Annotated in this window: 56 protein-coding genes, 5 tRNA genes, 1 other RNA gene and 3 pseudogenes; 38 read left to right on the top strand and 27 right to left on the bottom strand. The window is 69.7% G+C overall.

Annotation, left to right across the window (positions count from 1 at the left end; genetic code table 11):
- Positions 1 to 417: 417 nt before the first annotated feature.
- The 7 genes and pseudogenes from KUTG_RS63900 to KUTG_RS25610 form a co-directional block, all read right to left on the bottom strand.
- A pseudogene (locus KUTG_RS63900) lies at positions 418 to 1797 on the bottom strand (BTAD domain-containing putative transcriptional regulator); the annotation flags it as partial.
- Between the two features lie 117 nt (positions 1798 to 1914).
- The gene (locus KUTG_RS25635) at positions 1915 to 2337 is read right to left on the bottom strand and encodes a hypothetical protein (protein WP_043720255.1); all 423 of its coding nucleotides are present in this window, start codon (positions 2335 to 2337) and stop codon (positions 1915 to 1917) included.
- A 194-nt stretch (positions 2338 to 2531) separates the two neighbouring features.
- Positions 2532 to 3074 (bottom strand): hypothetical protein, encoded by a 543-nt coding sequence (locus KUTG_RS25630; RefSeq protein ID WP_052395406.1) that lies wholly within the window; start codon positions 3072 to 3074, stop codon positions 2532 to 2534.
- 259 nt (positions 3075 to 3333) lie between these two features.
- Positions 3334 to 4236, bottom strand: a complete 903-nt coding sequence (locus KUTG_RS25625) for a galactofuranosyltransferase GlfT1 (RefSeq protein ID WP_043720252.1) — start codon at positions 4234 to 4236, stop codon at positions 3334 to 3336.
- Positions 4233 to 5054 carry a galactan export ABC transporter ATP-binding subunit Wzt/RfbE gene (locus KUTG_RS25620; protein ID WP_043720249.1) on the bottom strand — a complete coding sequence of 274 codons (822 nt, stop codon included), beginning with the start codon at positions 5052 to 5054 and terminating at the stop codon, positions 4233 to 4235. Before KUTG_RS25620 ends, KUTG_RS25625 begins: the two co-directional genes overlap by 4 nt.
- A 15-nt stretch (positions 5055 to 5069) precedes the next feature.
- On the bottom strand, positions 5070 to 5981 hold the full coding sequence (locus KUTG_RS25615) for a galactan export ABC transporter permease subunit Wzm/RfbD (protein ID WP_043720248.1): 912 nt from the start codon (positions 5979 to 5981) through the stop codon (positions 5070 to 5072).
- A gap of 172 nt (positions 5982 to 6153) precedes the next feature.
- Entirely contained in the window at positions 6154 to 6708 is a 555-nt protein-coding gene (locus KUTG_RS25610; RefSeq protein ID WP_043720246.1) for a bacterial proteasome activator family protein, read from the bottom strand.
- Between the two features lie 59 nt (positions 6709 to 6767).
- On the opposite strand from KUTG_RS25610, the gene KUTG_RS25605 reads away from it, so the two are divergent.
- Together KUTG_RS25605 and KUTG_RS25600 are read left to right on the top strand one after the other, a co-directional pair.
- Positions 6768 to 7967, top strand: coding sequence for a cysteine desulfurase-like protein (locus KUTG_RS25605; protein WP_043720242.1), 1200 nt, complete (start codon positions 6768 to 6770; stop codon positions 7965 to 7967).
- Positions 7960 to 8589 (top strand): class I SAM-dependent methyltransferase, encoded by a 630-nt coding sequence (locus tag KUTG_RS25600; protein ID WP_052395405.1) that lies wholly within the window; start codon positions 7960 to 7962, stop codon positions 8587 to 8589. Before KUTG_RS25605 ends, KUTG_RS25600 begins: the two co-directional genes overlap by 8 nt.
- On the opposite strand, the gene KUTG_RS25595 is transcribed toward KUTG_RS25600, so the two are convergent.
- The gene (locus tag KUTG_RS25595) at positions 8579 to 9565 is read right to left on the bottom strand and encodes an NAD(P)H-quinone oxidoreductase (protein WP_043720240.1); all 987 of its coding nucleotides are present in this window, start codon (positions 9563 to 9565) and stop codon (positions 8579 to 8581) included. The two genes, KUTG_RS25600 and KUTG_RS25595, sit on opposite strands and share 11 nt — an antisense overlap.
- 54 nt (positions 9566 to 9619) lie before the next feature.
- Between KUTG_RS25595 and KUTG_RS25590 the strand changes: the two genes are divergently transcribed.
- The gene (locus tag KUTG_RS25590) at positions 9620 to 10261 is read left to right on the top strand and encodes a GNAT family N-acetyltransferase (RefSeq protein ID WP_043720236.1); all 642 of its coding nucleotides are present in this window, start codon (positions 9620 to 9622) and stop codon (positions 10259 to 10261) included.
- Between the two features lie 141 nt (positions 10262 to 10402).
- Here the strand turns inward: KUTG_RS25590 and KUTG_RS25585 are convergent, their stop codons facing one another.
- Together KUTG_RS25585 and KUTG_RS25580 are read right to left on the bottom strand one after the other, a co-directional pair.
- Positions 10403 to 11308, bottom strand: coding sequence for a KPN_02809 family neutral zinc metallopeptidase (locus KUTG_RS25585; protein ID WP_043720234.1), 906 nt, complete (start codon positions 11306 to 11308; stop codon positions 10403 to 10405).
- Between the two features lie 481 nt (positions 11309 to 11789).
- Positions 11790 to 13478 carry a bifunctional metallophosphatase/5'-nucleotidase gene (locus tag KUTG_RS25580; RefSeq protein WP_043730618.1) on the bottom strand — a complete coding sequence of 563 codons (1689 nt, stop codon included), beginning with the start codon at positions 13476 to 13478 and terminating at the stop codon, positions 11790 to 11792.
- Positions 13479 to 13635: 157 nt separating this feature from the next.
- Here KUTG_RS25580 and KUTG_RS25575 point away from each other — a divergent pair, with 157 nt between their 5' ends.
- The 8 genes from KUTG_RS25575 (at position 13636) to KUTG_RS25540 (ending at position 19489) form a co-directional block, all read left to right on the top strand.
- Positions 13636 to 14070, top strand: a complete 435-nt coding sequence (locus tag KUTG_RS25575) for a MarR family winged helix-turn-helix transcriptional regulator (RefSeq protein WP_052396675.1) — start codon at positions 13636 to 13638, stop codon at positions 14068 to 14070.
- Between the two features lie 21 nt (positions 14071 to 14091).
- A tRNA-Ser gene (locus KUTG_RS25570) sits at positions 14092 to 14176 on the top strand.
- Positions 14177 to 14480: 304 nt separating this feature from the next.
- Positions 14481 to 14831, top strand: a complete 351-nt coding sequence (locus tag KUTG_RS25565) for a hypothetical protein (protein ID WP_043720229.1) — start codon at positions 14481 to 14483, stop codon at positions 14829 to 14831.
- Positions 14832 to 14900: 69 nt separating this feature from the next.
- Complete coding sequence (locus KUTG_RS53865; protein WP_198047310.1) at positions 14901 to 15866, top strand: hypothetical protein; 966 nt, start codon at positions 14901 to 14903, stop codon at positions 15864 to 15866.
- 78 nt (positions 15867 to 15944) lie between these two features.
- Positions 15945 to 17531, top strand: a complete 1587-nt coding sequence (locus tag KUTG_RS25555) for an LPXTG cell wall anchor domain-containing protein (RefSeq protein WP_043720227.1) — start codon at positions 15945 to 15947, stop codon at positions 17529 to 17531.
- A 64-nt stretch (positions 17532 to 17595) separates the two neighbouring features.
- Positions 17596 to 18156, top strand: a complete 561-nt coding sequence (locus KUTG_RS25550) for a hypothetical protein (RefSeq protein ID WP_052395403.1) — start codon at positions 17596 to 17598, stop codon at positions 18154 to 18156.
- The gene (locus KUTG_RS25545; RefSeq protein WP_043720225.1) at positions 18153 to 18728 is read left to right on the top strand and encodes a class I SAM-dependent methyltransferase; all 576 of its coding nucleotides are present in this window, start codon (positions 18153 to 18155) and stop codon (positions 18726 to 18728) included. The genes KUTG_RS25550 and KUTG_RS25545 overlap by 4 nt, the downstream gene beginning before the upstream one ends.
- Before the next feature lie 89 nt (positions 18729 to 18817).
- Positions 18818 to 19489: a dienelactone hydrolase family protein gene (locus tag KUTG_RS25540; protein WP_043720223.1), complete on the top strand. Its 672-nt coding sequence runs from the start codon at positions 18818 to 18820 to the stop codon at positions 19487 to 19489.
- On the opposite strand, the gene KUTG_RS25535 is transcribed toward KUTG_RS25540, so the two are convergent.
- Together KUTG_RS25535 and KUTG_RS25530 are read right to left on the bottom strand one after the other, a co-directional pair.
- Entirely contained in the window at positions 19490 to 20134 is a 645-nt protein-coding gene (locus KUTG_RS25535; RefSeq protein ID WP_043720220.1) for a CoA transferase subunit B, read from the bottom strand. It abuts the gene before it with no gap.
- On the bottom strand, positions 20134 to 20886 hold the full coding sequence (locus KUTG_RS25530; protein WP_043720217.1) for a CoA transferase subunit A: 753 nt from the start codon (positions 20884 to 20886) through the stop codon (positions 20134 to 20136). Before KUTG_RS25530 ends, KUTG_RS25535 begins: the two co-directional genes overlap by 1 nt.
- A 192-nt stretch (positions 20887 to 21078) precedes the next feature.
- Here KUTG_RS25530 and KUTG_RS25525 point away from each other — a divergent pair.
- Positions 21079 to 21167, top strand: a tRNA-Ser gene (locus tag KUTG_RS25525).
- 35 nt (positions 21168 to 21202) lie between these two features.
- Positions 21203 to 21275: transfer RNA gene (locus KUTG_RS25520), tRNA-Arg, on the top strand.
- A 304-nt stretch (positions 21276 to 21579) separates the two neighbouring features.
- Here KUTG_RS25520 and KUTG_RS25515 read toward each other — a convergent pair.
- On the bottom strand, positions 21580 to 22032 hold the full coding sequence (locus tag KUTG_RS25515; protein ID WP_232241485.1) for an Lrp/AsnC family transcriptional regulator: 453 nt from the start codon (positions 22030 to 22032) through the stop codon (positions 21580 to 21582).
- Between the two features lie 99 nt (positions 22033 to 22131).
- On the opposite strand from KUTG_RS25515, the gene KUTG_RS25510 reads away from it, so the two are divergent.
- The 3 genes and pseudogenes from KUTG_RS25510 (at position 22132) to KUTG_RS25505 (ending at position 24022) form a co-directional block, all read left to right on the top strand.
- Positions 22132 to 22509, top strand: a complete 378-nt coding sequence (locus KUTG_RS25510) for a rhodanese-like domain-containing protein (protein WP_043720209.1) — start codon at positions 22132 to 22134, stop codon at positions 22507 to 22509.
- Between the two features lie 18 nt (positions 22510 to 22527).
- Positions 22528 to 22761: pseudogene (locus tag KUTG_RS65330) on the top strand (aromatic amino acid lyase); the annotation flags it as partial.
- Between the two features lie 61 nt (positions 22762 to 22822).
- Positions 22823 to 24022 (top strand): aromatic amino acid ammonia-lyase, encoded by a 1200-nt coding sequence (locus KUTG_RS25505; RefSeq protein ID WP_063753564.1) that lies wholly within the window; start codon positions 22823 to 22825, stop codon positions 24020 to 24022.
- On the opposite strand, the gene KUTG_RS25500 is transcribed toward KUTG_RS25505, so the two are convergent.
- Positions 24003 to 24689 carry a GntR family transcriptional regulator gene (locus KUTG_RS25500; RefSeq protein ID WP_043720204.1) on the bottom strand — a complete coding sequence of 229 codons (687 nt, stop codon included), beginning with the start codon at positions 24687 to 24689 and terminating at the stop codon, positions 24003 to 24005. The two genes, KUTG_RS25505 and KUTG_RS25500, sit on opposite strands and share 20 nt — an antisense overlap.
- Before the next feature lie 179 nt (positions 24690 to 24868).
- Here KUTG_RS25500 and KUTG_RS25495 point away from each other — a divergent pair, with 179 nt between their 5' ends.
- Genes KUTG_RS25495 through KUTG_RS25485 form a run of 3 tightly spaced genes read left to right on the top strand, consistent with a single transcriptional unit; the run spans position 24869 to position 27238 of the window.
- The gene (locus KUTG_RS25495) at positions 24869 to 25174 is read left to right on the top strand and encodes a hypothetical protein (RefSeq protein WP_043720202.1); all 306 of its coding nucleotides are present in this window, start codon (positions 24869 to 24871) and stop codon (positions 25172 to 25174) included.
- A 10-nt stretch (positions 25175 to 25184) separates the two neighbouring features.
- Positions 25185 to 26327, top strand: coding sequence for an NAD(P)/FAD-dependent oxidoreductase (locus KUTG_RS25490; protein WP_043730611.1), 1143 nt, complete (start codon positions 25185 to 25187; stop codon positions 26325 to 26327).
- The gene (locus tag KUTG_RS25485) at positions 26327 to 27238 is read left to right on the top strand and encodes a LysR family transcriptional regulator (RefSeq protein ID WP_043720201.1); all 912 of its coding nucleotides are present in this window, start codon (positions 26327 to 26329) and stop codon (positions 27236 to 27238) included. Before KUTG_RS25490 ends, KUTG_RS25485 begins: the two co-directional genes overlap by 1 nt.
- Before the next feature lie 12 nt (positions 27239 to 27250).
- On the opposite strand, the gene coaA is transcribed toward KUTG_RS25485, so the two are convergent.
- A complete protein-coding gene (gene coaA, locus KUTG_RS25480; protein ID WP_043730609.1) occupies positions 27251 to 28177 on the bottom strand; it encodes a type I pantothenate kinase in 927 nt (308 codons plus the stop codon).
- Between the two features lie 558 nt (positions 28178 to 28735).
- Here coaA and KUTG_RS25475 point away from each other — a divergent pair.
- Together KUTG_RS25475 and KUTG_RS25470 are read left to right on the top strand one after the other, a co-directional pair.
- The gene (locus KUTG_RS25475) at positions 28736 to 30085 is read left to right on the top strand and encodes a thioester domain-containing protein (protein WP_043720198.1); all 1350 of its coding nucleotides are present in this window, start codon (positions 28736 to 28738) and stop codon (positions 30083 to 30085) included.
- A 109-nt stretch (positions 30086 to 30194) separates the two neighbouring features.
- Entirely contained in the window at positions 30195 to 30827 is a 633-nt protein-coding gene (locus tag KUTG_RS25470) for a putative glycolipid-binding domain-containing protein (protein WP_052395402.1), read from the top strand.
- Here KUTG_RS25470 and KUTG_RS25465 read toward each other — a convergent pair.
- Positions 30828 to 31802 (bottom strand): annotated as a pseudogene (locus tag KUTG_RS25465) (prephenate dehydrogenase).
- A gap of 40 nt (positions 31803 to 31842) precedes the next feature.
- Positions 31843 to 33081, bottom strand: coding sequence for a M20 metallopeptidase family protein (locus KUTG_RS25460; RefSeq protein ID WP_043720195.1), 1239 nt, complete (start codon positions 33079 to 33081; stop codon positions 31843 to 31845).
- A gap of 102 nt (positions 33082 to 33183) precedes the next feature.
- Here KUTG_RS25460 and KUTG_RS25455 point away from each other — a divergent pair, with 102 nt between their 5' ends.
- From KUTG_RS25455 to KUTG_RS25445, 3 genes are all read left to right on the top strand, one after another.
- Positions 33184 to 33672, top strand: coding sequence for a tRNA adenosine deaminase-associated protein (locus KUTG_RS25455; protein ID WP_043720193.1), 489 nt, complete (start codon positions 33184 to 33186; stop codon positions 33670 to 33672).
- On the top strand, positions 33659 to 34114 hold the full coding sequence (locus KUTG_RS25450) for a nucleoside deaminase (protein WP_043720189.1): 456 nt from the start codon (positions 33659 to 33661) through the stop codon (positions 34112 to 34114). Before KUTG_RS25455 ends, KUTG_RS25450 begins: the two co-directional genes overlap by 14 nt.
- Before the next feature lie 48 nt (positions 34115 to 34162).
- Positions 34163 to 34247: transfer RNA gene (locus KUTG_RS25445), tRNA-Ser, on the top strand.
- Between the two features lie 53 nt (positions 34248 to 34300).
- On the opposite strand, the gene KUTG_RS25440 is transcribed toward KUTG_RS25445, so the two are convergent.
- The 3 genes from KUTG_RS25440 to KUTG_RS25430 form a co-directional block, all read right to left on the bottom strand.
- Positions 34301 to 34603 (bottom strand): hypothetical protein, encoded by a 303-nt coding sequence (locus KUTG_RS25440; RefSeq protein WP_157494764.1) that lies wholly within the window; start codon positions 34601 to 34603, stop codon positions 34301 to 34303.
- Between the two features lie 90 nt (positions 34604 to 34693).
- Positions 34694 to 35092 carry a hypothetical protein gene (locus tag KUTG_RS25435; protein WP_043720183.1) on the bottom strand — a complete coding sequence of 133 codons (399 nt, stop codon included), beginning with the start codon at positions 35090 to 35092 and terminating at the stop codon, positions 34694 to 34696.
- A 142-nt stretch (positions 35093 to 35234) separates the two neighbouring features.
- Positions 35235 to 35762, bottom strand: a complete 528-nt coding sequence (locus KUTG_RS25430) for a hypothetical protein (protein WP_157494763.1) — start codon at positions 35760 to 35762, stop codon at positions 35235 to 35237.
- A gap of 153 nt (positions 35763 to 35915) precedes the next feature.
- On the opposite strand from KUTG_RS25430, the gene KUTG_RS25425 reads away from it, so the two are divergent.
- From KUTG_RS25425 to KUTG_RS25390, 8 genes are all read left to right on the top strand, one after another.
- Complete coding sequence (locus tag KUTG_RS25425) at positions 35916 to 38204, top strand: lamin tail domain-containing protein (protein WP_232240937.1); 2289 nt, start codon at positions 35916 to 35918, stop codon at positions 38202 to 38204.
- Between the two features lie 346 nt (positions 38205 to 38550).
- Positions 38551 to 39144 (top strand): helix-turn-helix domain-containing protein, encoded by a 594-nt coding sequence (locus tag KUTG_RS25420; protein ID WP_043720178.1) that lies wholly within the window; start codon positions 38551 to 38553, stop codon positions 39142 to 39144.
- Positions 39145 to 39180: 36 nt separating this feature from the next.
- Positions 39181 to 40302: an NAD(P)/FAD-dependent oxidoreductase gene (locus KUTG_RS25415; protein ID WP_198047805.1), complete on the top strand. Its 1122-nt coding sequence runs from the start codon at positions 39181 to 39183 to the stop codon at positions 40300 to 40302.
- Positions 40299 to 40490, top strand: a complete 192-nt coding sequence (locus KUTG_RS25410) for a 2Fe-2S iron-sulfur cluster-binding protein (protein WP_043720174.1) — start codon at positions 40299 to 40301, stop codon at positions 40488 to 40490. Before KUTG_RS25415 ends, KUTG_RS25410 begins: the two co-directional genes overlap by 4 nt.
- Complete coding sequence (locus KUTG_RS25405; RefSeq protein ID WP_043720171.1) at positions 40487 to 41710, top strand: FAD/NAD(P)-dependent oxidoreductase; 1224 nt, start codon at positions 40487 to 40489, stop codon at positions 41708 to 41710. Before KUTG_RS25410 ends, KUTG_RS25405 begins: the two co-directional genes overlap by 4 nt.
- Complete coding sequence (locus KUTG_RS25400) at positions 41707 to 42573, top strand: dihydrodipicolinate synthase family protein (RefSeq protein ID WP_043720169.1); 867 nt, start codon at positions 41707 to 41709, stop codon at positions 42571 to 42573. The genes KUTG_RS25405 and KUTG_RS25400 overlap by 4 nt, the downstream gene beginning before the upstream one ends.
- 1 nt (position 42574) lies before the next feature.
- Complete coding sequence (locus KUTG_RS25395) at positions 42575 to 43564, top strand: proline racemase family protein (RefSeq protein ID WP_043720166.1); 990 nt, start codon at positions 42575 to 42577, stop codon at positions 43562 to 43564.
- Positions 43565 to 43576: 12 nt separating this feature from the next.
- Complete coding sequence (locus KUTG_RS25390; RefSeq protein ID WP_043730603.1) at positions 43577 to 44995, top strand: aminopeptidase P family protein; 1419 nt, start codon at positions 43577 to 43579, stop codon at positions 44993 to 44995.
- Here the strand turns inward: KUTG_RS25390 and KUTG_RS25385 are convergent.
- The 5 genes from KUTG_RS25385 to KUTG_RS25365 all read right to left on the bottom strand — a co-directional run bounded on the left by KUTG_RS25385 (position 44973) and on the right by KUTG_RS25365 (position 47439).
- Complete coding sequence (locus KUTG_RS25385; RefSeq protein WP_052395400.1) at positions 44973 to 45290, bottom strand: hypothetical protein; 318 nt, start codon at positions 45288 to 45290, stop codon at positions 44973 to 44975. The two genes, KUTG_RS25390 and KUTG_RS25385, sit on opposite strands and share 23 nt — an antisense overlap.
- Before the next feature lie 38 nt (positions 45291 to 45328).
- Positions 45329 to 46177, bottom strand: a complete 849-nt coding sequence (locus tag KUTG_RS25380) for a tyrosine-type recombinase/integrase (protein WP_232240936.1) — start codon at positions 46175 to 46177, stop codon at positions 45329 to 45331.
- A 161-nt stretch (positions 46178 to 46338) separates the two neighbouring features.
- A complete protein-coding gene (locus KUTG_RS25375; RefSeq protein ID WP_043720161.1) occupies positions 46339 to 46569 on the bottom strand; it encodes a hypothetical protein in 231 nt (76 codons plus the stop codon).
- Positions 46570 to 46971: 402 nt separating this feature from the next.
- Positions 46972 to 47058: transfer RNA gene (locus KUTG_RS25370), tRNA-Ser, on the bottom strand.
- A 120-nt stretch (positions 47059 to 47178) separates the two neighbouring features.
- Positions 47179 to 47439, bottom strand: coding sequence for a hypothetical protein (locus KUTG_RS25365; protein ID WP_043720159.1), 261 nt, complete (start codon positions 47437 to 47439; stop codon positions 47179 to 47181).
- A 74-nt stretch (positions 47440 to 47513) separates the two neighbouring features.
- Here KUTG_RS25365 and ffs point away from each other — a divergent pair.
- The 3 genes from ffs (at position 47514) to KUTG_RS25350 (ending at position 50163) form a co-directional block, all read left to right on the top strand.
- Positions 47514 to 47608, top strand: an RNA gene (ffs, locus tag KUTG_RS55440) — signal recognition particle sRNA small type.
- Between the two features lie 176 nt (positions 47609 to 47784).
- A complete protein-coding gene (locus tag KUTG_RS25360) occupies positions 47785 to 49269 on the top strand; it encodes a DNA polymerase III subunit gamma and tau (protein WP_157494762.1) in 1485 nt (494 codons plus the stop codon).
- A 645-nt stretch (positions 49270 to 49914) separates the two neighbouring features.
- Positions 49915 to 50163, top strand: coding sequence for a hypothetical protein (locus tag KUTG_RS25350; protein WP_043720156.1), 249 nt, complete (start codon positions 49915 to 49917; stop codon positions 50161 to 50163).
- On the opposite strand, the gene KUTG_RS25345 is transcribed toward KUTG_RS25350, so the two are convergent.
- Complete coding sequence (locus KUTG_RS25345; RefSeq protein WP_043720155.1) at positions 50144 to 51904, bottom strand: S9 family peptidase; 1761 nt, start codon at positions 51902 to 51904, stop codon at positions 50144 to 50146. The two genes, KUTG_RS25350 and KUTG_RS25345, sit on opposite strands and share 20 nt — an antisense overlap.
- A gap of 84 nt (positions 51905 to 51988) precedes the next feature.
- Between KUTG_RS25345 and KUTG_RS25340 the strand changes: the two genes are divergently transcribed.
- Genes KUTG_RS25340 through KUTG_RS25330 form a run of 3 tightly spaced genes read left to right on the top strand, consistent with a single transcriptional unit; the run spans position 51989 to position 53386 of the window.
- A complete protein-coding gene (locus KUTG_RS25340) occupies positions 51989 to 52315 on the top strand; it encodes a YbaB/EbfC family nucleoid-associated protein (RefSeq protein ID WP_043730598.1) in 327 nt (108 codons plus the stop codon).
- Positions 52316 to 52317: 2 nt separating this feature from the next.
- Positions 52318 to 52914, top strand: coding sequence for a recombination mediator RecR (recR, locus tag KUTG_RS25335; RefSeq protein WP_043720152.1), 597 nt, complete (start codon positions 52318 to 52320; stop codon positions 52912 to 52914).
- A gap of 10 nt (positions 52915 to 52924) precedes the next feature.
- Positions 52925 to 53386, top strand: coding sequence for a uridine kinase family protein (locus KUTG_RS25330; RefSeq protein ID WP_043720150.1), 462 nt, complete (start codon positions 52925 to 52927; stop codon positions 53384 to 53386).
- Here KUTG_RS25330 and KUTG_RS25325 read toward each other — a convergent pair.
- The coding region (locus tag KUTG_RS25325; RefSeq protein ID WP_198047309.1) for an ATP-binding protein at positions 53369 to 55514 on the bottom strand (2146 nt) is incomplete at its 5' end. The genes KUTG_RS25330 and KUTG_RS25325 overlap by 18 nt on opposite strands.

The raw sequence follows: 55514 nt of genomic DNA, 5'->3' as shown, positions 1-55514 counted from the left end.
CTTCTCGGCCTCGGCCCGCTCCACCGCGAACGCCCGGGTCAGGTCGTGCAGCTGGTAGCGCGGCGAGCCGGCCGCGTCGACCAGGATCGTGTCCAGCAGGTAGCTGTCGGCCAGCCGCTCCAGGATGCGCTCGGTGGCCGACACCGTCAGGTCCAGCAGCGGGGCCACGAACCAGGAGGCGAACTCCATCGTGCCCAGCCAGCCCAGCAGCCGCAGGGCGTGCCGGTCGGCCTCCTCAAGGCCCTCGTAGCTGAGCAGCAGGCTGCCGCGCACCTCCAGGTCGCCGGCGGACAGCTCGTCCAGCAGCTGATGCCGCTCCCGCAGCCGGGTCGCCAGCAGCCGCAGCGGCCACTGCGGGCGGGCGGCCAGCCGGGCCCCGGTGATCCGCACCGCCAGCGCCAGATGCCCGCACAGCTGAGCGATCTCCGCCGCGGCGGCCGGGTCCTGGGCGATGCGCTCGGCCCCGATCAGCTGTTCCAACAACGCGGTGGCCTCGGTTTGCGGGAAGACCTCCAGGTCTACGTGAGCCGCGCCGGCCAGCGCCGGCAGACGGCGGCGGCTGGTCACCAGCACCGCGCAGCCCGGGCCGCCCGGCAGCAGGTGACGCACGTGGCGCTCGTCCGCGGCGTCGTCCAGCAGCACCAGCACGCGGCGGTCGGACAGCCTCGTGCGGTACAGGTCGGCACGCTCCTCCAGGCTCTCCGGCACGGCCTGCGGCGGCACGCCCAGCGACCGCAGGAAGCGGGCCAGCACCTCGGCCGGGTCCAGCGAGGACGAGTGCACGCCGCGCAGGTTCACGTACAGCTGGCCGTCCGGGTACTGCTCGCGCACCAGGTACGCGACGTGGATGGCCAGCGAGCTCTTGCCGGCGCCGGGCTGGCCGGCGATCACACTGATCTTGGTGGAGCTGGTGTCGGCGGTCAGCCGCTGGACCAGCCGGTCGACCTGCTGGTCGCGGCCGGTGAAGTCCGGCAGGTCCGACGGCAGCTGCTGGGGCGCGGCGTCTGTGCGGGGCTGGGGAACCACCACCGCCACCGGCACTTCGACCTCGGCCACCGGGGCCGGCACCTCGCCACGCAGGATCCGTCCGTGCACCGCCTGGAACTCCGGGCTCGGCTCCACCCCGAGCTCCTCGATCAGCAGCCGGCGACCCGCCTCGTACGCCGCCAGGGCCTCGGCCTGCCGGCCCGCCTGGTACAGGGCGATCATCAGCTGGGCGCGGGGCCGCTCACGCAGCGGATCCTCGGCCACCAGCCCGGACAGCTCGGCGATCAGCCGCGGACCCTGCCCAAGCCGCAGCTGGGCCTCCATCCGGTCCTCGACCGCCGCCTGCCGCTGCTGCTGGAGCCGGTCTCTCTCGCGCTCCGCCCACTCGCCGCTCACGCCGCCCAGCGGGGTGCCCCGCCACAGCGCCAGCGCCGCTTCCAGGCCCCGCTCGGCCACTCCGAAGCGGCCCGCCGCCAGGTCCTGCCGGGCTTGCGTCACCAGGGCGGCGAACTCGTGCACATCGACGTCCGTCGGCGGCACCGTCAGCTCGTAGCCGGCCGGTCGGCGCTGGATCGTGCCCTCGCCCAGCGTGCGGCGCAGGGTCGAGACGTAGGAGTGCAGACCGGCGCGGGCACTGCCCGGCGGGTTCTCCCCCCACAGCACGTCGATCAGGGTGTCGGCCGGGACGACACGGCCGGCACTGAGCGCCAGCACCGCTAGCAGAGCCCGTGGCTTGCGACCACTCACCTCGACGACGGCAGCATCCGACACCGCGACGACCGAACCGAGCAGCCGAAAGCGCAAATCCATCCCCCTTAGTGCTGCCAGAGTCACGGTGCTGTGGACAACGTCGCCTGTCAAGGCGGTCCCGGTCACCGAATTCCCAGCATCAAGGGTATCGCCGCAGGTCACGGCATTTGTTACAAATCAGCTCGCGGTCCGCTCCCACAGCTCAAGATCGTTGCCGCCGACCCAGCGCTTGAGCGAGGCCAGGCTGCAGCGGACGCCGCGCTCGGTGTGCAGCCGCCGCCAGATCCGCTCCTGCGGCAGGCCCGCGGCCCGCAGCTCGCGGATGTACTCACGGTGACTGTCCAGCTCCTGCCAGGTGGTGCGGCGCAGCCGGGGCTGGAGGATGGTCGGGTGCTGGCGGGCGATCAGCGAGGACCATTCCGACAGGCTCAGCGGCGACCCGCCGGGGCGGATGCCGGCGGCCACCGCGCCGTCGGTGTACTTCTTCACCGTCTTGCGGTCGACGCCGACGGCCTCGGCCACGCTGCTGGTGGAATCGCCGCGCTGCCAGCGGTCGAGAATATCGGCGATCTGGCTGATGGAGAACGTCCTGCGGGCCACCGGATCTCCCCCCGTGGAAACGACTGCTCTTTAGTGGCGACTATTAGCACCCGGCACCGAGAAAAGCCGTTCCGATTCTCCCCTCTAGAACCGGAACGACCCTTCCCGAGCCTGATGGTGACAACCCTACGGAGCGGTCGTGAGGAAACCTTGAGGAAACCTTGAGGTCGCCGCTCCGGCCGACCTCACGTCGATCAGCGCTGGTCAGCGACCTGCGGGCGGCCGTCGGCCGAGACGGTCACGGTCACCTTGCGGCCGGTGCCGTCAGTCACGACCACGTCGGTCCTGTGCGTGTCGTCGACCGTGACGGACACGGTCCAGGAGCTGGCGGTTTTGGTCGTGGCGGCGGCCGCCGGCTGCGCCCTGACCTCGTCCAACATCTTCTGCGCGATGCCACGGGCCTGGTCGTAGCGCTCGGGGCAGCAGGAGATCTGCACGGCCTGCGCGAGGTGCCCGGCCGTGTCGTGCGCGAACCTGGGCTCCAGTGCCTTGGCCCGGGTGAAGAACTCGGTCGCCGCGTGCACCGGGTCCATGATCTCGTCGGCGGTGCCCCAGCCGTAGCCCACCTGCTGCTGGAAGACGCCGAGCGAGGCCCGGTCCCCGCAGGTCAGGTTCTTCATGTGGGACTCGACCCAGCCGGCCTCGAAGCCGGCCAGCAGCACCTTGTCGGACGCGCCCAGGCCCACGCCCGTGCGGTAGACGGAGCGGGTGACGGCGATGTCCCGACTGGCCGGCACCGGGCAGGCCTGGTCCGGTCGGGTCGTGGTCGCCGACGCCTGTGCTGCGAATACGGAAAAGACAATCCCGGCGACCACGGCTGTCGAACCGATCCGACCGAGCATTGTTTCCCCCTGCTTCCTCATTCCCGGCTGTGTGTCGAGAGAAACGTAGGCCGGGAACATCGGAAATACCTTGAGCAAGTCTGGGGGTGCCGTCTCAAGGTCGCGCAAAAGGCCCCCGCTTTCGGCGGGGGCCTTGTGGGTGAGGAACCGGGTTCTACCTGCGGTAGAAGCGCTCGTGGCGGCCCTGGAGGACCAGCTTGAGCCACTGCGCGAACAGCTTCGGATCCTTGCGCACGGTCAGGAAGTACAGCCCGAACCGGGCCACCTCCAGCAGGCCCAGGTGGCGCAGGCCCGGCTGGGACAGCAGGTAACCGCGGTTGCGGTACGTGTAGTAGCGCTTGACGTCGTTCTCCGGGTCCTGCGCGTGGAACCGGCCGCCCAGCATCGGCTTGAACTCGCCGCTGCCGTTGGGGTGCAGGTACTGGGTGCGCAGGCTGGTGCCGAACGGCAGCCCGCTGCGGACCAGGCGGCGGTGCACCTCGACCTCGTCGCCGCGGAAGAACAGCCGGTAGTCCGGCACGCCCACCACGTCCAGGGCCTCGGCCCGGAACAGCGCGCCGTTGAACAGCGAGGCGATGCCCGGCAGGAAGTCGTCGCCCAGCTCGCCGGCGTCGCGCTTCCAGGTCAGGCCGCGGCGCAGCGGGAAGGCCAGCTTGTCCGGGTCCTCGATGTCCGCGACCACGGGCGAGATGGCGGCCAGGCCTCGCCTGGTCGCCTCCTCGAACAGGATCTGCAACACGTTCTCGTCGGCCGGGCGGCCGTCGTCGTCGGCCAGCCACACCCAGTCCGCACCCAGCGACAGGGCGGTCAGCATGCCCAGCGCGAAGCCGCCGGCCCCGCCCAGGTTGCGCTGCGAGAGCAGGTAGGTGGTGGGGATGCCGCAGGACTCCACCAGGTCCTTGGCCGAGTGCTCCGGGTCGTTGTCCACCACGACCAGGTGCGCGATCGGCTTGGTCTGGGCGGCCATCACCTTGAGCGAGTTGGCCAGCAGCTCACGGCGGTTGTGCGTGACGATGACCGCGACCACCGCGCCCTTGGGCAGGCGCCGGGTGGTCATGCGGTGTCACCGTTGGGCAGCACCGGGTCGCCGGTCAGGCCCAGACGCTCCAGCGTCTCCTGCGACATGTGCTCGAACGGGTCGCGGCCCTTGTACGCGGTGAGGACCTCGCGCAGCCCGCCCTGCATCTTCATCTGGCCGTGGTCCATCCAGATCGCGGTGTTGCACAGCTCCATCAGGAACTCGTCCGAGTGGGACGCGAACACCAGCAGGCCGGACCGCCTGACCAGGTCGTTGAGCCGGTCGCGGGCCTTGTCCAGGAAGGCCGCGTCGACCGCGCCGATGCCCTCGTCCAGGATCAGGATCTCCGGGTCGATGGACGTGACAACGCCCAGCGCCAGCCGGACCCGCATGCCCGTGGAGTACGTGCGGATCGGCATCGACAGGTAGTTGCCGAGCTCGGAGAACTCGGCGATGTCGTCCATCCGCTTTTCCATCTGCTTGCGGGTCATGCCCAGGAACAAGCCGCGGATGATGATGTTCTCGAAGCCCGAGAGCTCCGGGTCCATGCCGACGCCCAGGTCGAACACCGGGGCGACCCGGCCGTTGATCTGGGCCGAGCCGCGCGTCGGCTCGTAGATGCCGGCGAGCATGCGCAGCAGCGTGGACTTGCCCGCGCCGTTGTGGCCGACCAGGGCCACCCGGTCGCCGTGCTTGAGCGACAGCGTGATGTCACGCAGCGCCTCGATGATCGGCACCCGGTTCTCGGTGCCGATCCGGCCGCCCGCCTTGCCGAGCACCGCCTTCTTCAACGAGCGCGTCTTGGCGTCGAAGATGGGGAAGTCGACCGAGGCGTTCCAGACGTCGATGCTGACCATTGCAGAAAGCCTCACTCACACCCAGTAGGAGATGCGGGCACGGTAGTTCTTCATGAAGACCAGGGCCAGTGCCCACCCGACGACCGCCATGCCGATGGTGACGATCCAGCTCAGCGGCGCCACCTCCTGGCCGAGCAGCGGGCCGCGCATCACCTGGAGCAGGTGGTAGAGCGGGTTCCAGTCCAGCACGGTCTGGCCCAGGTCGCGGTTGGCCGTGCCCAGGGTGTCGATCGACCAGACGATCGGCGTGCCGTAGAACAGCAGCTGGATGATCGCGTTGATCACCTGCGGGATGTCCCGGTAGCGGGTGCTGATGATGCCCAGCAGCGTCGCCACCCAGCCGCCGTTGACGGCGATGAGCAGGAAGCCGGGAATCGCCAGCAGGATCGACCAGCTGATGCCCGGCTGCATCGTGCCGCCGCCGTCGGCGGCCAGCGAGTACGGGTGGATCAGATGGCTGATGAAGATCAGCGCCACGATCACGTAGACGATCAGGTTGTGCACCAGCAGCAGCGTCTGCCGCCAGATCGTGCGCAATACGTACACCGACAGCGGGGCCGGCAGGTGCTTGATCAGACCCTCGTTGGAGATGAAGGTCTGCAGGCCCTCGAGCAGGCACCCGCTCAGGAAGCTCCAGACGATGAAGCCGACCGTGACGTAGGGCAGGAATGTCGCGGTGTTCGCGTGGAACAGGAAGCCGTACAGCAGGCCGGTGCCCAGCGCGGTGACGCCCATGCCGATGGTGATCCACAACGGGCCGAGCACCGAGCGGCGGTAGCGCTGCTTGATGTCCTGCCAGCCCAGGTGGGCCCACAGCTGCCGGTTGGCCAGGCCGGTGCGGATGTCCGCGAAGGCGCGCGACCAGCTGCGGGTCGAGGGCGCCAACGGCGGTTCCGTGGGGCGGTCGATGGTGCTTGAGGGATGCACGATGAACGAGGGTACCGGCTGTGTTCGTGCCGCCCGTCCCGGGCGGGGCTCGGCCGCCGGGTAGCCGGTGCCTTCCCTTGGCATTTCTCGATCGATGGAAAGACTCGACCGAGAAATGCCCGCGGTCCAGGCACCGGCGCGGCCTCGCGACCGCCGTGGTTGTCGGCGAGTGCTACAGGTATTGGCCGCTGCCCCGAATGTGCTGGGCGTCCGGTTCCGCGACGCTCATACCCGGCGGCAGGGCGCGGCCGCGCATCTGCTCCAGCTGCACGCGGGCGGCCATCTGCTGGGCGAACAGGGCGGTCTGGATGCCGTGGAACAGGCCCTCCAGCCAGCCGACCAGCTGGGCCTGAGCGATGCGCAGCTCGGCGTCGGACGGGGTGGAGTCGTCGGTGAACGGCAGCGACAGGCGTTCCAGCTCGTCGCGCAGCTCCGGCGCCAGGCCGTCCTCCAGCTCCGTGATGGAGGCCTTGTGGATCTCCCGCAGGCGGTTGCGGGAGGCGTCGTCCAGCGGCGCGGCCCGCACCTCCTCCAGCAGTTGCTTGATCATCGTGCCGATACGCATCACCTTGGCCGGCTGCTCGACCAGGTTGCTCACGTCCTGGCCGGCCTCGGCCTCGTCGGCAGACGGCACCCGCGCGGAGCCGAGCTGGGCTCCGTCCGGGCCCACCACCACGATGTGCTGCGGTCCGGTGCCGTTGGACTCGCTGTCGTTGGGCGCTGTCATGCCTCCATCCTGGCACCCGGGAGTGCCGCTGCGCTGCGTGCTCGCCTACGGTGTGTGCCATGGCGTTCGACGTCGCTCGGGTCCGTGGGCTGTTCCCCGCTCTCGGCGACGGCTGGGTGCACCTCGACTCACCGGCGGGCATGCAGGTGCCCGAGCAGGTCGCGACCGCCGTTTCCACCGCGCTGCGGGCCCCGGTCTCCGGACCGGGCGGCATCTTTCCCGCCTCGCAGCGCGCGGAGGCGATCGTGGACGCGGCGCGGCGGGCCGTCGCCGACCTGGCCGGAGCCGACCCTGCCGGGGTCGTGCTCGGCACCAGCTCGGCGGTCCTGCTGCAACGGCTGGCCGACGCGCTCGGCGACGGCTGGCTGCTCGGCGACGAGGTCGTGGTGTCCAGGCTGGACCATCCGGCCAATGTCTCGCCCTGGCAGCGCGCCGCCCAGCGTTCGGGTGGGACGGTCCGCTGGGCCGAGATCGACATCGAGACGTGCGAGCTGCCGGCCTGGCAGTACGACGAGCTGGTTTCCGCCCGCACCAAGGTCGTCGCCATCACCGCCGCCTCCGGCGCGGTCGGCACCCGGCCGGATCTGCCCAAGATCGCCGAGATCGCGCACAACGCCGGCGCGCTGGTCGTCGTGGACGCGTCGTCGGCGGCCCCGTTCATGCCGCTGGACATCGTGGCCATGGGCGCGGACATCGTGTCCGTGTCGGCCAACGCCTGGGGCGGACCGCCCGTCGGCGCCCTGGTCTTCCGCGACGCCACTTTGCTCGACCGGCTGCCCTCCGTCGCCCTGGAGGCCGGCGCGCGCGGGCCGGAGCGGCTGGAGTTGGGGCCGCATCCGTATCCGTTGCTGGCCGGGCTGGTCGCCTCCGTGGACTACCTGGCCGCGTTGGACGACGCCGCCGTCGGGCCGCGCCGGGAACGGCTGCTGGCCTCGCTGGGCTCCATGAAGTCCTACCAGGCCGGGCTGTTGGCCCACCTGATCAACGAGTTGCGCTGGTCCCGCAACGCGATGGTGATCGGCGACGCCATGCGGCGCGTGCCGTCGCTCGCGTTCACCGTGACCGGGGTGAAGGCCGTCGAGGCCGTGGAGCACCTCGCCGAACGCGGCGTGTGCGCCTTCGCCGACCCCGGCCAGAACGGCGTCTTCTCCGTGCTCGGCGTCGGCGAGATCGGCGGGGCGGTGCGCATCGGGTTGGCCCACTACACCAACCAGATGGAGGTCGACCAGCTGATCCGTGCGCTGGCCGACATTGGATAGCCGTGCGCTGGCCGACGTCTCGGCCTGGATCCGGCTGACGCCGCTGCTGACCGAATACCTGCCGTTCACCCGTGACGACCTGCGGCCGGCGGCGTTGACCGTGTTGCTCGACGAGGTGCTGCTCGGGGCCCGCAGCGTGCTGGTGGAATGCGGCTGCGGCGCCGCTTCGGTGTTGATCGCCCGGCTGCTGCACCGGCGGGGCTTCGGGCACCTGCTGTCGTTGGAACACGACGAGCGCCAGGCCGCCTTCGTCGCCAGCCAGCTTCGCCGCGAGGGCCTCGGACACGTGGCCCGCGTCGTGCACGTGCCCCTGTCGCCGCATCCCGCCGCCATCGGCTCGGGCAGTTGGTACCAGCCCGAGGTCGTGCACGACGAGGTGGCGGAGTACGTCGACCGGTACGGGCTGGTCGACCTGCTGCTGGTCGACGGGCCCTCCGGCAGCGACCTCATCCGCTACCCCGCCATGCCCGTGTTCCGCGGCGTGCTGGCGCCCGGCGCCGCCGTGCTGCTGGACGACATCGGACGCCCCGGCGAGCTGACCGTCATGGACCGCTGGCGGCGGGAGTTCGCGCTCCGCTTCCGCAACGAGGAGACGATCGGCTACGCCCTGCTCACGCCGTGAGCACGACCTTGCCGAACACGTCCGAGGCCTCCAGTGCCCGGTGCGCCTCCGCCGCCTGCGCCATCGGCAGCGTGCGGCCGATGATCGGCTTCACCGCGCCGGCTTCGACCAGCGGCCACAGCCTCTCGCGGACGTCTTTCACGATGTCCGCCTTGCTGCCCTTGCCCGTGACCGGGCGTGCGCGCAGGCCGGCCGACAGCACCCCGCCGCGCTTGGCCATCAGCTTGCCGATGTTCAGCTCGCCCTTCACACCGCCCTGCATGCCGATGTTGACCACGCGGCCGTCCATGGCCAGCACGTCGATGTTGCGGTCCAGATAGGAGGCGCCCATGTTGTCCAGCACCACATCCGCGCCGTGGCCGTCCGTGGCCTTCTTGACCTCGTCGACGAAGTCCTGGGTCTTGTAGTTGATCGTGACGTCCGCGCCCAGCTCTCGGCAGAGCCTGAGGCGCTCGTCCGACCCCGCTGTGACGATCACCGTTGTCTGGAGCGCCTTGCCGATCTGGATCGCGCAGGTCCCGATGCCGCCCGCCCCTCCGTGCACCAGCAGCACATCCCCGGCGTTCAGACCTGCGGTCTGCACCACCGTCGACCACACCGTGCACACCACTTCCGGCAGGCCGGCTGCCGCGACGAGGTCCACGTTCTTCGGCAGTGGCAGCAGCTGCTCCGCCGGCACCGCCACCTTCTCCGCGTAGCCGCCGCCGGCCAGCAGGGCACACACTTCGTCGCCCACCGCCCAGTTCTCGACGCCTTCACCCAGCGCCGCGATCGTGCCCGAGCACTCCAGCCCCAGAATCTCCGACGCGCCCTTCGGCGGCGGATAGAACCCTTGGCGCTGCAACAGATCCGCCCGGTTCACCGCCGTCGCCGCCACGGTGACGAGAACCTCGCCCGGTTTGGGCGTCGGATCCGGCGCCTCCGTCCATTCCAGCACTTCCGGGCCGCCCGGCTGCCTGATCGTGATCGCCTGCATGGCTCCGACCGTAATCCGCTGGTCCGGTGGGCGCTTCGCGGGCACCATCACGTCATGGAGGCTTGGCCACTGCGGAACCTGGTGCTACGCACCCCTCGGCTCGAACTGCGCCCCGACGACGACGCTGGCCTGCACCAGCTCATCGACGTCGCCCGCGCCGGCGTGCACGACCCCGAGTTCATGCCCTTCTCCGTGCCGTGGACCGACGTTCCCGCCGACCGCCTCGGCCTCGAGAACCTGCGCTACTACTGGTCCGAGCGTGCCAAACTCCGCCCCTCCGACTGGCACGTGCACTTCCTCATCCGCCTCGACGGCCGCGTCATCGGCGAGCAGGGCCTGATGGCCTCCGACTTCGCCGTCACCCGCGAGGTCTCCACCGGCTCCTGGCTCGGGCGTGCGTTCCAGGGCCACGGCTACGGCACCGAGATGCGCGCCGCAGTCCTGGCCTTCGCCTTCGACCACCTCGGTGCCATTCAGGCCCGCACCTCCGCCTACACCGACAACGCCGCGTCCTTGAAGGTCAGCCGCTCCCTCGGCTACCTCGACGACGGCACCCTCCGCGACTCCCGCCGCGGCACCCCCGCCGTCCAGCAGCGCCTCCTCCTCACCCCCGACCGCTTCGCCGCCCACCGCCCCGCCTGGAAGCTGGAAGTCGCCGGTGTAGAGGAGGTTCTGCCCTTGCTCATCGCTCGATAGCACGACCGCGCCGCCTAACGAAGCACAGCCCCCAGCCCAACCCAGGGGGCCGGCCCCGAGCCCAGGCTACCGCCCTGAGGTCCCCTCAAGGCCCCGCGAAGATCCACATGTGGATAACCCAGCGGCTGTGGACAACCGGCGTCAGCCCAGGTTGTCGGTGTTGAAGGTGTCGCAGGAGGCCGGGTTGCCGCTCTGGTAGCCGGTGGTGAACCAGTGCTGCCGCTGAGCCGAGGTGCCGTGGGTGAAGGAGCCGGAGTTGACCTGACCGCTGCCCAGGTTCTTCTGGATGAAGTCGTCGCCGATGCGGGAGGCGGTGTCCAGCGCGTTGGTGATGTCCTGCTGCGACACGTTGCTGATCAGCGGCTTGCCGTTGGCGCCGGGGGTGCTGGTGGCGTGGTTGGCCCACACGCCGGCGTAGCAGTCGGCCTGCAGCTCCAGCCGCACCGAGCCGGAGGTGGCGCCGCTGCCCTTGCCGATGTTCTTCGACGTGCCGAGCAGGTTCTGCACGTGGTGCCCGTACTCGTGGGCGAGCACGTAGCCCTCGACGAACGGACCGCCGGTGGCGCCGAACCGGGTCTGCAGCTCCTTGAAGAAGCTCAGGTCGATGTACACGTGCTGATCGGCCGGGCAGTAGAAGGGCCCCATGCCGGTGGTGCCGGTGCCACAACCGGTCTGCTGCCGGCTGGTGAAGAAGATGGTGGTGGCCTTGCGGTAGGTCTTGCTCGACCGCGCGAACTGGTCCTGCCAGTAGGCCTGGATCGAGTTCACCAGCGCGACGTCGCGGCAATCCTGGCTGGCGTTGGCCTGCGCGCCGGTCTTGCACTGGTTGATCTGGTTGTTGTTGGGCTGCCCGGTCAGCTGGTTGGACCCGCCGCCTCCGGCGAAGTGGCTGATCACCAGCCACAGCACGAGGCCGACGATGCCGAGGCCGCCGCCACCCAGCGCCAGACCGCCCAGCGGGAAGCCCCCGCCTCCGCCGCCGCCACCCGAGCCCCGGTAGTCCTGGACCTGCGAGGTGTCCAGCTCCGCGTCGTCGTTGAACTGCACGGTAAGTCCTCCCGGTCCGGATCGACGACGTCCACCATAGGCGGACCCCGGACATGCCTGGGTGCGGTGCCCCCGAAGGCCACCGCACCCAGGTCCTACCGGAAAAGTGACGGTCGCGGTCGTCGCGAGGTTGGCGTGGAACCTCACCAGGTGCGCCGTGAAACGCATCCGATGTGGGGCTCAACATCGTCGACGTGCGCGAACGAAGGACCAACGCCCCTCGGCGCTGCGCACCCGAGACCTAGCTCGTGCTGCTCACAGTCGCGACCGGACAGGCACCGACCAACCCGGCCGCAAGGGTGCAGCCGACTCGTCGACCGTCACAGCGAAGCTCTTCCGCCATGCAACCACCTGGTCCCTTCCCGGTAGTCCGCGAAACTTGTTCCCGCTGGTCCATCCGTGTTCCGAGCTTGCTCCTACGTGACCTTGATCACAACCCCCTGTGGTACCTGAATCGGTTGATTGTGCTGGTCACACAGGGTCAGGACGTTCGCGTGATCCGGTCCGCGGCTGGCGGCGCCAGGTTCTGGTGCGCCGTCAGGTACGCCGTGAACGCGTCCAGGTCGATCGCGCCGCCGACGATGCCGGCGCCCTGCTTCAACACCGTGAAGCCGTCTCCGCCCCCGGTGAGGAAGTTGTTCGCGGTCACCTTGTAGCTGCCGTCCGGGGTCACCGGCTGGCCGTCCACGGTGATCGACGTGATCCGCGAGCCGACCGCGGCCGACGCCGACCACGTGTAGTGCAGGCTCGACGAGATCTGCAGCATCTTGGTCTGCACCGAACCGTCAGGCTGCGGCTGCCATTGCTGCTCCAGCACGGCCTTCAGCTGCGCGCCGGTCAGCGTCTCCGTCTGCAGGATGTTCGCGAACGGCTGCACCGTGAACGCGTTGGCATACGTCACGGTCCCGTCGGCCACGCCCGCCGTCGAGGACTCGAAGTTCAGGTCCGCGCGGATGCCGCCCGGGTTCATCAGCGCCACCTGCGCGCCGGCTGACTTCGTCGACTCCAGCTGCGCGTCGCCGATCACGTCGCCGAGCGGCGACTCACCCGAAGCCTGTTGTGCCGCAACGATGTCCGAGGTGATCGTGCCGACGGCCTTGTTGGCGATCGGAGCCGCCTGCGTCACGGCCTTCGACACCAATGCCTGCACGGTCGGGTCCGGCGTCACGTCGCGCGTGACGACATCGTTGTGCGCCACCGTCTTGCTGCGGATCGCGTCCTTGGTGCGCGGGTCGATCTTCAGGTCCACGACCGAGAGCAGCCGGCCGAACGAGGCGCCCTGGATCAACGGCCGCGGGTTGCCGGCCGGGTCCGGCACCGAGCAGTTGTACTGCTGGTGGCTGTGGCCCGAGAAGATCACGTCCACCTTGGCCGAGGCCGCCTTGGCGATCGCCAGCGCCGGGCCGGGGCTCGTCCGGCAGTCGTCCGGGCCGCCGCCCTCGGTGTTGTCACCCTGGTGCAGCAGCACGGCAATCGTCTTCACGCCCAGCCGGTCGAGCAGGTCGGCCGACCGGTTGATCGCCTGCACCTCGTCGCCGAACTTCAGGCCCTTGATCGCGTCCGCCGACGTCACGCTGGGCAGGTCCTTCAGCGGCACACCGATCACACCCACCGGCACGCCACCGCTGAAGTCCACAGTGAACGGCAGCAACGCCGGCAGGCCGTTGTCGAACGTCATGTTCGCCGCCAGGTAAGGGAACTTCGCGCCCTTGAACGGCTTGTCGAACAGGCAGCCGTCCGACGCGCAGCCGCCGAACTGCTTGCGCAGCAGCTCCTGGTAGCCCTTGTCCAGCTCGTGATTGCCGATCGCCGACGCGTTCACGCCGATGTCGTTCATGAAGTCGATCGTCGGCTCGTCATGGAACAGCGCCGAGGCGAGCGGGGACGCCCCGACATTGTCGCCGGCCGAGAACACCAGGGTGTTCTTCGTCCGCAGCTGCTTCACATGCGTCGCCATGTACGCCGCGCCACCCGCCACCACCGCGGTGCCGTCCGACAGCGTCACCCGGCCCGACGAGCCGGCCGGCGGCTCCAGATTGCCGTGGAAGTCGTTGAACGCGATCAGGCGCACGTCGATCGGGGCCTGCGCCGCCTGCGCCGGGACACCGGTCAGCGTCAGCGTCACCGCGGCGGTGACCGCCAGCGCGCCGAGCCGTCTAGCCAAAACGATCATGTGGATCCTTCCGGACTGCGCCCGACTCCCCGTTCGAGCGTTCGGCGCAGGAGTGTGCCCCGTGACCCGCGACAACGCCAGGGTCGGCGACTGAACGGGACGTGACGGTTAGCCTTGACGGGTGAGCGAACCCCAGTGGCTCGACGCCGGCGAGATGGCCGCCTGGCGCGCCTACCGCGTCTCCAGCATCCTGCTGGAAGGCCAGCTGCACCGCGAGCTCGTAGACGCCCACGACATCACCCTCGCCGACTACGAAGTCCTCGTCCGCCTCGCCGAACGCCCCGACCAGCGCATGCGCATGAGCGCGCTCGCCTCCGAGGTCGCCTCCTCCAAAAGCCGCGTCTCCCACCAGATCGCCCGCATGGAACGCGCCGGCCTCGTCGAACGCGACAACTGCACCAGCGACGGCCGCGGCGTCTACGCCGTCCTCACCGACGTCGGCATGGCCAAACTCCGCGAGGCCGCCCCCACCCACGTCGACGGCGTCCGCCGCCACATGATCAACCTCACCACCGAGACCCAGCAGGCCACCATCGCCAAGGTCTTCGAACGCGTCGGCGCCATGCTGGCCGAGACTCCCGACGACTGACCGGCTACCCTCACACCCCAGGGAAGCGTGGCAGAGCGGCCGAATGCATCCGCCTTGAAAGCGGAAGACCCGCAAGGGTCCGGGGGTTCAAATCCCTCCGCTTCCGCGCATGGGTGACCTGTGCTCGCGCCTGGCGGCGCTTCGCCTCGGGCGCTCCAGGTGTCTTGTGGGGCTCGCGCCCCACACCCCCCAGCCAGGAGGGGCTTCGCCCCCCTGGACCCCCCTTCGGGCTCGCTTCGCATCGCCCCACGCGCGGCTTCAACGTCGGCATTTGGCTGGTGGCGGGGTTTTGCTTCGCTGGTAACGCGTGTCGCGTCTCGGGCGATAGCTGAGCAGGTTTGCGTGCTCCTTTCGCTAGTTTGACGAATGGTCAACTTTGCCGCGCTTTGTGGTGTGAAGGTGGAGGAAACATGGCCTGGTTTGGTTCGGTGGGCAATCAGGATCTCGAACGTTACTACCCTGTATCGCCGACCGATGCCTTCGCCGCCCTGGTGGAGGTCGTTGGTGAGCGGTTCAATCTCAAGGAGTCGGATGACTTCGCGATGACGGTGCACTTCAGCAAGGGTGCCAGCGCCTTCACGTGGGGTGAGAATTTCACCGCACAGGTTGTGCCGGCCGAAGCGGGTGTCAACGTCAAGGTCGCCGGCGTCGGCAAGGTCGGTGGCCAAATTCAGCAGGCTGCCCGTATCAGGAAACTGGTCGACCAGATGTTTGTCGAGTTGACCGCGCGGTTGCGGCAGAGGCATAGCGGCAAGGCGTAGGACCGAGGCTGCCTGGCGGGGGCGGAAAACCCCTGGAGCGTTGTCAGGCGTGCTTGTACCGTGCGCCGAGTGGGGGACATGGGGTTTTTCGGGGACGTGGTGGAGTTCGGGGAAGTGCTGGGCGTCGACCACGGGGTGACGGCGGACGGCGTGGCGAGGGTGCTGGGGGAGCACTACGCGGACGTGGGGAAAGAGACGCTGCGGCAGGACTTCGGGCTGGTGGAGTTCTACTACCAGCGCCGTGCAGGCGGACACTTCACGGTGCAGGTGCATCGGCTGAAGCACGGCAGGGCGCGCAACCGAAGGCGCACGGTCGGGGACGCGATCATGGCGCGGTATGGCAGGAAGTACCGCAAGGTGCTGACGTTTGATGCGCTGAAGGCGGAGTTGGACCGGCGGAAGGTGCCGCTGGTCGAGGTCGACTACGGCAATCTGCCGTACGCGAAGCGGTACTGGCAGCCGGACGCCGAGATGGACGTGCTGGTCGACACCGACGAGGACCGGCCGGACGACTACGGGCACGTGAGCAAGATCGTTTCGGGTAGCCGCGGGAATTGGGGACCGCCGGCCAACCCGGATCAGGTCAAGGCGGTGCTGACGATGAGCCCGACCGAGCGGGATCGGTGGCTGGGAGCGCACGGCCCGGAATTCGACGGCCTGTGGAAGTACGCGCGCGGGGCGGCCTGGGATCCCAATCGGGGACGGCAGACGGAGTGGATCGGCCTCTACGCGTGGGCAATGCGGCGTGGGCGGGCAACAGGGCTGATCACGGCAGCGCAGGACGCCCGGAACACCGGCGAGCTGATTGCCGCCGTGGGACACGAATTCCTGACCGGAGCGGAACAATTGTTGCCGCCTGCGGATGAGGTGGCACGGGCCTGCTTGGCCGAGATCGTAACGCCGGAGCCGCTGATGTTCGCCGACAAGCGGATGGTGGACACGGCGGTGCGGCTGATGGACCGGGTGGAGGGACCGGAATTGCGCCAAGAGCTGCAACGATGGGCGGCCGTCCGGTCCGGACCGTCGCATCTGTAACGAGACGTGCCGTTCATTCCGATTCAGGCGGTAGACCCGGCATGTGCCGGGTGACGAACCAGGGGAGGGGTTCAGCTCTTGAGGCATACCCTGCTGCGCCGGATCGCGGTCGGATCCGGCGCCGTGACCATTGCGCTCACGACCGCCCTCAGCGGCATCGCCGCGGCGGACGAGACACCGAGCAACGGCGCCCAAAGCGGCCAGCACGTCGACCAGCCGGCCTCGACATTCGCCGTGTCGGCGAAGTTCGACAAGCCCTCCTATCACGTCAGCGACGAGATCAGCGGGTCGATCTCGGCGACGAACAACGGCACAGCCGCGGTGCACGTGCACTTCTCGGCAACGCCCGACAACTTGTCGCTGACCCGCATCGGGTGGTCGGACATCTGGACCGGCACGCCGGGCATCGACATCGCGCCCGGCCAGACGATCAATCGTGGCTTTGCCGGCACGGTCGAGGACGCGGCCAAGCCGGTCACGATCACCGCGGGCCTGATGGGGAATCCGGCGATTCCCAACCTGGTGACGGACCAGGACACCGCCACGGCGGCCATCGTCGTCGGCAAGGGCGACATCGACGGCACGCTGTACTACGACAAGAACGGCAACGGCTCGTTCGACCAGGGTGAGGGCCTGCCGGACGTGAAGGTGACGATCAGCGGTGGCGCGCCCAGCCACACCTTGCCGCCGGTGAAGACCGACCAGGACGGCAAGTTCAAGGTCACTGACGTCCCGTCCGGCACGTATTCGGCGTCCTACGAGGGATTGGGTGACCTCGTCCCGCAGTCCGCCGGCTGGCGCGTGGACCAAGGCACGGTGCAGGTCGTCAGCGAGGCCAGGCGCAAGGTCTCCGACACGCTCACCGCGTCCACGAAGTTCACGGCCGACACGTACAAGGTCGGCGACACCGCGCATGTCACCGTGACCATGAAGAACAGCGGAGACCGCGCGCTGGCCGGCATCACGGTGATGTGCGGCATCGGTGACCCGCATGAGCTGAAGGGGCGCTCGGACGGCTGGGGCGATCTTCAGCAGAGCGGCCGTGGTGTGGCTGTGCCCGCGCACGGGACGACCACGCTCGACGTGACCGAAGCGGTGCCCAGCGGGGCGCGTTCTTACGGCTACGTCCGCGTCCGCTGCGACTTCGGTCAGTTCAACGCCGGCTTCTACGACGGTGCAGAGCGGGCGCCCGTCGACCGTGTTCACGTGCCGGGGGCGATCTCCAACGTGCTCGGTGGGCTGGGCAACGTCACGACCAAGGTCGTGCCTGCGGGCGTGAAGCTGTACCTGGTCGACGAAATCTCCGCCAAGCCGGTGGCCAACACCGTCACCGACGCGAAGGGCGGCTTCTCGTTCAAGGGCCTGCCGGCCGGCCTCTACCGGACCGTCCTGGTCGGACCATGGAAGCTGGTCGCGGGGCAGTCGCCGATATGGGACTTCACTGAGGGCGACCTCACCGGTCGCGACATCGCCGTCGAGCCCGGGCCGAACCAGCCCGACCCGTACGCCCCGACGACCGCCCCGACCACGCCGACGCCGCAGGCGTTGCGGGTGCTGGCCAACACCGGCGCGGCCGACGTGCAGGCGCTGACCGGCGCGGCGATCTTGGCGGTGGTGCTCGGCGTGGGCCTGGTGCTGCTGTCGCGACGCCGTCGGACCAGCTGAAACCAGGGCAACGCCAGGGTCCGACCCTGATGCTTCGAGCCTGCGCCGGGCGCAGGCTCGAAGCATGGTCAAGGTACGGGACATCGCGTTTGTCGCCGCGCCGGTGCTGCTGGGCGGCTACGGCGTGGTGCGGCTGTTGAGCGGGCACGGTCCCGGCATCGGCTGGACCGTGGGACATCTGCTGTTCCTGGCCGGCCTGGTGCTGTTCGTGCCCGTGCTCCTCAAGCTCGGCGACCGGCCGGGCGCGGCGCCGGTGATCGCGGCGATCGGGCTGCTGGGCCTCGCCGCGTCGGCGGCTCAGGTCGTGATCGACGTCGTCGTGGGCCTGCTCGCGAGCGACCGCGCCGGGATGAACGCCCTGTACCACCAGGTGCAGTCCGTGCCTGGCCTGCTGCCCGGCGTCTACGTGATCGGGCCGGCGCTGTTCTACCTGTGCCTGATCGGGCTCGGCGTGCTCAACTGGCGCGTCCTCGGCTGGTGGAGTCCGGTTCTGCTGGCCATCGGCACCGGGTTGACGCTCGTCAGCCTCGATCTGATTCCGCTGGCCGCCGTTTGCTTCCTGTTCGCGATCGGTCCGTACGGTGTGCGCCGCAACGACCGACGACTGACTGGGGCCACGCAGTGAGTGACGCCAAGCTCTTCTTCCAGGAGTTCCTCCGCTCGCCGCTCACCACCGCGTCGGCGATCCCCAGCTCCAAGGCGTTGTCCGACCAGATGGTCGCGCCGATTCCCGAGCAGGGCGAGCCGGTCGTCGTGGAACTCGGGCCGGGCACCGGCGCCTTCACCGAGGTGATCCAGTCCCGGCTGGACGGTCGCGGGCGGCACCTGGCCGTGGAACTCAACCCGCGGCTGGCCGACGTGCTGGCCAAGCGCTTTCCTGACGTCGAGGTCATCGTCGCCGACGCCGAGCGGCTGCCGGAACTGTTGGCAGAACGAGGAGTTTTCGCCGACGTGGTGGTCAGCGGACTGCCGTGGGCCGCATATCGAGGCCGGCTCACCGAGGCCGTCGCGGCGGCCATGCACCCGGCCGGCGTCTTCACGCAGTTCACCTACACCTGGACGCGGTGGGCCGGACCGTCCAAGCGCCAGCTCGCCGGATTTCGGCGCTGCTTCGAGGAAGTCGTGCTGACCCGGACGATCTGGGGCAATGTGCCGCCCGCGCTCGTGCACGTGATGCGACGGCCGCGGCCGGTTTGACACCCGTTCACAACGGGTAGGCAACGGCGGAGTGTGCCTGGGGCCGGTCACGTTGACTGGAGTTCACCCCGGCGTGGTTGGGTGGCGAGATGACGGAAACCAGGACCGAAAACCTGCCGTTGACCGACGGCCGCGAGCTGCGCGTGACAGCCGCGGAACCGGAGGGTGCAGCGCGGGGCGGTCTGGTGCTGCTTCACGAGGCCCGCGGGGTCACCGACACGGTCCGGCTGCTGGCCGGATCGCTGGCGGCCGAAGGCTGGCTCGTGGTGGCGCCGCACCTCTACCCGGACGCCGAGTCGGACGACGGCCAGGTTCCGCAGCTGCCGGTCGAATCCGTGCTCGCGGACATCGACGTGGCCTGCGTGTGGCTCGCCGAGCGGGGCATCACCCCCGACCGGACCGGTGTCATCGGCTTCGATCTCGGTGGCGCCGCCGCCCTGATCGTGGCGACCAGGCGCGCCATCGGCGCGGCGGTCAGCGTGTCCGCCCGCGGCGTCATCACGCCGCTGTCGGACGGATTGCCCTCGCTCGTCGAGGTCGCGCACGAACTGAGCTGCCCGTGGCTCGGCCTCTACGGCGAGCAGGACGAGCAGGTCAGCGCCGAGGAGGTCGACAAGCTGCGCGACGCCGCGGCCTCGGCCGACGTGGCGACCGACGTGGTTCGGGTCGCCCAGGCCAACCACCGCTTCGACACCGACCCGAAGGCCAGTGCCGAAGCGTGGCAGCGCACTCTCAACTGGTTCGACTCACACCTGCGGTGATCAGGCGACCCCGGCGGCCACCGAGATCTCCGGCTCGGTGGCCGCTCGGACGTCGTCCACCGACACGCCCGGCGCCAGCTCGACCAGCCGCAGACCGTCCGGCGTGACGTCGAGCACCGCCAGATCCGTGATGATCCGCTGCACCACACCGCGGCCGGTGAACGGCAGCGAGCACTCCTTGAGGATCTTCGGCGAGCCGTCCTTGGCGGTGTGCTCCATGATCACGATCACCCGGCGGGCCCCGTGCACCAGGTCCATCGCCCCGCCCATGCCCTTGATCAGCTTGCCCGGGATCGCCCAGTTCGCGAGGTCACCCGAGGCCGACACCTGCATCGCGCCCAGGATCGCCGTGTCGATGTGGCCGCCGCGGATCATGCCGAACGACAGCGCCGAGTCGAAGAAGGCGGCGCCCGGCAGCGTCGTCACCGTCTCCTTGCCCGCGTTGATCAGATCCGGATCCACCGCGTCGTCCGTCGGGTACGGGCCGGTGCCCAGAATGCCGTTCTCGCTGTGCAGCACCACCGTCACGCCCTCGGGCAGGTAGTTCGGCACCAGCGTCGGCAGGCCGATACCCAGGTTCACGTACTGGCCGTCCTGGAGCTCACGCGCGGCCCGGGCGGCGATCTCCTGCCTGCTCCACCCCATCACTGGGCCTCCCTCACGGTACGGCGCTCGATCCGCTTCTCGTTGTCCGTCACCAGCACCACGCGCTGCACGAAAATGCCTGGTAGGTGCACGTGCTCCGGGTCCAGCTCGCCCGGCTCCACCAGCTGTTCCACCTCGGCCACCGTGACCTTGCCGGCCATCGCGCACAACGGGTTGAAGTTCATCGCCGACTTGTCGAAGACCAGATTCCCGTGCCGATCGCCCTTCGCCGCCCGAACCAGCGCGAAGTCAGTGGTGATCGCCTCTTCCAGCACGTAATCCCGGCCGCCGAACGCGCGCGTCTCCTTCGGCGGCGACGCCACCGCCACCCCGCCGTCCGCGCTGTACCGCCAGGGCAGGCCGCCCTCCGCGATCTGCGTGCCGCCACCCGCCGGCGTGAAGAACGCCGGGATGCCGCAGCCACCCGCCCGCAGCCGCTCCGCCAGCGTGCCCTGCGGAACCAGCTCCACCTCCAGCTCCCCCGACAGGTACTGGCGGGCGAATTCCTTGTTCTCACCCACGTACGAGGAGGTCATCCGCGATATCCGGCGGTCGTGGAGCAGGACGCCGAGGCCCCAGTCGTCCACGCCGCAGTTGTTGGACACGACCTTCAGATCATCGACCCCGAGGGCGTGTACCGCCCTGATCAGATCGCTGGGAATCCCACACAACCCGAATCCGCCGACGGCGAGGGTCGCCCCCGCCGGCAGATCACTGACCGCGTCAGCCGCGGACGGCCGAACCTTGTCCATTGTCACTCCCCGCCACGCCGATGTGGACCCGTTCACGCTAGTGACCGCGCGCCACGGGCGTCCACCTCCGACCGGACGTGGCCCGCGCCACACCCCTCAGGCCGTCCGCGCAGGTCACACCCCCTCTGACCCCCCGTTTTGGTGCCTGCGCCCCGAGTGTGTAGTCTTATCGACGGTAGCCGAGGGCTCCGGGGAGGCTTCGCCTAGTCTGGTCTATGGCGCCGCACTGCTAATGCGGTTTGGGTTCACCCCCATCCCGGGTTCAAATCCCGGAGCCTCCGCAACATCCTGCTCTGCTAGGATGACAACTGAACAAGCGCCCGTAGCTCAACGGATAGAGCATCTGACTACGGATCAGAAGGTTAGGGGTTCGAATCCCTTCGGGCGCACGCGCAAGAGTGGGAGAGGCCTGTCGGCGGAAAACGCCGACAGGCCTCTTGCTTTGTGTTTTGTGGGGCTCTCGCCCCACACCCCAAGCCAGGGCGGGCTTCGCCCCCCTGGCCCCCTTCGGGCTCGCTTCGCGTCGCCCTTGCTCGGCTGCGCCATCGGGCTCGCGCTCGGCTGCGCCATCGGGATGTCTCTTGACGTTGTTGTGTCGGCGAGTTGCTTGTGCTCTGGCCGTCTTCCTCTTTTCGTCTGCTCTCTTGGCTTTGGGTCCCTTGCTTCTTTGGGTTTTCGTTCTGTTCGTAGCGGTTAGATGCCGGGGTTCTGGGACAGGGGACGGCGGGGCAGTGGGCTGGAATAGACGATGGTGGTGGTTACGGGGCCGAGGGTGGAGATGCGGCCGGTGACCTCCTCCAGGTGGCGCATGGAGCGGGCGAGGACCTTGAGGACGAAGCAGTCCTCGCCGGTGACGTGATGGGCCTCGACGACCTCGGGGGTGGAGTCGACGAGGGCGTGGAAGGGCCGGTAGTTGTTGGTGGGGTAGCGAAGGCGGACGAAGGCCATGATCGACAGGCCGAGGCGGTCGGGGTCGAGGACGGCGGAGTAGCCGGTGATGACGCCGGACTCCTCGAGGCGGCGGACGCGCTCGGTGACGGCGCTGGGGGACATGGAGACGGCGCGGGCGAGCTCGGCGTAGGAGGCGCGGCCGTCGGCCTGGAGCGCCTCCAGGATGCGCCAGTCGGTGGAGTCGAGGGAATCCATGGTCACGAAGCGAGAGTGCCATGGAAAGGCTGGCGGGACAGCCGGAAGGCCGTGGATCATGGGTTCAGCGAAGGCGGGCCTCGAAATAGCGTCAGTGGCATGAACTTCTTCGAGATGCGGCTGGCCTTCCAGACGGACGTGAGTGACGTGCAGAAGGCGCTGAGCAGTGGGGAGCCGGGGTTCGTGCTGGTCGACACCCGGAGCGCGCAGGCGTGGGGGCAAGGGCGGATCCCGGGGGCGGTGCGGCTGGAAGACGCGGACCTGAGGCTGGATGTGCCGGTGGTGACGTACTGCTGGGGACCGGGATGCAACGGGGCCACGAAGGCGGCGGCGAAGCTGGCCGCCGAGGGGTTCCAGGTGCGGGAGATGATCGGCGGCATCGAGTACTGGATCAGGGAGGGCTTTCCGGTGCGCACGGACGCGGGTGAGGAGCTGAGGAAACCCGATCCGCTCACGGCACTGGACTGCGGTTGTTGAGGAGTTAACCTTCGGAACGTGGCAGTTGTGCTCGACGGCAAGTCGTTGACGTGTGCGGAGGTGATCGCGGTCGCCGTCCGCGGCGAACCGGTGAGCATCGACCCGACAGCACGGGAGTGGGTGAAACGGGCGGCGGACCTGGCGCAGGAGGTCACGGGCCGCCGGCCGGTCTACGGCCGCACCACGGGTGTGGGCGCCAACCGCATGGTGAGCGTGGAGGAGCAGGAGGTCGCGGCGTTCGGCCGCCGCCTGCTCCGCAGCCACGCGGGAGGCACGGGTCCGCTGATCCCGGAGACGGAGGCGCGGGCGATGAATGATCGTCCGCGCCAACCAGATCCTCGCCGGTCACTCCGGGGTGTCGGAACACGTGCTGGACGCGGTGGTGCTGGCCCTCAACGCGCGCTGCTACCCGCAGGTGCACTCGATCGGCGCGATCGGCACGGGCGACCTGACGGCGTTGGCGGAGCTGGCGTTGACGCTGCTCGGCGAACAGCCCTGGATGGGCCCGCACCCGTTGCCCCCGATCGACTTCGCGACGTCGGACGCGCTGGCGTTCCTGTCCAGCAATGCCCTGACGATCGGCCAGGCGGTGCTGGCCTCGGGCCAGCTGTCGGCGCTGCTGGACCAGACGTGCACGACGGCGGCGCTCTCGCTGCTCGCGGTGGACGGCTCGGTGGAGCCGTTCGCCGAGGTCGTGCACCAGTCGAGGCCGCACCACGGCAGCCAGCTGGTGGCGCGCCGCATCCGTGACCTGCTGGGCGAGATCACGCACACGCCGGCGCGCGTGCAGGATCCGTTCGGCCTGCGGTGTTTCCCGCAGGTCCACGGGGAGGCGGCAGACGGCCTGCTGGCGCTGGAGCAGGTGCTCACCGTGGAGATCAACGCCGGCGCGGAGAACCCGCTGGTGTCGGTGCTCGACGGCGACGTCTTCCACCACGGCGGATTCCACAGCATCACGCTCAGCCTGGCCCTGGACAAGGCGCGGCTGTCGGCCCTCCAGACGGCGCAGCTGTCGGTGAGCCGGCTGGCGATGCTGTGCGAGCCGAACTACACGGGCCTGCGGCCCTTCGCGGCCGATGAGGCCAGCGGCAGCTCGGGCCTGATGGTCATCGAGTACACGGCGGCGGCATCGCTGGCAAGCTTCCGGTCGATGGCGATGCCCGCGGTGCTCGGCCACGCCACGCTGTCCCGCGGCGTCGAGGAGCACGCCAGCTTCTCGGCCCAGTCGGCGCGGATGACCGGCGAAGTGGTGCCGCACTTCGTGATCGTGCTGGCATGTGAGCTGATCGCGAGCGCGCGCGTGCTGCGGATGCGGCAGATGCACCCGAACAACAGCGTCGAGCTGCGTGCCGCGTTCGACAACGCGGTGGCCGTGCTGCCGACGGAGACCGTGGACCGGCCGCTGACCGTGGATCTGATGACGGCCAGCGCCCTGCTCACCGGCGAGCACCTGGAGATGCCCGATCAGCTCCGGCGCGTCACGGACAAGCGCGTCACAGATAAGCCTGCCTGAGCTGCCGTTCGGCGTCGTCCAGGTACTCGGCGAGCATCTGTTCGGCCCGCTCCCGGCCCTCCTCGGCCAGCGCGACCAGGATCTCCCGGTTGCGCTTGATGTACGGCTCGTGGAACCGCTGCGGGTCGCCCATCACGTGGAAGACCAGCCGGAGCTCGGCGAGGATGCCGCGCATCATGTCGACGACCCTTGGGCTGCCGGCGAGCTCGCACAGCGCCTGGTGGAACCGCAGGTTGTGGGTGCCGACCGCGGCCCAATCGGACTGCTCGGCCGCCGCGACGGCCTCGTCCACGACCAGGTGCACACGCCGGATGTCCTCGGCGGTCACCTCGGCGTAGCGCAGCGCGCCGCACTCGACGACCTTGCGCAGCCGGTACAGGTCGGTGACGTCGTCCTGGGTCAGGGTGCGTACGAACACGCCGCGGTTCAGCTCGTGCACCAGCAGCCGCTCGTGGGTGAGCAGCCGGAACGCCTCGCGCAGCGTGTTGCGGGAGACGCCGAGCGCGGCGCCGATCGCCTCCTCGGACAGGCGGGTGCCCGGCGGCAGGTCACCCACGGTGATCCTGGTGCGCAGCACGTCGGCGACGCGTTCCGCGGTGCTGACGCGGTCCAGCTGTAGGCGGTCGGCGGCGAGCAGCTCCACCGGTCCGCCGGTCGGATCAGCCACGAGACCCCTTTCGGCGATAACCGTTGAACAATATATTTTCACCGATTCGAGCGTCCAAGCTCCACCCCAGCGTGTGACGCCCTCGGTGCCACAGTGGGATCGGCCGGGCGAGCAGGACATGGGCGGCCGGCGGGGGATGGGCGCCCCGCCTGCCGCCCATGGCAACTACGGTTGGGCTCGTGAAGGAGCAACGCGCCGCGCACCTGTTCGCGCTGCTGATGCTCGTGGTGACGGTCGGGCCGGTGGTGTCGATCTGGCTGTCGGTGATCGCGGCGACCGCGCTGTTCCTGCCGCAGGTGCCGACCAGCTTCACCGGCGGCGGGCTGCGCTCGATCGTCGTGCTGGTGGTGGCGTCGCTGGCCGTGTCGCAGATCCTGGTGCCGGTGCTCCGGTGGGTGCCCGGTCGGCCGTACCCCCGTATCGGCGCTGCGCTGTGTGCGCTAATCGGGTTGTTTGCCGGCGTGCTCGCGGTGATCCTGGCTTAGCGTGAATCACATGACCGAGCGAGCCGAAGTGGTCGTCGTCGGCGGTGGTGTGATGGGGCTGTCGACCGCCTTCCACCTCGCCGAGGCCGGGGTCGACGTGCTGCTGGTGGAACGCGACGAACTCGGCTCCGGCAGCACCTGCCGGGCGGCCGGCGGCGTGCGTGCCCAGTTCTCCGACCCGGCCAACATCGAGCTGGCCCGGCGCTCGCTCACGGCGTTCGAACGATTCCGCGAGCGGCCCGGCACGGAGATCGACCTGCGCCAGCACGGCTACCTGTTCCTGCTCGACGACGAGTCCGACGTGGCCGCCTTCGAGGCCGGCGTCCGGCTCCAGAACGAGCTGGGTGTGCCGAGCCGGATGCTGACCGTCGAGCAGGCGATCGAACTGTCGCCGCTGGTCGTCGGGGACGGGCTGCTCGCGGCGGCGTTCTCGCCGACGGACGGTCACTGCACACCCGAGGCCGTGGTCCAGGGTTACGCCCGTGGCGCCCGGCGGCTCGGCGCTCGGATCCGTCAGCACTGCACGGTCAACGGGATCGAGGTGGTGGACGGCATGATCACCGGTGTTCGGACGACAGAGGGACTTGTCGACACGTCAACAGTGGTCGTGACGGCCGGCGCGTGGTCGGCGACCGTCGGCGAGATGGCCGGAGTGCCGCTGCCGGTCGTGCCGTTGCGGCGGCAGATCATCGTGACGTCCGAAATGCCCGACCTACCGGCGGATCTGCCGATGACCATCGACTTCGGCACGTCGTTCTACTTCCATCCCGAGGGGCCGGGGCTGCTGGTCGGAATGTCCGATCCGGACCAGGAACCGGGTTTCCACCTCAGCACCGACGACGAGTGGCTGCCGGGGCTGGCCGAGGCCGTGCAGCGACGCGCGCCGGGGCTGGCCGATGTCGGCATCGCGCACCGGTGGGCCGGGCTGTACGAGATGAGCCCCGACCGCAACGCCCTGATCGGCGAATCCCGTGACGTCAGCCGGCTGTTGTACGCGACCGGCTTTTCGGGGCACGGCTTCCTTCAGGGGCCGGCCGTCGGCGAGGTGCTGCGGGACCTCGTGCTCGGCGTGCCGCCCGTGGTCGACGTGGACGGGCTGTCCGCCGACCGGTTCGCCAGCAGTTCGGATCGTCCCGAACTGAACTGCGTCTGATGCTGAACCCCATCCATCTGCGCACCCTGACCGAGGCGGTCCGCACCGGCTCGTTCGCCGAGACCGCGCGCCTGCTCGGCTACACGACTTCCGCCGTCTCGCAGCAGATCGCCATGTTGGAACGGGCTGTCGGCGCCCAGCTGTTCGAGCGCTCCGCGCGCAGCGTCCGCCCCACCGCCATCGCCGAGCGGATGGCCCTGTTGAGCCGGGACGCGCTCGCCGCACTGTCCGAACTGGAGCGTGAGGTGCGGGCCCTCACCCGCGGCGACGCCGGCACCTTGCGGCTGGCCAGCTTCGCCACCGCCAACGCCCGGATCATGGCCTCCACATTGGCCGCCATCGTCGAACGCCGCCCCGGTGCCGACGTCCTGCTGGACGAGGGCGAGCCTGACGAGGTCCTCGCCGGCGTGCTGGACGGCGACCGTGACGTCGCCGTCGTTTTCGGCTACGACCTCGATCCCCGGACGTGGCCCCGGGAGCTCGTCGCCACCCCGCTGCTGTCCGAGCCGCTCGTTCTCGTCACCGCGCCCGGCCATCGGCTGGCCACTCGCGGCGACGCGTCCCTTGTGGAGGTCGCCGACGAGCGCTGGATCTGCACCCGCAGCGACACTGCCGGCTCCAAGTCCCTGGAACGCCTCTGCGCCGCCGCTGGCTTCGTCCCACGCATCACCTTGCGCAGCAACGACTACGGCGTCGTCTGCTCCCTCGTCCGGCGCGGCCTCGGCGTCGCCGTCGTGCCCCGCCTGGCCCTCGGCATCGACACCGGCCTCGGCGTCCTGCGCATCGCCGACTCCGACGTCTTCCGCCGCATCCTCGCCCTGCACCGCCCCAGCAACACCAACCCGTTGCTCCCCATCGTCCTGGACGCCCTCCGCGCCCAGTGCGCCGCCATCGCCCAGCGCTGGGCCTGAGTTGTCGTCGGGCTAGAGCTTCTTCATCCGGACGCGGCTGATGGAGTGGTCGGCTTCCTTGCGCAGCACCAGGGTCGCCCGGCCGCGGGTGGGCCGGATGTTGTTGACCAGGTTGGGCTCGTTGATCTCCTGCCAGATCTGCGTCGCCCGGGCCACGGCCTGCTCGTCGGTCAGCGAGGCGTAGCGGTGGAAGTACGAGGCGGGGTTGGCGAAGGCGGTGTCGCGGAGCTTGAGGAAGCGGCTGACGTACCACTGCTGGATGCAGTCGGTGCGGGCGTCGACGTAGAGGGAGAAGTCGAACAGGTCGGACACGGCGAGGCGGGCGCCGGGCTGGAGCACGTTGAGGCCCTCGACGATGAGGATGTCGGGCTTGCGCACCAGTTGCCGGGTTCCGGGCACGATGTCGTAGCTGAGGTGGGAGTAGACGGGCGCCTCGACCTCGGGCGCGCCGGCCTTGACGTCGGCGACGAAGCGCACGAGGGCCCGGCGGTCGTAGCTCTCGGGGAAACCCTTGCGTGTCATCAGGCCCCGCCGCTCCAGCTCGGCGTTGGGCAGCAGGAAGCCGTCGGTGGTGATGAGGTCGACCCGAGGATGGTCGCTCCACCGGGCCAGCAGCGCCTGGAGAATGCGGGCGGTGGTGGACTTGCCGACGGCGACGCTGCCGGCGACGCCGATGATGAAAGGCACCTTTTCGGACGGTTCGCCCAGGAACGTCGTGGTGGCGGCGTGCAGCCGCTGGCGGGCGGCGACCTGGAGGTTGATCAGCCGTGACAGCGGCAGGTAGATGTCGGCGACCTCGTCGAGCGACACCCGGTCGCCGAGACCCTGCAGGCGATGCAGCTCGTCCGAGGTCAGGCTCATCGGCGTGGCCGCGCGCAGCTCACGCCAGTGTTCGCGCCCCAGCTCCACGTACGGGGTCAGATCGCGCGCTCGCGTCACGTCCACAGTGTCCCCGCCGGTCCCGGTTTCGTTCACCCCCGCGACACGTGATGTTGACGACGCTGAGCAGGTGACCGTTTGACACGAACGGAGTAGCGTGGAGATCAAGTTGTCTCCGTTGGATAACGATCTCATCGCGAGATCCCTGCTGGTTCATGACCGCGTAATCGTTTGCGTCGATGTGACCAGCGGAAACGTCGGCCTGTGGATAACTTGAGCGATCCGCGATTCACGGACCCGGTCGACGATTTTGGTGACGCAGGGTGATAACCGAGTTCAACTCGGCTAGTCGATCTTCGTGTCGTGTCACGGTCTTCTGACGTTTCCGCAGGTCAAGTCGTATGCGGTGGCCGGTGCGCGAGAGGGGTCACTCATTCGAGTAGCGTGTCGCCGCGTTCCATACAGGACTTTCACCGAGCGCGGCGCAAATCGCCCGTTCGGACTATGTGTCACGAGCCTGGACGCGTCCTTTTGGGTGAGTGGACGCTCGGAACGTGACATTGCAGGGCAGGTCAGTGGTCGGGGACCCGCGCTAGCAGGCAGTCAAAGAGGAGAGTCATGGCAAACCGGTTCCACCCGGGTCGCATCGCCGCCGCTGTGCTCGGCGCCTCGATCGCGCTCATGTCGGCCGCGCCGCTGGCGTTCGCTGCGGACAGCGCCGCCCCGCAGGACGGCACGTCGTCCGTCACCGCCACCCCGGTCAACGGCGGGCCGCGCGGTGTCGACGTCGAGCTGAAGAGCGACAAGCAGCAGTCGACGCCGGAACAGACCGCCTTGATCAAGCTGAGGATCGACGGCGTCAAGGACCCGGTCCTGACCTACTGCATCGGCCTCACGCTGAACCTCAACGGCGAGAAGATGCACGAGGTCGACTGGGACAAGTACCCGAACCCCAGCGTGGACTTCGACAAGAACAAGTCGCAGATCAACTGGGTGCTGCACAACTCGTACCCGACGATGAGCCTGGCCGACCTGGGCAAGGCCGCGGGCATCCAGGGGCTGACCGAGGCCGAGGCCATCGGCGCCACCCAGTCCGCCATCTGGCACTACAGCGACGGCATCGACCTGGTGGGCGCCAAGAGCTCGGACCAGAAGCACCCGTACCCGCAGAAGGTCGTCCAGGACGTGGACAAGCTGTACCACTTCCTGACCGACAAGAACCCGGGTCTCAACCAGCCCAAGCCGACGCTGAACATCGTGTCGACCGATGCCAAGCAGAACGGCAACCTGGTCGGGCCGTTCGTCATCAAGAGCACCGCGACCGGCGACCTGAAGCTGGACACCAGCAAGTTCCCCAAGGGCGTCACGCTGACGGATGCCAAGGGCAACCCGGTCACCTCGGTCAAGGACGGCGACAGCGTCTTCGTCAAGGTCGCTGACGGCACCCCGGCCGGCAACACCACGTTCAGCGTCTCCACCGAGGCCACGCTCGACCTCGGCCGCATCTTCGTCGGTGTCAACGACAACCCCGACAAGTGCAAGGACGGCAGCAAGGACCAGAAGCGCTGCACGCAGCCGCTGATCGTCGCGCAGGCCAGCAAGGTGACCGTCTCGGCCGAAGCGCCGGCCTCGTGGACCACTCCCACGACGCCGACCACGACCACGACGACCACCACGACCACGAAGCCGACGACCACGACGACCACCACGCAGCCGTGTGTGCCGTCCACGTCGACGACGACCGTGACCACCACGACGAGCAACGGTGGCACCACCAGCAGCAGCCCCACCACCACCTCGATGCCGCCGTCGTGCACCACGCCGACCCCGACCACCACAGCCGACACCAACCAGCTCGCCTACACCGGAGCCTCGGTCATCGGCCCGGTGATCGCCGCGATCGTGCTGATCGGCGCGGGTATCGGCGCGCTGTTCTTCGTGCGTCGCCGTAAGGCCAACCACAGCTGACACCAGCTGCTTCGCTGAGCCATGTGGGGCCTCCCGTGCGAACGGGAGGCCCCACTGTCGTTTCGGTTAGGTACGCTCCGTTGTCGACCCTGACCTCGAAAGGTGGACTGTGAACGTCCCCAACGCGACTGAGCCCGCACAGTCCGACAGCACGCCCCGTGCCGGTCGCCGGCCGGTGATGGTGACGTGGGAGGGCCTGACCGGCCCCCGCCTCGAGTCGGCCCGGCTGGTGTTGTCGGAGAACCGGATCAAAGGCAGCGGGCGGGTCGTCGCCGCCGCCATCGAGGGCAACGAGGCCTACAACGCCTCCTTCGAGCTCTCCGTCGGTGAGGACGGCGTGGTGAGCCGGCTGCTGCTGCGCAGCGCCACCGCCGAGGAGGAGCGCACCATGTCGCTCAGCCGCACCGAGGACGGCATGTGGATCATCGACCGCGGCCGCGGTGCCGAGCGCCGTGACTTCGAGGGCGCACTCGACGTCAACCTGCAGAGCAGCGTCCTGTTCAACGCCCTGCCGGTGCGCCGCCTCGGCCTGCACCGCGAAGCCGGCGAGCACGAGCTGCCCGTCGTGTGGGTGTCGTTGCCGGACCTCTCGGTCAGCCTCGTCCACGAGCGCTACCGCACCGTCTCCGTGGACGACAGCGGCAGCGTCGTCGCGTTCGACCGCGGCGACGCCTCGGTCGAGCTCAGCGTCGACCCCAACGGCCTCGTGGTCGAATACCCCGGTCTCGCCCGTCGGGTCTGATCAGAGCATCTGGACGATGGCCACCGTGCCGTCGAGGGCGGTCAGTCGGCCGCCCTTGTTGCCGAGGTCGCGCAGGTTGGTGAGGGCGTCCCGAGCCTCCAGGTCGACCTTGACGGCGTGACGAGCGCCGGAGCGGTGCTGTTCGAGCTCCCGGCGGGCCAGGTGGCCGGCGTTGACGGTGGCGGCGAGGCCGCCGGTGGAGGCGAGGGAGCCGCGGGCGGCGCCGAGGCGGCCGAGGGCGTCGTCGACGGCGTCGAGGAGAGCGGCCCGGTTGCCCTCGCACATGGCCTGCACGAGCTCGGGGCGGCTGCCGGCGACGCGGGTGCCGTCGCCTGAATTTTGCGGCCAGGGCTAGCGACAGCGGCCCTCCCGAGGCGCCGACGCTGGCGAGCACGGCCGCCAGCATGCGGCAAGGTGGGAGATGCGGGCGACGGTTTTTTCATGGGCGGACGCCGATGCCGGCACGACGTGGGCGCCGCAGGCCAGGGCGAGCTGCACGACCTCGAGCCACACCTCCTGGTCGCTGTCGTCCTCCGTGGTGACGACCCAGGCGGCATCCCGGAACAGCTCGGCTGAGCCGGCTGTCCACCCCGACCGCGACGTGCCGGCCATGGGATGCCCGCCGACGTACCGTGCGTAAGGGTTGATCTTGCGCACGGCCTCCGACACCGCCCCCTTGACGCTGATGACGTCGGTGAGCCGACATCCGGGCGCGTAGGCGGAGACCGACCGCAGCACGTCGGCCAGCGCGGTCAGCGGCACGGCGAGCACGATGAGGGCGTCTTCCTCATCGGCTCGGCGCAGCGCGTCGTCGACGCTGTCCTCGACTGTGAAGCCGGCCGCGCGCGCGGCATCGGCGTCCGTGGTGGACGCGGTGGTACCCCAGGTCGCCCGGCCGGCAGCGCTGGCGGCGCGCATGACGGACCCGCCGATCAGTCCCAACCCGATCACACAAACAGGCAGCACGTGCCCCATCCTGCCGCCACGGGCGAACCTGGCGAAACCACCCCGGGTGTTAACGCAGCGCGTCGAGTGCGAAAGCGGCGTACATCGCCACCCCGTGCTCCATCGCGGCCTCGTCGAACAGCACCCGGTTGGAGTGGTTCGGGGCCGCCCCGTCCAGCGCGGTCGACGGCGGGCAGGCGCCGAGGAATGCCATCGCGCCGGGAATCTGCCTGGTCACGTACGAGAAGTCCTCCGCGCCCATCATCGGTTCGTCCATCGGCTCGCTGTAGCGCTGCCCGAGCACGGAGCCGGCCAGGCCGAGCACGGTGGCGGCGACCTCGGCGTCGTTCACAGTGATGGGATAGCCCCGTTCGAGCTGGAACGTCGCCGAGCAGCCGTAGGCCGCCGCGGTGTGCTCGCAGATGCGCTTGGCCTCCGTGTGCACCGCGGTGCGGGTGGTCTCGGAGAACGTCCGGATGGTGCCCTCCAGCTCGGCCAACTCCGGGATGATGTTGGTGGAGGTGCCGGCGGCGATCTTGGCCACGGTGAGCACGGCCGGCTCGGTCGTGGCGACCCGGTGCGTGATCATCGTCTGCAGCGCGCCCACCATCGCCGCCGCGGCCGGCACCGGGTCCAGCGCCTTGTGCGGCTGCGAGGCGTGACCGCCGCGGCCGATCACCCGCACCCGGAACACGTCGGCCGCGGCCATGATCGGGCCGGGCCGGCTGGTGATCACGCCCGATCGCACCGTCGACGTGATGTGCAGGGCGAACGCCTTGTTGGCGAGCAGGCCGGACGCGCCGAGCACGCCCTCGTCGATCATGTGCTTGGCCCCGTGGTGGCCTTCCTCGCCGGGCTGGAACATGAAGACCACATGCCCGTTGAGGGCCTCCTTGCGGGCGCACAGCAGCCGTGCGGCCGAGGCCAGCATCGCCACGTGCGTGTCGTGGCCACACGCGTGCATCGTCCCGTGCACCTCGGACGCGAAGGCGCAGCTGGTCTGCTCCGTCAGGGGCAGCGCGTCCATGTCGGCCCGGAGCAACACCGTCGGGCCCGGGCGGGCGCCGTGCAGCACGGCCACGACCGAGTCCGTCGACTGGCCGGTGGTGATCTCCAACGGCAGACCCTCCAGCGCGTGCAGCACCGCCGCCTGCGTCAGTGGAAGCCTCAGTCCCAGCTCAGGCCGCTTGTGGACCTGTCGGCGCAGCGCCACCGTGCGTGGCTGGAGCGCGCGGGCAGCCTCGATGAGACCAGCGAGCCTGGGGTCACCTGACTGGGTGGTAGCTGGGCGTGCCGCTGAAGTGGTCATCCAGCCATGTTCCCACCGGAACCACCGTCCGGCCGATCTGTGCGGGGCCGGCTTGGGGGATAGTGCTTCCGGGTGACCGGCCCGTACGCATACGGTGTGCACATGTCGGTGCACGAGCCGGTCGGTGGTTTCGGTGTCGCCGTCGTCCGCGAGGACGGCAAATGGCGCTGCAGCTCGCTCGACCTGGCCACTTTGAACGAGCTCGACGCCGCCATCACCGCGCTGCGCAAGATCAGGTCGACCGGTGCGCTGTTCGGCATGCTCAACATCGACGACGAGTTCTTCGTGCTGCTCCGGCCCAGCCCCGGCGGCGTGTCCCTGCTGCTGTCCGACGCCGCCGCCGCGCTGGACTACGACATCGCCGCCGACGTGCTCGACCTGCTGCGCGTCGAGCCGCCGGACGACGAGGACGACGGCCTCTGGCCCGAGGGCGACCTGGCCATCCTCGCCGACCTCGGCCTGCCCGACGGCGAGCTCCAGGTGATCGTCGACGAGGTCGACCTCTACCCCGACGAGCAGTTGCAGATGATCGCCCAGCGCTGCGGCTTCAACTCCGAGTTCGACGCCATCATCGACCGTGTCCAGCAGTGACGAGGAGCTGGTCCGGGCCGCCATCCGGGCCGCCCGCTCCGCCGGCGACGATATCCCCATAGGGGCCGTCGTCGTCGACCGTGACGGCCGCGAGCTCGCCTCCGCCAGCAACGCCCGTGAGCGCCTCGGCGACCCCACCGCCCATGCCGAGATCCTCGCCCTCCGCGCCGCCGCCACCGTCCTCGGCGACGGCTGGCGCCTTGAGGGCTGCACCCTCGCCGTGACCGTCGAGCCCTGCACCATGTGCGCCGGCGCCCTCGTCCTGGCCCGCGTCTCCCGCCTCGTCTTCGGCGCCTGGGAGCCCAAGACCGGCGCCGTCGGCTCCCTCTGGGACGTCGTCCGCGACCGCCGCCTCAACCACCGCCCCGAGGTCCGCGGCGGCGTCCTCGAACCCGACTGCGCCGCCCTCCTCGACTCCTTCTTCGCTGCTCACCGCCCGTGACCAACCCCAGCTGACAACCGCCATCGGGCGTCCTGTAATGTTCTTACCGGTGGCGTGTCCGAGCGGCCGAAGGAGCACGCCTCGAAAGCGTGTGAGGGGCAACCCTCCGTGGGTTCAAATCCCACCGCCACCGCTGCGCAGAGCCCCGGCAACCGAGTCTGGTTGCCGGGGCTCTGTCGTTTCGTCTCAGTTTCTGTTGCAGTTGCCCGTCAGACGGCCGACACGGGGACCCAGCGGCACCGTCTTCGTATGTCGGCAAGCGGGGGAGTTGTTGGGGGTGGCGACGACTACGGCGTCTGGGGTGGCGGACCAGGTGGCGAAGTCGCCGACGAAGGTGTCCGTCACGGCATAAGAACCATTACCGGCGGACAAAGCGACGGGGAGGGTGTTCCAGCCGGGGCCGTCGGTGAGTGCGAAATCGGTGCTGCCGTCGCCGTTGCAGTCGGCGGCGGCCGCATCGGTGACGGTGGAGACCCGATGCGGCGCCAAGCCGGCCAAGGAGTCACGGCGCGAACAATCCGCCACTTCCCCGCCGAATCTGCCGGCGAACGGAGGGGCCGCCATGGGCAATCGACGCCGTCAACGACGGACAACCAGCGGCCGGTAGTGCATTCGAACCAAGATGACCAGGCCGAGGGCGGCATAGACGATCAGCATGACGCCGGCGGTGAGCCGGAGCGGGTCGACCAGAGTGGCGTACTCCTCGGCCGGCGTACGGTGCTGCGGCAGCTCGGCGCCGAACCTGACGATCACGCCGAAGCCGGCCAACCCCAGCACGACGTAGAGCAGGACCAAACGCCTGGCCGCCGAAGAAAAGCGGTGCAACGTCCGGTACGCGCGGTCATGGATGGTCCCGCGCAGCGCGAAGACGCCGATCACGACAGCCGGCACGATGGCCAAGGCCGCCACCAATGGGCTGATGGGCAGTGCCGGCCCGAAGACCAGCGACAACACGAGAACGGCGATGGCCGAAGCCATGCCCACGAAAGAAGCGACAACACACCACTTCATGGCCGAAGCCCCCCTTCGGCGGCGAGTCCCACCGCCACTCGATAGGAGGGGCCGGCCACCCGCCAGGTTCCGGACGCGAAGGTGATCGCCGGCATACGGGCAAAAAGGGTCAGTCCTCTGGCGGGGAGTTGTCGAAGTCCCGCCGCAGCTTGATGCGCGGCGGGTCCGGCGGGGGCGGCGCCGGCGGCGGACCGAGGTTGAGGGAAGCCAGGCACAGCAGGGCCATCACGGCGAGGAAGGCCACCGCGACAGCGCAGACGAGGCGGGGGATGCTGGCCATGGTCTGCTCGTACTCGGCGGCGGTGAAGTACGTCCGTTGCCCGTGACTATCGGTCACGTACTGCCCGTTCTCGTAGCGCGGGAAGCCGCGCGGCAACATGCTCAGGCCGCCGATGAGCGCGACAGCGGCCAGCATGAGCAGGCTGAGCCGCCACACCGGGGGCACGGCCACGAACCCGTGCCACAGCTGCTCGCGGGCGTCCACTTTGAGCATCAACGGCGGGATGGCGGCGAACCCGGGCAGCATGAACAGCACGGTGAGGCCGATGGGCAGCGAGATGCCCGGCACGATCGACAGAATCAGCAGTACGAGCAGGCAGACCGCCTCGACCGCCAATCCACGCCCCCACCACTTCATCGGTCGACCCTAGATCGGCGATCCGCCCGGTATGGGGGAAACGGTGGAAATCAACGCCCTTCGTACTACCAGGTAACCGTTGTGCAAAAGCCTTCCGGTGTTCACTCGACCGGGGGAGGATGCCCCGACCACTGAGCTAGTAGGAGGACGAGGGTGACCCCATCTCCACACCGCCGCAGAGCCCTGGCCGGCACGGCGGTGACCGCGCTGTTGTCGGCCGGACTGGTCGTCACAGCGGCCCCGGTGTCGGCGGCGCCGAGCGCTGATGCCCTGATCGCCGAGGTGTACGGGGGCGGCGGCAACACCGGCGCCACCCTGACCTCCGACTACGTCGAGCTGGCCAACCGGTCCACGGCGGCGGTGTCGGTGGACGGCTGGAGCGTGCAGTACCTGCCGGGGGCGCCGAAGCCGACGAGCACCTGGCAGACGACGGCCCTGACGGGCAGCATCGCCGCGGGCGCGAAGTACCTGGTCGGCGAGGCCAAGAGCAGCGGCGGCACGACGGCGCTGCCGACGGCCGACGCCACCGGCACCATCAACATGTCGGCGACCGCGGGCACGGTGGCCCTGGTGAGCGGCAAGGACCCGCTGACCTGCCTCACGGCGGCGGACTGCGCGGCCGATCCCCGGGTGCACGACCTGGTGGGCTTCGGCGGCGCGGTGGTCGTGGAGGGCGCGAGCGCCCCGGCCCCGAGCAACACGGCGGCGGTGTCCCGCATGGCGGGCGACACCGACGACAACTCCAAGGACTTCACCGCCGGCGCGCCCGCCCCGACCAACAGCAAGGGCGAGACGACCGGCGGCGGCACGACCCCGCCGCCGACCGGCGTTCCGGCACGCATCCACGACATCCAGGGCACGACCCGCCTTTCGCCGCTGGTCGGCAAGCAGGTCAGCGACGTGCCGGGCATCGTGACGGGCGTGCGCACGTTCGGCAGCAGCCAGGGTTTCTTCTTCCAGGACCCGAGCCCGGACAACGACCCGCGCACCAGCGAGGGCATCTTCGTCTACACCGGATCGAAGGCCGCCGCGGTCAAGCCCGGCGACGCGATCACGGTGGCCGGCAAGGTCTCGGAGTTCTACCCGGACGAGTCCGGCGCGAAGTCGCTGTACCAGTCCAACACGGAGCTCGATTCGGCCACGGTCACCGTGGTCTCCTCGGGCAACCCGTTGCCGGCGGCGGAGATCCTGCACCCGGACACGGTGCCGACGGCGTTCGCCCCGACCGGCGGCAACATCGAGGGCCTGGCGCTGGAGCCGGACAAGTACGCGCTGGACTTCTTCGAGTCGCGTGAGGGCATGCGGGTCGAGGTGGACGACGCCCGCGTGGTCGGCGCGACCGACAAGTACAACGAGCTGTACGTGACGACGAAGCCGGCGCAGAATCCGAGCGCGCGCGGCGGCACGGTCTACCTGGGCTATGACGACAACAACGCGGGACGGCTCGAGGTGCAGTCGCTGATCCCGTTCGCCCAGACGCCGTTCCCCGTGGCGAACGTGGGCGACAAGCTCACGGGCGCCACCGCGGGCCCGCTGGACTACACCCAGTTCGGTGGCTACGTGGTCCAGGCGACGCAGCTGGGCGGCCTCGTCTCGGGCGGACTCAAGCCGGAGACCACGTCCAAGCAGACCGTGGACGAGCTGGCGGTGGCCACCTACAACGTGGAGAACCTGGCGCCGACCGACCCGCAGGCCAAGTACGACCGACTGGCCGGCAACCTGGTGCACAACCTGGCCGCGCCGGACATCGTGTCGCTGGAGGAGATCCAGGACAACTCGGGCGCCACCGACGACGGCGTCGTCGCGGCGGACCAGACGCTGCAGAAGTTCGCGGACGCCGTGGTGGCCGCGGGCGGCCCGCAGTACAAGTGGACGGAGATCGATCCGACCAACGACGCCGACGGCGGCCAGCCGGGCGGCAACATCCGGATCGCCTTCTTCTACAACGCCAAGCGGGTGTCCTTTGTGGACCGCCCGGGCGGCGGCGCCACCACCGCGACGACGATCGTCAACAACCACGGCCAGGCCGAGCTCTCGGTCTCGCCGGGTCGTGTCGACCCGACCAACACGGCGTGGAACGCCAGCCGCAAGCCGCTGGCCGCGGAGTTCAGGTTCCAGGGCCGCGAGGTCATCGTGATCGGCAACCACCTGGTGTCCAAGCTCGGCGACCAGCCGGACGTAGGCCGCAACCAGCCGCCGTCGCGCAGCTCGGAGGTGCAGCGCGGTCAGCAGACGGCGGCGCTGCGCGCGTTCGTCGACCAGATCCTGGCGGTGAACAAGAAGGCCAACATCGTCATCCCCGGCGACTTCAACGACATGCAGTTCTCGCCGACAGTGGCCACCCTCACCGCCGGCGGCAAGCTGCGTGACCTGGTGAACGAGCTGCCCGCGAACCAGCGGTACAGCTACGTCTACCAGGGCAACTCGGAGGATTGGATCTAACCATTCGCCGGGCTGTATTACCGTACGCCGTGGGACTTGTAGTGGGTTGGGCAAAGTACGTCCAGCTAGTTGTCGGTACACCCCATCAATCTGTACGTATTCTACCCTTTGTACATTCTAACGAAAAGAGAGACTCGCATTCGACGAGACGTACTCACGCGGGGGCCGCGAGTTTTGGTACATGACTGTTGTTAAATGCGTAGTCCTCAGAGTCGGGTTTTCGTAGGAGATTTCATAACCGGTCTGGGACATAAATTGATAGGTATCGCGCCGAGAGCGAATTAACGTCGAACGCGGGATTAGGGACTGAACGTCAGGAAAGGTCCCTTCATGTCATTGTGGGGGCGTGACTCAGCCGAGGGCCGGCCAGGTGCTGGCGGCGAACCTGAAGGTGCTGCGCGACCGCAGCGGCCTGTCGCTGTCCGAGCTGGCCCGCCGGTCCGGCATCGCCAAGGGCACGCTGTCCCAGCTGGAGTCCGGCGCAGGCAACCCGACGATCGAGACTGTGTTCAGTTTGTCGAACGCGCTGAGCGTGCCGGTGTCGAGCCTGCTGACGCTGCGCAGCGACCCGGACGTGGTGCTGATCCGCTCGGCCGACCTGGAGGTGCTCAGCAGCAACGCGGTCGACCTGAGGATGCTGCGGCGCCTGGACGTGACCGAGACCGTGTTCGAGATGTACGACCAGCGGGTGCGGCCGGGACAGCAGCAACACTCCGACGGCCACCCCGGGATCGAGCACGTCACGGTGGTCGCCGGCCGCCTGCTGATCGGACCGCCCGAGGAGCCGTACGAGCTCGGGCCGGGCGACTACGTGAGCTTCCCGGCCGACCGCCCGCACATGTACCGCGCGGTCGACGGGCCGGTGTTGTCCGTGCTGCTGCTCCAGTACAAGGCCGATGCCGGGCCGCCGGCCTTGACCTGCGCCACCTCCGACCCGTAGCGTTCATTTTAACGAACGGAGGTGGCCGTGCACGTGGTGGTCGTCGGAGCGGGGGTGATCGGCGCGGCCTGCGCCGAGGCGCTCAGCGCGGCCGGTGCCACGGTCACCGTGGTCGACCGCAGCGGCCCGGCCGCGGGCACGACCGGCGCCGGCGAGGGCAACGTGCTCGTCTCCGACAAGGAACCCGGCCCGGAGCTCGAACTGGCGCAGGCCTCCCGCCGTCAACTCCCGGAGCTGCTGGCCAAGCTGGCCGAGGAACTCGGGCAGGCCGATGTGGAGTGGCAGCCCAAGGGCGGCCTCGTCGTGGCCACGACCGATCCCCAGCCGTTGCACGATTTCGCCGCACGACAACGAGAAGCCGGCGTGCAGGCTCACCCGATCACCGCACGCGAGGCGTTCGAGCTGGAACCGAACCTCACCCGCGAGATCACCGCGGCCGTCCACTATCCCGAGGACGGCCAGGTGCAACCCGTGCTGCTGGCCACCACGCTGCTCTCCGCCGTGCGGCAGCGTGGCGGCCAGCTCCTTTCCAGGGTGACCGCGACCGGCGTCTCCAAGCACGCCTTGCTGACCGACAGCGGCGTCATCGCCTGCGATCACGTCGTCAACGCCGCCGGTCCGTGGGCCGGCGACTTCGCGGCCAAGGCCGGCGCGCCGATCCCGGTGCTGCCTCGGCGCGGCGTGATCCTGGTGACGACGCCGGTCGTGGATCTGGTGCGGCACAAGGTGTATGACGCCGACTACGTCGGCGCGGTGGCCAGCGGCGACGCCGATCTCCAGACGTCGACGGTGGTGGAATCGACGCCCGCCGGCACGGTATTGATCGGCTCCAGCCGGCAGCGTGTCGGCTTCGACGACACCATCCAGGTCGACGTCCTGCGCGAGCTGGCCCGTAAGGCGATCAGGCTCTTTCCCAAGCTACGGAACGTGAATGTCATGCGGGCCTACGGCGGGTTCCGGCCGTACCTGCCGGACCATCTGCCGGTCATCGGCGAAGACCACCGCGTGCCGGGCCTCTGGCACGCCACCGGTCACGAGGGCGCCGGCATCGGCCTGGCGGTGGCCACCGGCCGGCTGCTCGCGGAGCTCATGACCGGCAGGACGCCGCACATCGACCCAAAGCCGTTTCGCACGGACCGACCCGGGCTGGCGCTGTGAACGTCACGGTCAACGGCGAATTGCGGAAGGTCGAACCCGGTCGGACGATCGCGGCGGTGGTGCCGAATGTCGGCGTCTTCTGCGCGATCGGTGTTTGCCACGGCTGCCTCGTCACGGTCAATGGCCTGCCGGATGTCCGTGCGTGCCAACGGGTTCTGCACGAGGGTGACGAGGTGGTCACGCGATGACCGTCGTTGTGGTCGGTGCCGGGCCGGCCGGCGTCAACGCGGCCGTCACGGCGGCGCGGGCCGGGCAGGACGTGCTGCTGATCGACTCCGCGCCGAGGATCGGCGGCCAGTATCACCGGCAGTCCTTCCGTGCCAAGGAAATCCGCGTAGCCCACGACCGCGTGAAGCATCTGCCGGACACGAGCGTCTGGGCGATCGAGGGCAACCGCCTGCACCTCACCGGATCCCGCGTCGTCACGGCGTCACGGCTGATCCTGGCCACCGGCGCCTACGACCGCACCCTGCCGTTCCCAGGCTGGGACCTGCCCGGCGTGTATACCGCCGGTGCGGCGCAGGCGATGGCCAAGGGACAGGGCATTGCCTTGGGGCGCAACGTGATTGTCGCCGGCACCGGGCCGTTCCTGCTGCCGGTCGCGAGCTCGCTCGTGGACGTCGGCGTGAAGGTCCGCGTGTTCGAGGCGAACTCCCCGTCGCAGAACTGGCTCAGGGAAACGAAAGCGCTGATCGCCGGTCGCCGCAAACTCGTGGAGTTGGCCCAGTACGCCAAGGTGGCACCCTACTACCGTGAACGCACGGCGGTCATCGCCGCCCACGGTGACGACCAGGTCCGCGAGGTCACCGTCGCGAAGCTCGACCAGGACTGGAATCCCCTACAGACCAAGCGAATCCCGGTTGACGCCGTCTGCGTCGGCTACGGCTTCGTGCCGCAGTTGGAACTGGCGATCTCCGCCGGTTGTCGCATCAGCAGCGGCTTCGTGGAGGTCGACGAGGATCAGCGCACCTCGGTGCCGTGGATCTTCGCCGCCGGTGAGATCACCGGCATCGGCGGAGCAGAACTGGCCGCGCAGGAAGGCATCAGAGCCGGTGCCGCGGCGGCGGGCGTGCAGCTCGGCCTCACCGTCGACCGGCGCTTCGCCGAGGCCCTGACCAGGGTGTATCCCGTCAAGAAGGGCTGGCGGGGCTGGCTGACCGACGACACGATCATCTGCCGCTGCGAACGCGTCACGCACCGGAAACTCCAGGCTGCGGCGGAAAACCTCACCGCGACCCGGGCCGTGAAGCTGGCCAGCCGGGCCGGCCTCGGCGTCTGCCAGGCCCGGATCTGCGGCCACACCGTCGCCGACCTGCTCGACCTGGACCCCACCACCTTCGCCCGCCGGCCGATCGCCACCCCGATCCCGCTCGGCGACCTCGCCGCCAATCCCGTGGAGGAGCCATGATCTTCGATGGAGTGGTCGTCGCGACCGCCCTGCCGTACCACGACGACCTGAGCGTCGACCTCGACCGCTACGCCGAGCACTGCCGCTGGCTGATCGACAACGGCTGCCACGGCATCGGCCCGAACGGCTCCCTCGGCGAGTACTCGTCCCTCACCGACGACGAACGCCGGGCCGTGGCGCGCACAGCGATCGAGATCGTCGGCGACGACGGCATCGTGGTCGTCGGCGTGCATGCCCCCGGCTCGCACCAGGCCCGGCGCTGGGCCGAACTGGCGGCCGAGGACGGCGCGGACGGCCTGCTCTGCCTGCCGCCGACCATGTACCGGGCCAACGACTCCGAGGTGATCAACCATTTCGCGGTCGTGGCGGAAGTGGGCCTGCCGGTGATGGTCTACAACAACCCCTTCGACACCAAGGTCGATCTCACGCCGGCGCTGCTGCGCGAGATCGCCCAGATCGACAATGTCCTGGCGGTCAAGGAGTTCTCCGGCGACGTCCGCCGCGTGCTGGAGATCCGCGAACAGGCGCCGGAGCTCGCGGTGATCGCCGGCGCCGACGACGTGCTGCTCGAAGCCGTGCTGATGGGCGCGACCGGCTGGTTCGCCGGCTTCCCCAACGCCTACCCGGCCGAGTCGGTGGAGCTGTTCACCCTGGCCAAGGAGGGTCGTCTCGAAGAGGCGCGCAAGCTGTACGAGCGGCTCGTCGCGGTGTTCCGCTGGGACTCGCGCACCGAGTTCGTGCAGGCCATCAAGTACGTGATGGACAAGCTCGGCCGCTACGGCGGTCCCTGCCGTCCGCCGCGCGGGCCGCTGACCGAGGCTCACCGCAAGCAGTTGGACGCCGATCTCGCCCGGGTGGTCTGACGTGCGGGCCAGCAGGTACTTCACCGCCGTCGACTCGCACACCGAGGGCATGCCGACGCGGGTGATCACCGGCGGCGTCGGGCCGATTCCCGGCGCCACCATGGCCGAACGGCGCGAGCACTTCATCAAGAACCTGGACCACATCCGGCAGTTCCTGATGAACGAGCCGCGCGGGCACGCCGCCATGAGCGGCGCGATCCTGCAACCGCCGACCCGACCGGACGCGGACTGGGGCGTCCTCTACATCGAGGTCTCCGGCTGCCTGCCGATGTGCGGTCACGGCACGATCGGCGTCGCGACCGTGCTGGTCGAGACCGGCATGGTCGAGGTCACGGAGCCGGTCACGACCGTGCGGCTGGACACCCCGGCGGGCCTGGTCGTCGCCGAGGTCACCGTGCGAGACGGCCGCGCGGAGTCGGTGCGGTTCCAGAACGTGCCGGCGTACGTCCACGAGCTCGACGCCGTGGTGGACGTGCCGGGGCTGGGCGAGGTCCGCTACGACATGGCCTACGGCGGCAACTTCTATGCCATCCTGCCGATCGAGTCCATCGGCATCTCCTTCGACGTCAAGGAGAAGGACCGGATGCTGGCGGCCGGACTGTCCATAATGGACGCCATCAACGCTGTGCGGAAGCCCGTGCACAAGGAAGATCCCGGCATCGCCGGCTGCAAGCATGTGCAACTCGTCGCGCCCGGCCGGGACGGCAGCGACGCCCGCAACGCCATGGTCATCCACCCCGGCTGGTTCGACCGATCGCCGTGTGGGACCGGCACCAGCGCGCGGATGGCGCAGCTGCACGCCCGCGGCCAGTTGCCGCTGAACACCGACTTCGTCAACGAGTCGTTGCTGGGCACACGCTTCATCGGACGGCTTGTGGCCGAGACATCACGGGGCGTGACTCCGACGATCGAAGGCCGCGCCTGGGTTACCGGCATGGCACAGTACCTGCTGGACCCAACCGACCCGTTCCCGAACGGGTTCACGCTGTGAGGAGTGCTCGACATGACTGATCGGCCGGCGAGGCGAGACCCGTCCAGGCTGGTCGAGGCGACCGGCTTCCGATCCTCGGTCGGAACCGGCTGGGGCGATGTCGCCCGCGAGGTCCGGCTGACCCCGGGCGCCGCGGAGGCCGCCGCCGCGCACCGCGCACGGCTGTCCGCGGAGTTCCCGGGCCAGCGCATCGCGGTCGCCGCCGGCCGGGCCCCGGTCCGCGCCAACGACACCGACTACGACTTCCGCCCCGACAGCGACTTCGTGTGGCTCACCGGTTGCAACGCCGAAGGCGCCGTGCTGCTGATGCTGCCCGTGTCCGGCGGGCACGAGACCGTGCTGCTGCTGCGCGAGCCGGCCCGTCCCGGGGATCCGGAGTTCTTCAGCAGCGCCCGTGACGGCGAGCTGTGGATCGGGCCCGTGCCTGGCCTGGCCGAGTGGAGCGAGGCCCTCGGCGTGGCGTGCCGGCGTGTCGAGGACCTGCCCGGCCTGCTGCGCGGCCAGCACCCGGCGGTCAACGCGACCGGCGGCGTCGAGCCGATGCTGGACGCCCTCGGCTACGGCAACAGCTCCACCCTGCGCACCGCGCTGGCCGAGCTGCGCCGGATCAAGGACGCGTGGGAGATCAGCCAGCTCCAGGCCGCCGTCGACGCCACCGTGCTCGGCTTCGCCGAGGTGGCCGCCGAGCTGCCAATGGCGATCAAGGGCGGCGGCGAGCGCTGGCTCCAGGGCACCTTCGACCGGCGCGCCCGCACCAGCGGCAACGCCCCCGGCTACGCCTCGATCCTGGCCGCCGGGCCACACGCGCCCGTGCTGCACTGGGTTCGCTGCGACGGCGACGTGCCGGCCGACGGGCTGCTGCTCATGGACGCCGGCGTCGAGGTCAACACCTACTACACCGCTGACGTGACCAGGACCTTCCCCGTCAGCGGCAAGTTCAGCGACCCGCAGCGGCAGGTGTACGAGCTGGTGCTCAAGTCCCACCTCGCCGCCATGGCCGACGTGCGGCCCGGCGCCGAGTACCGGGCCTTCCACCGGACCGCCATGCGCGTGCTGGCCGAAGGCCTGCACGACTGGAGCCTGCTGCCCGTCTCCGTCGACGAGGCGCTGGACTCCGACGGGCAGCACCACCGGCGGTACATCGTCTGCGGCGTGGGCCACTTCCTCGGGCTGGAGGTGCACGACTGCGCCAAGGCCCGGGCCGAGGCCTACCACGACGGCACCCTCGCCGCCGGCATGGCGCTGACCGTCGAACCGGGGCTGTACTTCCACCCCAACGACCTCACCGTGCCCCCGGAGCTGCGCGGCCTCGGCGTGCGCATCGAGGACGACCTCGTCGTCACCGACACCGGCGCCGACGTGCTCTCCAGCGCGCTGCCCATCACCGCCGCCGGCGTCGAGGAATGGGTCAGCGGCTGTCTTCGGGGCTGACCAGATCCAGCTCCAGCTGCGGCGACACGTGATCGGCCGCTGCCTGCCTCACCTGCGGCGAGCGCAGACAGCGGCCACACGTCACCGGGTCGTTCGTCGGCACGAACCGGGTGAAGTCCCAGGTGCCGGTGCCCACATGGCAGCCGGGGGCCGGGATCAGCATCTCGCCCAGCCACCGCTGTAAATGCACCGCGTGCACGGTCGTAGAGCTGCCCAGCCGCCCGTTGCGCTGGTCGAACCGGCCTCGGGCGTGGGCTGCCGTCCCCTCCAGGAGCGCGCTCAGCGGATCCGTCACCCCACCAGCCTGGCACGCGGGTCTGACATTCGCGGGAACTACCGGGCGACGCGCCTGCGGTCCTCGATGTGCCCGAGCAGCGTGCCGCCGAGCGCCCGGATCGCGAACGGGTCTCCCTCGGCCGCCGCCAGACGTTGCGGCGTCGTCGCCGTGATCACCTCCCCGAGCATCGTCTGGATCTGCTCGAAGCTCGCGCCGTCCGAGCGGGCCAGGTCGATGGCGGTCCAGCGCAGCACGGTCGGCTTCAGCTCACACGCCCGGGTCTGCAGCTCGCCGGTCGCCCGTTTGGCCAGCAGGTACAGCGTTCGCTCGATGGTCGACACCTGGATGTGCCGGCCGTTGCGGGTGGCGAACAGCGGCTCGCCCATCCGGCGGTCGCTCGCGCCCATCTGACCGGGAAGCCGCTCGAATCGCCCCAGCAGATAGTTGTCCAGGCGTTCCGCGGCCAGCCGGGCCAGCGGCACCCGGCGGGGCCTCGGTCCCCCGATCCTCAGGGCATACCCGTACCGGCCGGCGCCATGGGTGTCGAGGTCCCGCAGCCGAAGCGCGGTCAGTTCAGGCAGCCGCATCCCGGTGGTCAGCAGTGTGGCCAGGATCGCGCTCGTCCGCGAGCGGCTTCGACGCGCCTCCGCCGCGGCGCCATCGAGCAACTGGACCGCCTGATCAGGGGTGAGCACCCATTCGCGGGCGGCCGGCCGGACCGAGTTGCCGAGCCGGCGGATCCGCTGCGTCGGATTCTCGCTCAGGTGGTAATGGTCGACCAGCCAGGTGTAGAAGCTCGAAACCGCGCTCAACATGCGGTTCGCGGTGCTCGCCGCGAAGTCGGCCCGTCCTATCGCGATCAGCCAATCGGTGATGTCGTCGGTGGTGGCCTGAAGTGGGTTCACGGATTGCCGTTCACACCACAGCAGCCAACCGCATCCCCGTCGCGCGTCGGACTGGATCGCGGCAAAGGTCTGATCCAGTCCAAGATCCAGTGAATAGGCCCGGCGGGTGGTGGCGGTCTTGAGTGTGCCGCCCCATGCCTTTGTGGCAAGCAAAATGTCGATCATGACCCCGTCCTGGTGTTCTCCATGATCTTCAGTGGACCGACGGTGATGTGCAGGTGCAGATAGTGGACGGCCGCGAACACCATCAGTCCGACGACGACGATCAACAGTAGGAATCGCAGCCAGCGAGCCCAGCTGTCCGTGGCGGTGACCAGCGCGGCCAGTGTGCGGGCCCAGCTGTCGGGCTTGCGGTCATCTGGCCCGGCGGCGGGTCTTTCGTCTATCGTCATGGCGGTTCCCCATCATTTCAAGGCATGCGCCGTCGGCGCGCCGGCAAGCTCAACCGACGGCGGATGCGGTGGAGGAGCCGGAATGGCCCCGGTTCTCGGGGCCATTCGCTTGTGTGGACCCGAGTGACACGAGTGAAGCACGGTGATCCAGTGGTGCCAATCGACGTATGCGACGAGCGGTCGGTCAGGTTCGGTGCGACCGATCAGGTCGAGACCGTTTGTCGTGTCACGTCGGCCAGTGGTCGATGGCGAGGCCGTGCGCGGTCGCGTTGAATCGGCAAAACCGCAGCTCATGGGGTTTACCGGGGAAGAGCTGATAATTATCGATTATCAACTCTTGTCGCCGACGGGGGCGGAATATGAGCGTGGGCTCCGGCGCGCTGCGCCGGAGCCCACGCTCCGCGGAGGATACGGGATTTGAACCCGTGAGGGGTTTAATCCCCAACACGATTTCCAGTCGTGCGCACTAGGCCACTATGCGAATCCTCCGCGGGAGAGCCTACCGGAGAGGCCCCTCACCAGCCAAAACGGCTGGTGAGGGGCCTGGCGGGTTGGGTTGCCGCGGCTGGCACGGCCGTCGTGTTCGGCCGGGCTGTGCCGACGAGTTCGTCAGCCACGGGCGCGGGTGCCCGCGTAGACGTACTTCCAGCGGCCGTGGGTGGGCTCGGCCGGCCGCTCGTAGACGATCACCGGTGACGCGGCCAGCGCGGCCTTGAGCTTCTCGCGGTTGCGTTCCTTGGGCAGCTGCGGGTACTCCCAGCGCGGCAGCATCGGCACGCCGTCCCGCTGCGCCGGGACCTTGATCGTCCGGCCGTCCTCGGGACCGCCGAACAGCTCGATGTCGATCTCAAGCCGTGTGTCCTCCGCCATGGCCCGGCATCCTGCTCCCGATCCGGCGGCGCCGCCCCCCGAGCCACCTCATCGGGGGACCCGCTACACTGACACACGGACCTCGTGCGGTGTCCATCCTGTGAACCTCCCCAGGGCCGGAAGGCAGCAAGGATAAGCGGGCTCTGACAGGTGCGCGGGGTCCCCTTCACTTTGGAACGCCCCCTGCCCGCAAAGAGCGCGGGCAGGGGGCGTTCCGGTTTTGTCTCTGGGGGACGACCCCCAGACCCCCGGATAGGGCTTCGCCCCGCACGCCCGGCCGGCGGCCAGGAGCAGCCCGGAACCCGCACCCTCGGTTTGTCGGGGGCTGGCAGTAGGGTCGTACCCGTGGCGCTCGCCCTCTACCGCAAGTACCGGCCCGCGACCTTTGCCGAGGTCGTCGGCCAGGATCACGTCACCGAGCCGCTGCGGGCAGCGCTGTCCGCGGGGCGGGTGAACCACGCCTACCTGTTCTCGGGCCCGCGAGGCTGTGGCAAGACGTCCAGCGCCCGCATCCTGGCCCGGTCGCTGAACTGCGTGCAGGGCCCGACGCCGACCCCGTGCGGGGTGTGCAACTCCTGCGTCGGCCTGGCCCCGGGCGGCTCGGGCACGGTGGACGTGGTGGAGCTGGACGCGGCCAGCCACGGTGGCGTGGACGACGCCCGCGAGCTGCGCGACCGAGCCTTCTACGCGCCGGCCGAGGCCCCCTACCGCGTCTTCATCATCGACGAGGCGCACATGGTCACCACGCAGGGCTTCAACGCCCTGCTGAAGATCGTGGAGGAGCCGCCGGAGCACCTCATCTTCGTGTTCGCGACGACCGAGCCGGAGAAGGTGCTGCCGACGATCCGGTCGCGCACCCACCACTACCCGTTCCGCCTGATCCCGCCGGGCACGCTGCGCGGCCTGCTGGAGAGCATCTGCGGCGACGAGGGCGTGAAGGTGGAGCCGGCGGTGTACCCGCTGGTGCTGCGCGCGGGCGGCGGCTCGGCCCGTGACACGTTGTCGGTGATGGACCAGCTGCTGGCTGGCGCGGGTGACCAGGGCGTCACGTACGAGCGGGCGATCTCGCTGCTCGGCGTCACGGACGTGGCCCTGATCGACGAGATGGTGCGCGGCCTGGCGGCGGGCGACGGCGCCGCCGTGTACGGCACGCTGGACCGTGTCGTCGAGGCCGGCCACGACCCGCGTCGATACGCCCAGGACCTGCTGGAACGCCTGCGTGACCTGGTGCTGCTGTCGGCGGTGCCGGACGCGAGCCAGCGAGGGCTGATCAACGCGCCGGAGGACGAGCTGGCGCAGATGCAGGAGCAGGTCTCCGGCCTCGGCCCGGCCACGCTCACCCGGTACGCCGAGATCGTGCACGCCGGCCTGATCGAGATGCGGGGCGCGACCGCGCCGCGGCTGGTGCTGGAGCTGCTGTGCTCCCGCATGATGCTGCCGGCCGCCAGCCCCACGGATGCCGCGCTGCTGCAACGGATCGAGCAGCTGGAGCACCGCCCGATCGCCGCCGGTGGCGCGGTGGCGGTGGAGGGGGCGGCGGCCCCGGTCGCGAGCAAGTTCCAGCGGCCGTCGCAGCGGTCCGCGGAGCCCGAGCCGGCCGCACCCGCCCAGACCGCTCCCACACAGCCTGTGCCCGTTCAGCCCGCCCGGTCCAGGCCGCGCCGGCGCAGGCGGAGCCCACGCCGCCGTCCCGCAGGCCCAGGCCCCCGCGCCCCGGCAGCCGGAACCCCCGCAGGCCGAGCCGCAACCGGAGCCCGAGCCGGCCCCGGTGGCCCCAGCCCCGGTCGCCGCCGCGCCCGCGAGCGACGGCGCCATTTTTCTTCTTTTTAATTTGTTTTTTTTTTTTTATTTTTTTTTTTTTTTTTTTTCAGATGCCAAATAACGGAGCGGTACGCAATTACTTCCACCTTCCCATACTGCCAGACCATGTCTCGTAACTGCACAGTGAGCGAGATGTACGGGTACCAGAGAACCGGCACCGCAACGAAGGGCCCTGCGCTATCTTCATGACCTCTAACGACACGACCCCCCATAGAGTCAATCTAGCTTCTGTTAGTTTAGCCGCGGGTCGAGTCCGTTACTCAACTGACGTTGAGTATGGGTCACCCCAGAGACCACTCCTGATTGACAGCCCTTTAGACGTATTGGTTGAAGCGGCCTGACGGGAGTGCAAGTCCACGCAGGCCATGCTGATGAACGCCGCCGTGCAGTCCGTGGACGGCACCACCGTCACCATCGCCCACACCTCGGCCCCGCTGGCCCGCCGCCTCGCGGCCGCCCAGAACCAGGACGCCATCGCCGCCGCCGTCGGCAAGGTCGTCGGCGGCGAGTGGCAGGTCAAGGTCGTGCACGGCGAGGCGGGCGGCGGTCCGGGCGCGATGGCCGCGCCGGCGGCGGCCCCGGCCCGGCAGCTGCCGGTGGCGCCGACCCGGCCCAGCCAGGCCCCCGCCCGCAGCCCGAGCCCAAGCGACGTCGGTGGCGCCGCCGCCGTCCGCCTCCGCGGTCGACGACATCCCGCTGCCCCCGGAGCCCGACGAGCCGGCGGAACCCGAGCCGGCGCCGGAGCCGGAGACCGAAGAGTCGATGATGGCCGAGGCGGCGCGCGAGCCCGAGCCGGGCGAGCTCATCGACCGCCGCGACCCGCACGACGTCCTGCTCGAGATGCTCAACGAGGAGCTGGGCGCGGTGCCGATCGAGAAGAAGGCTAAGCCAGCAGCCGGCTGACGAACTCGATCGCCCGCGGATAGGTGGCCAGCTTGTTGTCCAGATTGGCCATCTGGTGCCCCTCGTCGGCGTGCACCACCAGCTCGCACTCGACGCCGTTGCGGCGCACCGCCGCCGCCAGCTGCTCGGCCTCGCTCAGCGGCACCCGCGGGTCGTTCGCCCCGTGCACCACGAAAAGCGGCGCCCGGATCGCGTCGACCTTGTTCATCGGGGACGCCTCCTCCAGGAAGTCGCGGTCGGCGTCCAGCCAGCCGTACTCCCGTTCCCGGGCCCGCCGCCGATAGGGCGAGGTGTTCTCCAGGAACGTCACGAGCGAGGAGATGCCGACGATGTCCACGCCCGCCGCCCACCGCTCCGGCAGGAACGCCAGCCCGGCCAGCACCAGGTAGCCGCCGTAGGAGCGGCCCCACAGCGCCACCTTCGCCGGGTCGACCCCGATCGACGGCAGCCAGTCGTGCAGCACCGCCAGGTCCTGCACCGAGTCCAGCCGCCGACGCCGGTCGTCGGCCGCGTAGTACGTCTTGCCGTAGCCGACGGATCCTCGGATGTTCGGCACCACGACCACGTGCCCGGCCGCGACCAGCCCCTGAACCAACGGGTCGAACCGCCGCTGCGACTGACCCTCGGGGCCGCCGTGCAGGAACAGCACGGCGGAATCGCCGCTGCCGTAGACGAAACACGGGATCTGGCCGTTGGCCCGGACATGCGTGGGCTCGACCATGCCGGCCAGCTGCGAGCCGGTGTCGGTCAGCGGCGTCACCTTGGTCGACTCCAGGTCGACCAGCAGCACGTCCATCGGGATCGTCGGCGAGCTGAAGGTCAGCGCCACGAACCGCGAGTTGGGCGAGAACACCGGATCCATCAGCGGATAGGAGATCCAGCCGTCGGCCGGCAGCGGGATCTCGTCGAGCTGCCGCCCGGTCGCGCCCTCGTGCACGGTCAGCCGGGCCACCCCGTCGACATTGGTCATCACCAGCAGCTTGCGCCCGTCCGGCGTCAGCCAGCCGGTCAGGTCGTGCTCGTCGGAGGCCACCAGCCAGGTCCACCGGGCCGTCGCCAGGTCGTAGCGGGCGATCGCCTTGAACTCGCGGTCCCGGTTGCTGGTGACGATCAGGCCGGAGCCGTCGGGCAGCCAGCCGATCTTGCCGACGTTGGTCTCCTCGTCGGCGCCGGTCAGCTCGGCCACCCGGTCGGCGTCGGTCTCCGGCATGGTGTCGACCAGCAGCAGCTGCATGGAGTTCGCCTGGTCGGAGGCGATCGCCGTGGCCAGGCGCCGGCTGTCCGGCGACAGCTTGGCGTCGAACTGGTTGCCGCCGCCGTCGTAGACGACCTCCTCGGCCCCGCTGTAGAGGTTGCGCACCACGATGTCGAAGTCGACTTTGTTGCGCCGGTTCGTCGCGTACACGATCCGGCCCGCGCGCACGCCCATCAGCCGGTGCACATACCGCTCGTCGTGCACGACCGGCTCGAACTCCGGCTCGCCGACGCGCAGCAGCGACAGCTGGCCGCGCTCGTTGCCGCCGCTGTCGTGCTCGACCACGACGGCCCGCTCGCCCTTGACGTAACTCGCCCCGCTCACGCCGGTCAGGTGCGGCAGCGGCGTCGCCGTGCCGTCCGGCGCCAGCTCGACGAGCTGCACCCGGCCCGTCTCGTCCGATCCGGCCAGCACCCGCCCCTCGTCGTCGACGTCGAACGCCCGCCAGGTGTGCAGTTCCAGTAGTCGCTTCACGTCCAGCCCCATGGGGCCACCCTGTCACACCCGGCGACTACGCTGGTGCTGGTCAAACCGACGAGAGGAGCCGCGGTGCAGCCCGGCCAGCCCAACATGCAACAGATCCTGCAACAGGCCCAGCAGATGCAGCAGCAGCTGGTCAACGCCCAGCAGGAGCTGGCGGCCGCGGAGGTCACCGGCACCGCGGGCGGCGGCCTGGTGACCGCGACGGTGACCGGCGCCGGCGAGCTCAAGGCGCTGGCCATCGACCCCAAGGTGGTCGACCCCGAGGACGTCGAGACGCTGTCCGACCTGGTCGTCGCGGCGGTGCGCGACGCCAACAACAACGCGCAGGCGCTGGCCGCGCAGAAGATGGGCCCGCTGGCCGGTGGCCTCGGCGGCGGGTTCGACCTCGGCGGCCTGAGCCTGCCCGGGTTCTGACCGTGTACGAGGGACCGGTACAGGATCTGATCGACGAGCTGGGGCGGCTGCCCGGCGTCGGTCCGAAGAGCGCTCAGCGCATCGCCTTCCACCTGCTCGCCGCCGATCCGGCGGACATCGGGCGGTTGCAGGACGCGTTGCAGAAGGTGCGCGACGGCGTGCAGTTCTGCCAGATCTGCGGCAACGTCTCCGAGGAGCAGACCTGCCGCATCTGCAAGGACCCGCGCCGCGACGCCACCGTGGTGTGCGTGGTCGAGGAGCCCAAGGACGTCGTCGCGGTGGAGAAGACCCGCGAGTTCAAGGGCCGCTACCACGTGCTGGGCGGCGCGCTGGACCCGTTGTCCGGCGTCGGCCCCGACCAGCTGCGCATCCGCGAGCTGCTGGCCCGGATGGGCGCCGACGACATCAAGGAGATCATTCTCGCCACCGACCCCAACACCGAGGGCGAGGCGACGGCGACCTACCTGATCCGCCTGCTGCGCGACTTCCCCGGCCTGACCGTCACCCGGCTGGCCTCGGGCCTGCCGATGGGCGGCGACCTGGAGTTCGCCGACGAACTCACGCTGGGCCGGGCCCTGTCGGGGCGTCGCACGGTCTGAACGCGCACCGGTGAGGATCATCGCGATCGACGGGCCGTCCGGCGCCGGCAAGTCCCACTACGCCGCGACGCTGGGCCGTCCGATCGTGCCGACCGACCACTTCGCCACCTGGGACGACCCGGTGGCGTGGTGGCCGCGGCTGGTCGAGGGCGTGATCAAGCCGCTGTTGGACGGCTCGTGCGGTCGGTATCGGCGCATGGACTGGAGCAGCGGCACGCCCGTGCTCGGGGCGGAGGTCGTCGTGGAGCCGACGGAAGTCCTTGTGGTGGAAGGGGTTTCCGCCGGCCGTCGGGCGGCGACGCCGTGGCTGTCGCAGCTGATCTGGGTCGAGGCGGCGGACGAGCTGGAGCGGGCCGTCGCCCGTGACGGCGAGGCCAGCCGTTCGGATCTGGTGCGGTGGAAGGACTTCGAGCGCGGTTGGTTCCAAGTGGACGGCACGCGTGACCGGGCCGACCTAATCGTTCAGCACTAGCTCCAAGGCCTCACTCGCCCGCTTGTGCACCAGCGGGTCCAGGCCCGACGAGCACATGGCCAGTGCCCGCCGGGCCAACTCCAAGGCCCGTTCCCGGTTGCCGATCTTCCGGTGCACGGTGGACAGTTCGGTCAGCACGCCGGCTTCCAGGACCCGGTTCTCGATCTCCTGGGCGATGCGCAGCGCCTGTTCGAGCCGCTGCATGGCCAGGTCCTGGTCACCGCGCCGGCTCGCGATCTCGGCCAGCGACCCCAGCGCGTTCGCCTCGGCGCGATGGGAGCCGGTCTCGCGGGCCTGCGCGAGCGCGGTGGTCGCGTACTCCTCGGCCTGCGCCAGGTCGTCAAGGTGCAGATACACCATGGCGATGTTGTCCAGCAGGTTGCTGCGCCCGTCCAGCGATCCGAGCTCGGTGCGCAGATCGAGGGCCGCATGCAGGCACGGCAACGCCTTGTCGGCCTGCCCCATCTCCAAGCGGGTCATGCCCAGATTGGTCAGCACCGTCGCTTCGTCGTACCGGCGGTTCAGCGCCCGGAAAACGGCCAGCGCGTCCTCGTACAGCGACACGGCCTTGTCGTGCTTGAGCAGCGCCAGATTCACCGTGCCCAACTTGGACAGAGCGACGGCCCGCCCGACCGGCAGGTCGACCTTCTCGGCCACGTCGAGCGCCTGCTCGAAACACTCGGCCGCCCGCGACAGATCCCCGGTTTCGCCGTACACGCCGCCGATGTCGTTCAGCGCCTCGACCAGGGCCTCGTCCGGGCCCATCTCGCGGTAGTAGGCCAACGCCAGCGACAGCTGGTCGACCGCCTCGCCGTAGCCGCTCGAATCCCAAGCCAGGGCGCCAAGGGCCTGGCGCATAACGGCTTCCGCCCGGCGGTCGCCGGAGCGCAGCGCCGCGGTGAGGCCGATCCGGGCGATCGTCACGCCCTCACCGCCGGGCCGGTGACCGCGGAAGTAGCGATGCAGCGCGTCGGCCAGACCCCAGGCCGCGGGCAGCGGGCCCGTCTCCTCGGCCTGCGCCACCGCCGCGATCAGGTTGGCCCGTTCCGTGTCCAGCCAGGCCAGCGCCTCGAAGTGATCGGCGAACAGCGGCGTCGTCACGACAAAGCCGGCGCCCGGCACCGGCAGGCGCACGCTGCCCGGGGACAGCGTGTTCGAGGCCGCCGCCGAGGCGTGGTGGTAGTAAGCGGCCAGGTTCGACCGGGCGATCACCTTCGAGCCCGGGTTCTCCTCCACGTTCGTGCGCTGCTCGGCGTACAGGCGCAGCAGGTCGTGCAGGTGGTAGCGGCCCGGCGAGTGCTGCTGCACTAGGTTCGCCGCCGCCAGCCGGTCCAGCAGCCGCTGGGACTCGTCCAGCCGCAGCGACGCCACCGCCGCGGCCGCCTCCACCGTGAAGTCCGGGCCGGGAATCAGGCCCAGCAGGCGGAACAGCTGCCGCGCCGCGGGCTTCAGCGCGTGGTACGAGAGGTCGAAGGCGGCGGTCACGGCCGCCTCGTCGTCCTCGTCCACCACGAGCACGTCGAGCCGGTTGCCCTCACGCAGCCGGGCCACGTAATTCCCGACACCAGGCCGGTTCGCCAGGTTCGCCGCGGCGATCCGCAGCGCCAGCGGCAGGTAGGCGCAGAGCCGGGCCAGCTCCTTCACGGCCTCCGGCTCGGCCAGGACGGCCCGCGCGCCCAGCATCTCGCTCAGCAGCCGGTGCGCCTCGTCCGGCGACAGCGCGTCCAGGCCGACCGGCCGCGCGCCCTGCAAAGCCGTCAGTCCCAGGAGAGTGTCCCGGCTCGTCACGAGGACCGCGCAGCCCGGGCTGCCCGGCAGCAACGGCCGGACCTGCTCGGCCGCCGCCGCGTTGTCCAGCACCACCAGCACCTGCCGGCCGGCCATGCACGACCGGTACAGCGTGATCTGCTCCTCGACGTCCAGCGGGATCTGCGACGGCGGCACACCCAGCGCCTTCAGGAACCGGGTCAGCGCGTCCACCGTGCTCATCGGCGGGCCCGGGGCGTAGCCCCGCAGGTTCACGTACAGCTGCCCGCCTGGAAAGCGGTTGCTCACCCCGTGCGCCACGTGGATCGCCAACGCCGTCTTGCCGACCCCCGGCGGCCCCGACAGCGTCACCAGCGGCACG

It is taken from the genome of Kutzneria sp. 744 (genome assembly GCF_000568255.1).
Classification (GTDB): domain Bacteria; phylum Actinomycetota; class Actinomycetes; order Mycobacteriales; family Pseudonocardiaceae; genus Kutzneria.
The sequence above is the reverse complement of the archived record's forward strand: the minus strand, read 5'-3'. Positions and strand labels throughout refer to the sequence as shown.

What these genes read in the sequence shown, in the direction of transcription:
- KUTG_RS25455 (WP_043720193.1), top strand. Translation starts at nt 33,184, where the DNA reads ATGTCGGTGCACGAGCCGGTCGGTGGTTTCGGTGTCGCCGTCGTCCGC.
- KUTG_RS25340 (WP_043730598.1), top strand. Translation starts at nt 51,989, where the DNA reads ATGCAACAGATCCTGCAACAGGCCCAGCAGATGCAGCAGCAGCTGGTC.
- KUTG_RS25595 (WP_043720240.1), bottom strand. Translation starts at nt 9,565, where the DNA reads ATGCAGGCGATCACGATCAGGCAGCCGGGCGGCCCGGAAGTGCTGGAA.
- KUTG_RS25535 (WP_043720220.1), bottom strand. Translation starts at nt 20,134, where the DNA reads ATGGGGTGGAGCAGGCAGGAGATCGCCGCCCGGGCCGCGCGTGAGCTC.
- KUTG_RS25435 (WP_043720183.1), bottom strand. Translation starts at nt 35,092, where the DNA reads ATGGCTTCGGCCATCGCCGTTCTCGTGTTGTCGCTGGTCTTCGGGCCG.
- KUTG_RS25365 (WP_043720159.1), bottom strand. Translation starts at nt 47,439, where the DNA reads ATGGCGGAGGACACACGGCTTGAGATCGACATCGAGCTGTTCGGCGGT.
- KUTG_RS25540 (WP_043720223.1), top strand. Translation starts at nt 18,818, where the DNA reads ATGACGGAAACCAGGACCGAAAACCTGCCGTTGACCGACGGCCGCGAG.
- KUTG_RS25405 (WP_043720171.1), top strand. Translation starts at nt 40,487, where the DNA reads ATGACCGTCGTTGTGGTCGGTGCCGGGCCGGCCGGCGTCAACGCGGCC.
- KUTG_RS25620 (WP_043720249.1), bottom strand. Translation starts at nt 5,054, where the DNA reads ATGGTCAGCATCGACGTCTGGAACGCCTCGGTCGACTTCCCCATCTTC.
- KUTG_RS25610 (WP_043720246.1), bottom strand. Translation starts at nt 6,708, where the DNA reads ATGACAGCGCCCAACGACAGCGAGTCCAACGGCACCGGACCGCAGCAC.
- KUTG_RS25430 (WP_157494763.1), bottom strand. Translation starts at nt 35,762, where the DNA reads ATGAAGTGGTGGGGGCGTGGATTGGCGGTCGAGGCGGTCTGCCTGCTC.
- KUTG_RS25530 (WP_043720217.1), bottom strand. Translation starts at nt 20,886, where the DNA reads ATGGACAAGGTTCGGCCGTCCGCGGCTGACGCGGTCAGTGATCTGCCG.
- KUTG_RS25345 (WP_043720155.1), bottom strand. Translation starts at nt 51,904, where the DNA reads ATGGGGCTGGACGTGAAGCGACTACTGGAACTGCACACCTGGCGGGCG.
- KUTG_RS25625 (WP_043720252.1), bottom strand. Translation starts at nt 4,236, where the DNA reads ATGACCACCCGGCGCCTGCCCAAGGGCGCGGTGGTCGCGGTCATCGTC.
- KUTG_RS25565 (WP_043720229.1), top strand. Translation starts at nt 14,481, where the DNA reads ATGGCCTGGTTTGGTTCGGTGGGCAATCAGGATCTCGAACGTTACTAC.
- KUTG_RS25490 (WP_043730611.1), top strand. Translation starts at nt 25,185, where the DNA reads ATGACCGAGCGAGCCGAAGTGGTCGTCGTCGGCGGTGGTGTGATGGGG.
- KUTG_RS25375 (WP_043720161.1), bottom strand. Translation starts at nt 46,569, where the DNA reads ATGACGATAGACGAAAGACCCGCCGCCGGGCCAGATGACCGCAAGCCC.
- KUTG_RS25605 (WP_043720242.1), top strand. Translation starts at nt 6,768, where the DNA reads ATGGCGTTCGACGTCGCTCGGGTCCGTGGGCTGTTCCCCGCTCTCGGC.
- KUTG_RS25515 (WP_232241485.1), bottom strand. Translation starts at nt 22,032, where the DNA reads ATGGATTCCCTCGACTCCACCGACTGGCGCATCCTGGAGGCGCTCCAG.
- KUTG_RS25400 (WP_043720169.1), top strand. Translation starts at nt 41,707, where the DNA reads ATGATCTTCGATGGAGTGGTCGTCGCGACCGCCCTGCCGTACCACGAC.
- KUTG_RS25485 (WP_043720201.1), top strand. Translation starts at nt 26,327, where the DNA reads ATGCTGAACCCCATCCATCTGCGCACCCTGACCGAGGCGGTCCGCACC.
- KUTG_RS25590 (WP_043720236.1), top strand. Translation starts at nt 9,620, where the DNA reads ATGGAGGCTTGGCCACTGCGGAACCTGGTGCTACGCACCCCTCGGCTC.
- KUTG_RS25460 (WP_043720195.1), bottom strand. Translation starts at nt 33,081, where the DNA reads ATGACCACTTCAGCGGCACGCCCAGCTACCACCCAGTCAGGTGACCCC.
- KUTG_RS25505 (WP_063753564.1), top strand. Translation starts at nt 22,823, where the DNA reads ATGATCGTCCGCGCCAACCAGATCCTCGCCGGTCACTCCGGGGTGTCG.
- KUTG_RS25575 (WP_052396675.1), top strand. Translation starts at nt 13,636, where the DNA reads ATGGCCGCCTGGCGCGCCTACCGCGTCTCCAGCATCCTGCTGGAAGGC.
- KUTG_RS25550 (WP_052395403.1), top strand. Translation starts at nt 17,596, where the DNA reads ATGGTCAAGGTACGGGACATCGCGTTTGTCGCCGCGCCGGTGCTGCTG.
- KUTG_RS25390 (WP_043730603.1), top strand. Translation starts at nt 43,577, where the DNA reads ATGACTGATCGGCCGGCGAGGCGAGACCCGTCCAGGCTGGTCGAGGCG.
- KUTG_RS25475 (WP_043720198.1), top strand. Translation starts at nt 28,736, where the DNA reads ATGGCAAACCGGTTCCACCCGGGTCGCATCGCCGCCGCTGTGCTCGGC.
- KUTG_RS25510 (WP_043720209.1), top strand. Translation starts at nt 22,132, where the DNA reads ATGAACTTCTTCGAGATGCGGCTGGCCTTCCAGACGGACGTGAGTGAC.